The following is a 57,671-nucleotide window of genomic DNA, read 5'->3' as shown; positions in this document are numbered from 1 at the left end:
CATCACCGGTTGAATTTGGCGACCCTTGGGCGTGAGGGAATATTCTACACGGGGCGGAATCTCGGCATAAACACGCCGATCGACTAACCCTTGAGATTCCAACTCTCGTAGGCGTTGGGTGAGGGTTTTGGTGCTGATGCCAGGAAGTGCCGCGAGTAATTCGTGGGTACGCCTCGCGCCTCCAAACAGTTCGCGTAGAACCAAAATTGACCATTTATTGTCCAACAAATCCAGCACAAATTGAATCGGACATTTAACCTCTACGCACTGACTCGCTTCCACCATAAACTCCCTTCACAGTTGCCTTCACGATAATTTCAATATTTCTTTAGAAATGGCTCAAGCGTCCTATTGGCTTCAATGCTTTACCTCAAGTAACTATAGGATACCACTGGTAACTGACTTGTGGGCGATCGCGGATTAAGGCAATGTGGTGCACAGTCATCAATTCCGAACAATCCACTCTCCACTCCTATGGTCAGTTCAATTAGTAAATCGGAGTCTGCTGGTCTGCCATCCGGCATTAAAGCACCTGTTCAAGAAACCCTGTTAACACCCCGCTTTTACACCACCAATTTTGATGCCGTTGCCGAAATGGATCTGTCCGGGCAACAAGCGGAATTAGAAGCAGTTGTAGCAGAATTGCGCGCGGACTATAACCGCCACCATTTTGTCCGCAATCAAGAGTTTGAGCAATCCTGGGACAACATTGATGGCGAAACGCGAAAGGCATTTATTGACTTTCTAGAGCGCTCCTGTACCTCAGAATTTTCGGGTTTTCTGTTGTTCAAAGAGCTTTCCCGCAAACTTAAGAATCGCCAACCGTTGTTATCGGAAGCCTTTAGCCTACTGGCACGGGATGAAGCGCGTCATGCTGGTTTTTTGAATAAGGCGATGACGGATTTTGGGTTGTCTCTGGATCTGGGCTATTTAACAAAAAATCGTACCTACACATTCTTCCCTCCAGAATGGGTAATTTATACTGTTTATCTGTCGGAAAAAATCGGCTACTGGCGCTATATTTTGGTGTATCGCCATCTCGAAAAACATCCCGAACATCAAATTTATCCCCTGTTTCGCTACTTTGAGAATTGGTGCCAAGACGAAAATCGGCATGGGGATTTCTTTAAGGCCTTGTTGCGATCGCAGCCTCAGCTTTGGAATAACTGGAAGGCAAGACTCTGGGCGCGGTTTTTCCTACTGACGGTGTTTGCAACCCACACAATGACGGTGTTGGAACGTTCCACATTTTATGACTCGATCAGGATCGACCCCGATGAATATAACAAGCAGGTGATTCATCACACCAATGAAACGGCAAAACGGGCGTTTCCCAGTATTTTAGATACCCACCATCCAGAATTCTTTCCCCGTTTGGATCGATGCGCGAGCGCCAATCAGAAGCTAGCAGAAATCTCAACTAACCAGCGCCCTGCCGCCATCCAATTTTGCCAAAAGTTACCCTGGATTGCTGTGATTGTGTGGCAGTTGTTGCGCCTTTATTTACTGCCCTCGATTAATGCTGAATCGTCCAGAACCGCTATTAATTAGGAGATATTGTCATGACTAATCTATCGACACGCCTCCGAGAAGGCACGATGCAATCCCACACCACAGCCGAAAATACGGCATTTATGAAATGCTTTATGAAAGGCATTGTGGAACGGGAACCTTTGCGTAAACTATTTGCCGATTTGTACTTTGTTTACAGCGCCCTAGAAACGGCTTTGCAGAGCCATGTCAACCACCCGATTATCGGAACCCTCTATTTCCCTGAGTTAAATCGCACTGAGAATCTGGCTTGCGATCTAGCTTTTTATTACGGTGAAAATTGGCGGCAGGAAATTACAACTTCTCCAGCGGGTTGTGTGTATCGCGATCGCATTCAAACCCTATCAAAAACCGATCCAGTCCTGCTGATTGCCCATGCCTACACCCGCTACATGGGTGATTTATCCGGCGGACAAAGCTTGAAAAACGTGATTCGATCGGCGTTGTCTCTGCCGCCGGATCAGGGAACAAATTTCTATGAATTTTCCCAAATCTCGACACCAGAAGCAAGGCGAGTATTTAAGGAACGCTATCGCCAAACCTTTGATGAGTTTCCGGTGGATGCTGACACGATCGAGCGAATTGTCGCCGAAGCAAATACGGCATTTGCCCTTAACCAGGATGTAATGCACGAACTCGAAGCCGATGTAAAAGCGGCGATTGGAGAACATACCTTTGATTTGCTGACTCGGCAAGATCGCCCCGGTAGCACAGAAAGCCGCAGCCCTCATGCCAAGCGAGAATCTGTCGCGAAATAACTCGCCCCACGAAAACAAGATCGTATCTCTAAAATATGCCTGGGTTCTGAATTTACACAACAACAGAAGGATACATTAGTTAATGAAACAGTTATCACAAACGGTTGAATTTGATGCTGCATTGTTGAATAAATACAACCAGCCTTTACCTCGCTATACCAGCTATCCACCCGCCACCGAATTAATAACTACTGACTTTGATCGCAAAGCATTTAAAACCGCGATAGCCATCGGCAATCACAAAAAAACCCCGTTATCGCTTTACTGCCACATCCCCTTTTGTGAAACGCCCTGTTATTTCTGCGGCTGCAATACCATCATTACCCAGCGCAAAGAGGTGGTAGAACCCTATTTAGGCTACCTTGCTCGCCAAATTCGCCAAGTTGCCAGTTTGGTGGATGCCGATAGGCTGGTGCATCAGTTGCACTGGGGCGGCGGCACGCCCAACTATCTCGATCGAAGTCAGGTAGAGTGTCTCTGGAACCAGTTAAATCGATATTTTCGGTTCGATGACGCCGCAGAAATCTCGATCGAAGTCAATCCCAGCTATATCGATCGCGAATACATTCTATTTCTGCGACAATTAGGATTCAATCGGATTAGCTTTGGTATTCAGGATTTTAATCCCATCGTGCAGGAAGCGATCAATCGGGTGCAGCCCGAAGCGATGTTGTTTGATGTGATGGATTGGATGCGGGAAGCAGGGTTTGAAAGTGTCAATGTAGATTTGATTTACGGCTTACCTTTCCAGACACAAGCAACGTTCCAGGAAACAGTACAGAAGACATTGCAATTAAATCCCGATCGCATTGCCGTCTTTAATTTTGCCTATGTTCCCTGGCTCAAACCGGTTCAGAAACGAATGCCGGAGTCTGCTTTGCCGACCGCGGGCGAAAAGCTGAAAATTCTGCAAAGTACGATCGCCCAACTGACGCAAAATGGCTATGTGTTTATTGGTATGGATCACTTTGCTAAGCCTAATGATGAACTAGCTATCGCGCAACAAGCTGGGCAACTACATCGTAATTTTCAGGGTTATACCACTAAGCCCGAATCGGATCTGTTGGGCTTTGGCATGACTTCCATCAGTATGTTGCAGGATGTGTATACCCAAAACCACAAGGGATTGAAAGACTTTTATCGGGCGATCGATAGGAATGAATTACCTATCGAAAAAGGTGTTACACTTAATCAGGATGATCTGATTAGGCGCACAGTAATCATGGAATTGATGTGTCAATTCCAACTGTCGGTGCAAGATTTGGAAGAAAAATACCATCTCGGCTTCGCTCTCGATTTTAATGACTATTTCGCTCAGGTTTTGCCACAACTTGATGCGTTAGAAGCCGATGGGTTAATCAAACGTTGGGGCGATGGCATTGAAGTAACGGCGATCGGCCGCTTGCTAATTCGCAATATTGCATCGGTATTTGATAGCTATCTCATCCCCCACTCAAGCAAACGGTTTTCCAAGTCCCTATGAATCATCGTCAGATTTGTTAAAATAGTCAGGGACGAAAAACACTTTCATAACCGAGTTGTTGCGTAAATTTTAACCAATTCAACAAGGAAAAAATCAATGTTCTGTGAACAATGCGAACAAACAGCAAGCGGACAAGGATGCCATCAGTTTGGTGCTTGTGGGAAAAGTCCCCAGGTGAATGCTATCCAAGATCTGCTGATTTATTATCTGCGCGGGTTGGCTCCGATTGCCCTGAAAGCAAAGGAGTTAGGCATTGATACTCATGCAGTGGATGTCTTCACCTGCGAAACGATCTTTGCCACGATGACCAATGTCAACTTTTCCGAAAAGCGGTTTGTTGAGTATCTCCACGAAGCGATCGCCCATCGCGCCAACCTCAAGGCTCAAGTGCAGCAAGCAACAGACACTCCACCCACGTGGGCTGCAATTTCCGACTTTGAACCCAACTTTGAGGAGAGCCTGGTTGAGCAGGGTGAGCAGATTTCCCTCCAGTTCCTCAGTCAGTCTGCCTCGAATGTGGATATTTTCTCACTCAAACTCACAGTGCTATATGGGGTTAAGGGTCTTGCCTCCTACACCTTCCACGCCTACGAAGTGGGCCAGGAAGACGAGCGGGTGTATCGTTTCATTTATGAGGCACTTGTCGCCCTCGATAACCAGACCTTGAGCTTGCAGGAGTGGGTGAATCTTGCTCTTGAGGTGGGAGCCATCAATCTGCGCTCTATGGAACTATTGGATGCCGGACATACCGGTACCTATGGGCACCCAATTCCCACGCCTGTTCCCCTCAATCCACGGCCAGGGAAGGCGATTCTGGTTTCAGGACATGACATCAAACAACTCGAAGGCTTACTCAAGCAAACAGCAGACACGGGAATTACTGTTTACACCCACGGCGAACTTCTACCAGCCCACGGCTATCCCAAACTAAAACAGCAGTACCCCCATCTCTACGGTCACTACGGCACTGCTTGGCAGAACCAAACCAAGGATTTTGGCAAGTTCCCCGGTGCGATCGTGATTACGACCAATTGCTTAATGCCAACCCATTCCTATTATGAAGATAAACTCTTTAGCGTTGGCCCCGTCGGCTATCCGGGTCTGATTAACTTGAATGCGATCGACAATGACACACCCGATTTTACTCCAGTTATTGAGAAAGCACTGGCACTTCCCGGCTTTACTGAAGATGCACCCCCCAGGGAAGTCACAGTTGGTTTTGCCCACAATACAGTCCTAGGTGTGGCAGATAAAATCATTGAGGCTGTGAAACAGCGTAAAATCCGCCATTTCTTCCTGGTGGGGGGCTGTGATGGAGCCAAACCCGATCGCAACTACTACACCGAGTTCGTAGAAAAAGTGCCTGATGATTGTGTCGTACTAACCCTAGCTTGTGGTAAGTTTCGCTTCTTCGATCAACAAATGGGCGACATTGACGGACTACCCCGCCTGATGGATGTTGGTCAGTGCAACGATGCCTACTCCGCGATTCAGATTGCTGTAGCCCTAGCCAATGCCTTTGAGGTAGGTGTCAACGATATACCCCTTTCCATGATTCTGTCCTGGTATGAACAAAAGGCAGTAGCCGTCTTGCTAACTCTCTTGCATTTGGGGATTAAAAACATTCGTCTAGGGCCGACATTGCCGGCGTTTATTTCTCCCAATGTATTCAAGCTTCTGTCGGAGAAATATAACTTGCAGGCCATTACCACCCCTGATGCCGATCTAGCAGCTTGCTTGAGCTGAGTGGAATACTCTTGGATGCGTGGACTGTATAAGCGGAAGGTTATTGTCGCCAGAAAGCACCCATTGAGGAAATAGCTGAAGTGATTCGCCACGTCTATACAGAAGGCTAGAAACTGTAACTTGATTCTTTGACAAACCTACCCATTATTTCTCAATTGTGGGTAGGCTTTTTAAAGCAAGTTCTGCTTCTGTAGGGTTTTTAGTAATTAAATGTGGTCTAATATCAGCTACAAGAAGACCACATCTGACAAAAGTGTATGTCACGCCAGAGAGATTGATGGTTTAAAGCTTTGCTCGCCCAGCATCCGAGTTAGACAAACTTCAAGCCTACGCCGACCACCAAGGTGGGAATATGTCACAGGCATTTAGATAATGGATTAAAGAATTGCCATGCTACTCGGCTTCAAAACCGAATTGAAACTAAATAACTCTCAGCACGTAATGTTAGCTAAACACTGTGGAGTAGCACGTCACGCTTGGAATTGGGATTTATTTACAGTTTAACCAAATGGGCGCATTTATTTGACTGGTATAGCAATCCTAAATCATTTGTGAATTTCTTACTCCCTCCCCTTGGGTTCGGGGAGGGTTGGGGTGGGGTAAAAAGTTTACGACTCCTGCAAGGATTGCTATAACAGCGATTGCTTTTTCTCATATTTATTCCCAAACTTTTTGTTTTGTGAGGTAATTAATGACCGCTAAACTGTTGCCAACAACTCCCACTCGAGTTCCGCTGGATTGGACTGCGGTCTTCTTTTTCACGACTATTCATGCCCTCGCCCTCTTAGCCCCCTGGTGCTTCTCCTGGTCTGCCTTGGGTATGACCCTATTTTTGCACTGGTTATTTGGCAGTATTGGCATTTGTTTGGGCTATCACCGCCTATTGAGCCATCGCAGTTTTCAGGTTCCTAAAGGGCTGGAATATGCGATCGCCCTGATCGGTACCTTTGCTCTACAAGGAGGGCCAATTTTCTGGGTGGCGGGTCATCGGCTACACCACGCCTATACCGAGGATGTCGATAAAGATCCTTACTCAGCCCGTCGGGGGTTCTGGTGGAGCCATATGCTGTGGATTTTCTACCCGCATTCAGAATTCTTCAACTATGAACAGTACCAACGGTTTGCCCCTGACCTGACACGCGATCGATTTTATTGCTGGCTGAATCGAAACTTTTTGCTGCTGCAAATCCCCTTGGGGTTACTGCTGTATGCACTGGGGGGATGGTCATTTGTCATCTGGGGTATGTTTGTCCGAGCCGTTTTGCTCTGGCATAGCACCTGGTTTATTAACTCGGTCACTCACCTGTGGGGATACCGTACCTTTGACACAAACGACAACTCCCGCAATCTGTGGTGGGCGGCCATTCTCACCTATGGCGAAGGTTGGCACAATAACCACCACGCCCATCCTAACGTTGCCAAAGCAGGCTGGCGCTGGTGGGAGTACGATCCTACCTGGTGGGCAATTTGGCTGTTAAAAAGATTGGGTATCGCCCGAAAAGTGGTGATGCCACCGACTCAAAATGGTACACATTTATAAAATTGGAGAGCGACATGAAGCCATGTCTACAGTCACTAAACCCTTCACTTCTGTTTACGGCCCCGTGCAATCCTGGCGCTTTGGCCGATCGCTAGGAATTGATCCGATCGGGCCAGATTCTACGTGCTCATTTAACTGTGTGTATTGCCAGTTAGGTGAGATTGAGCACCAGAGTTGCAACCGCCAGATTTTTGTCCCCACTCAGAAAATTCAACAGGATCTGCAATCCTTCCCTGTCGGCGATGTGAACACCATCACCCTCAGCGGTAGCGGTGAGCCAACTCTGGCGCTGAATTTGGGCGAAATTCTGGTTATGGCGAAGGAGATGACTAGGAAGCCCGTTGGCGTATTGACCAACGGCAGTTTGCTGGGCGATCGCGCCGTGTGTGACGAACTGGCGATGGCCGATTGGGTAGCTGTCAAAGTTGATGCCATTGCTGCTGAATCATTCTGTCGCATCAATCGCCCCATGCCAACCATCCACCTCCAGGACATTTGGGCCGGTCTCCTCCAATTTCGCCAACTCTATTCAGGACACCTGGCAATTCAGACGATGCTACTTACCGAGTGGAACGAACAGGATCGGGCAGAGTACATCCGCCGGATGCAAACATTATTGCCCGACGAAATCCAACTCAACACACCGACGCGACTTTGCCCCCTAACGCATCAGCTAGAAGCACGAGGGAATGATCCGCCCAATGCCTGTTTATATCCGACAAGGCAACTGAAGCAAGTCAAGGCTGAAGTGCTACAGGTTTTTGGCGATCGCATTGAACGTGTCATAGGAATTCCCATGCGTTACCCATCATTAAAACCAGAGGCAGAGAACCCATGAAACCTCAGAAAACCAACCCATATTTTCAGCTTTTAGACATTCCCCCTGGCTATCTGAACATCATGGGATATCTAGACGAGTCGGAAGTGAATAGGCCCGGTTGTCGAGCCGTGATCTGGGTGCAAGGATGTCTGCGGGAGTGTCCAGGTTGTTTTAATCCGGCTTCTTGGTTTTTTGAGATTAATCAATTAATTGCGGTTGATGTTCTTGCTCAGCAAATTCTCAGCAATCCTCGCAATCGGGGTGTCACTTTTTCGGGCGGAGAACCTTTTTGGCAAGCTCCCGCCTTGGCAGATTTGGCACGCCAAGTGAAAGCAGCAAGATTAAATGTCATGTCGTTTACTGGCTTCACGTTAGAACAATTGCGATCGGAACAGGGGCCCGCCGGTGTTGAGGAGTTGCTGGAACAACTCGATATTTTAATCGATGGTGCCTATGTCCAGTCTTTGGCAATCCATTCACCCCATTCTCTCGTTTCTTCCAGCAACCAGCGCGTACATCTTTTCAATCCTGCGCTTCAGGATAAACTCACTTGGGCGAGTGATCAGATGGAGATTCATATTCTCAAAGATGGCAGTCGGATTTTCACAGGCTACCGGGGTCAAATGAATCTGGCTGAGTCGGAGTTATGAAGCCGATCGCATTAAGCATCAAGCATCCAAGCAACACACTTTTGCATTTGCTCGCTCATGGTTTGTCGATCGGCATTATACCTGCGGCCGTGTCCCGGCAACACCCATTCAAACGAGTAATTACCCAAATTCTGCATAGATTTGATTTGTTCCGGCCAAGAATACCAACAGACATCGTGAAAGCCAACTAGCTGCTGCAAACTTTCCGACCAAGCAAGATGATCGCCGGTGAACAAAAACTTGTTATTGTAAAGTAAAACTGTGTGACCTTTCGTGTGACCAGGTACAGAAATAATCAACAAATCATCGGCTATTTGATGAGGTTCGCTGCCCGACAATTGAATTTCTACACTGCGAGTATCAGCGTTAATTTCGTCCGCATGGAGAATGCGATCGCAGCCAAAATGATCGCGGTATTGTTGATGATCTGCCACATCGTCGCGGTGAGTCAAGTACAGATAGCGAATGCCGCCCATTGCTTCTATGTTTTTGACTAGCGGCGGCACAAAACGAGGAGAATCAACTAAAATGTTTCCTTCGGGGCGGACAATTAAATAGCTGGCTGCGGCGTAGGATTTCTCAGAGTGGTAGCCGCAGTGATAGACATTTTCTGCTACGAGTGCGGGCAACATTTGCTGGGCTTGTTTGATGCTTTTGGGTTTTTCTACAGTGCCGATCGAACTTGTGGGACAAGACAAAAGAGCCGCGAGCGATCGCATTTCTTCAGTTTCATTAGTTGGCTGGTGGTAAACCGCAGACTGTTCTCCTGCTTGACCAAATACTTCAGGTGCCATCCACCGACAAGTATCACAGTCAATGCAGGTATTGTCTACATAAAAGTTACCATTAATATTTTCAGTACGCCTCCGATTAATGTTAGCCATTTTTGAACCTCTTAATAACCCATATAAATTATGGTAACTCACTATAACAAGTACCCGTAACCTCCTGCCGGGGGTTGAAACCGTCTCATATCGATTCCGTTTGCAGGGGAATAATGTTGGCTGTTGACTGTTGATTGTTGACGCCGTGAACAGTCAACAGTCAACTCGAATTTACTATTCCGATGCTAAGGAATTTGATATCACAGACCAAGCCGATTAAAACTCACCTCTTGCAGCATTCTCAAGAATGAGCAAGATGCCCGTTCCACAAGAGATTAATTTTCTTGTAGAACAGGCCGGAAAGCCTGTTCATAAAAGGATTATTGACAATGGTGCAATATCTAAGTTTCAAGGAACAATTCTACTGCTGCTGATCCGCTGGAAAAGCACCCGCTTTCACCGCCACAGTAACAGGTTGTCCGCCGCGGCTCAATTCAAGCTGCAGATCGCTGCCCACTGTACTTTTCTCGACAATTTCTTGTACGCTGCCAGCATCGCTGACTTCTGCACCATTGATTTTCTTGATCACATCGGCAAGGCGAACTCCAGCTTGTGCCGCCGGAGAATTTTTCGCAACTCCCAAAACTAACACGCCTTTATCTTCAGTCAGCCTCAATTTGGTGTTGGGATTTTTATTGAATTCTGCCTTGACTTCGGGAGTAATGCTCAACATCCGAACGCCGAGATAAGGATGTTGGGCTTTTCCTGTTGTTACTAATTGGTCGGCAATTTGTTGTGCTCGATCGATCGGAATAGCAAAACCCAATCCTTGAGCGCCTTGAATAATCGCCGTATTCATGCCGATAACTTGACCGCGCTGGTTCAGCAGCGGCCCACCTGAATTGCCGGGATTAATCGCAGCATCGGTTTGAATAAAGCTGACGCGCTTGTCGGGAACACCGACATCTGCGCTAGAACGGCCTGTAGCGCTAATAATTCCCACAGTCACAGTATTGTCCAAACCGAGGGGATTACCGATCGCGATCGCCCATTCTCCCGGCTCTAATTCTTCAGATTTGCCCAAACTCACCACAGGCAAATTGGTAGCTTCAATTTTAACAACAGCCACATCAGTAACTGTATCGACGCCTAAAACTTTCCCGACAAATTCGCGGCCATCCTTCAGTTTTACCGTCACCGTATCTGCACCGTCAACAACGTGAGCGTTAGTCAAAATGCGGCCGTCGGAACCAAAAACAAAACCCGAACCGGAACCCCTTTCTACCCGATTTCCCGGTTGAATGGGAGATTCCGGGCCGAAGAAGCGACGGAATTGCTCGGGAATCTCATCTGGAACTTGGTTCCTCACCGTGCGAGACGAATTAATCCGCACCACTGCTGGGCCGACTTCCTGCACAACTTTAGTGACAAAATTAGAGTCTTGAGAGGGCAGTATATTTGCAGGCAATGCCGAGATTGGCACTGCACTTGCCGGTTCAGCTTTGATGGCGTTAGAACTTCCAGGAACTTGAGAAGTTAGGGCGTTGCACCCAACAGTTGCGGTGGAACCGAGCAAAACAAGGGATAAAAAAGCCAGTTTTTTCGGCAACGAAAAACGGGGAGAACGCACAGTTGTAGCAGGCATATTTTTGGTTGACATAGTATTGATTTGGTGGGAGTTAGAGAGAGAGTTATAATTAGGATTTTGCATTTTTAGCACCTACTGTAATTAAATTACAACTACAGGTTCTTTAATTTTAATTCAAACATTGATAAGGTCTGCTTGACTGGTGGGGTTTACCCTACAAGCTGGGGTAGAAACCGGACAGTGGCAGGCAAATTGTTTGGGGATTCCAGCTTTTGAGTGCGATCGAACTGGGTCGGCACTGGCGAATTGCTATCTGAGTGCGATAATACAAACTACGGTAGCCAGCTCGCATATTCCGCATTTCCCGCGAACTTTTCACTGGATTGATATCCGAAGTCAACAACAATCTTGCTTGCACTCGAAAAAACCCGGTTTCTACACAAAATCTTCGTTGTCAGCGATCGACGTTAACCTAGAAACGGGATTTTTGACCCCGCCTGCATCTAGGAAGGATAACAGCTAAAGCACCGGAAAGCCTCACCCTAAAGCAGGAAGTAAAAAACCTCTAACGCCTCAAGCTAAAGTACCAACTAAACCTAAGTCAAAATAGCCTGGAAAAACTCTCTTCAAATCTAAAATTTTAACCTATGGAGGAATTTTATTGCTCCATATGTTCAATGGAACTAACCGAATCGATTTCCCTCGACTTGTTCCTCGAACTCTCCAAAACATCAACAGTATTCTTAATAAAACCAGCCATCGGCACAGCCACTAACAAACCTGCGACTCCCGCCACCTTAACCCCCACCAGCAGCGCCACTAAAATCCACACAGGATTGAGGCCGATAAAACCGCCTAATAACCGAGGAGCAACCCCGCTTTCAATTATTTGCTCAATTACTGTAGCGACAGCTAAAACTGTGACGCCCAGCCAAAAGTTGTTTAATGTGATCAGCAAACTGACAATGCAAATACTCAAAGGTGCCCCGAAGGGAATCATAGTCATTGCACCCACACCCAAACCGAACAGCAATCCGAAGGGAACTCGCAAAATTAAAAAAGCAACAGTGATAGACAGTCCCATCAAACCCGCCAAAGTTGCTTGTCCGACGAAGTAGTTGTGGAAGCTTCGCGCCAGCAACTGTCGCAATTTCAGGCTCAGCTTGGAAGGAAACCATTTAAACAATCCTTCCCATACGCGATCGCCGTGCAATAGCAAGTAGAATGTCACGACTATTGTGAGGAGGAAATTCAACAGACTGTCTGCAGCACCCAAGCCAAATTTGAGGATTTCACCGGTGAGAGACTGCAATTGAGCTGAAAGTCGATCGCTCAATTGGGTAGTCAAACCGCTGACATCAATGCGGAGATTGCGATTTTCTGCCCAATTGTGGAATGCTTCAATCTGTTCTGTGCCAGAAACTATCCAAGTCGGCAGTCGGGTGGCGAGTTCAGTGATTTGGTTTAGCAGAATGGGAGCCAGAGTTACACCTAAAACTACCAATACCAGTAAAGTCAAAAACAATACCGACAAAACTGCTCGATCGCGCTTTAAGCCGTATCTGTGCAGAAAACGCACTGGATAATCTAGCAAAAAAGACAGCACTGTAGCCACTACCAAAACTGTAATCAGGGCGCGAAAATATTCAAAGACTAGGAGGGCTAACCAGCAGTTGAGTACCGCTAGGGGAAATACCAGTCCGTAAGTCCACCACTGCGGCAGTTGAGTGAAACGTCTCATCTAAGTTAACCGAGTTAAAATTTGAGATGCAAGATGTGAGATTGACACTGCTATTCGCCCTTCTCCGTTAACCATTTTATAGTGCATTTATTTATACCCGACTGCTGAAAATTCCCAGTTGCTCGACCCGCAGCGGAAATTGGGTTGCTGGCAGGCACTGCCTGCCACAACCATGTTATATCGTTTCCGCTGGTATGGATATATCACCTGCGAAAAAAATATTTTTTGCTGTTGGCAAGGCAGCAGTTAGCAGCGCGCGATTCAACATTTTTCCCCGTGCCGTTCAATAGCTAATTGAATTAAACGGTCTACTAATTCCGGAAAAGAAATGCCGTCCGCTGCCCACATTTGCGGATACATACTGGTAGCTGTAAAGCCGGGAAAAGTGTTGATTTCGTTAATCAAAACTGCTCCGGTTGATTCAATGTAGAAAAAGTCTACTCGCGCTAAACCTGCCGCGTCTATAGCCAAAAATGCTTGCACTGCCATTTCTTGGATTTGTGAGACGATCGCGCCGCTGACTTTTGCCGGGATTGAGCAGTCGGCTTGTCCCTGGGTATATTTAGTTTCGTAGTCGTAGAAATCGCTTTGAAAACTAATTTCTCCCACCGTTGAAGCTTGGGGGTTGTCGTTACCCAAAACAGCACATTCTAATTCTCTAGCAACCACACCCGCTTCGACAATTATCCGCCTGTCGTAGCTGGCGGCGCTGTCGAGAGCTGCTTCTAATTCAGCGCGCGTTCGAGCTTTAGAAATTCCCACAGACGAGCCCAAATTGGCTGGTTTGACAAAGCAAGGATAGCCCAAACTTACTTCAATTTTATCACAGAGTTTGGGGAAAACGCAAGGATTAGACCAGATTTCGGAACGGTTGACAGCGATGTATTTTACCTGCGGCAAACCAGCCTGAGCAAAAGCCATTTTCATCGCAATTTTATCCATTCCCAGCGCCGAACCTAAAACCCCGGAACCGACAAAAGGAACTTGCAATAATTTCAGCAATCCTTGCACCGTACCATCTTCACCGTTTGGCCCGTGCAAAACAGGGAACCAAACATCTACAGCATTAAAATTAGGAAACTGTCCAGCGGGAGAGTCGTTTTGTGCTGTTTGTTCTTCTATTTCCAGAGGTTTTCCGGTGGCTAAGACTTCTTGAGGTAATGTTCCCGACAGCCAACGGCCGTTTTTTTGGATGTAAAAGGGCAGAACTTCGTATTTAGAGGCATTTTCGTCAGCAGCGAGGGCACGGGCGATCGCCCGCGCTGAACTAATTGAGACTTCGTGTTCGCCCGATCGCCCCCCGAACAATAGCCCGATCCGCATCTTTGTCATTTTTTAATAATCCCGGTACTTTTTGACAAATATACACGCAGAGAGCGCAACTAAGGCACATACGAACCGCTTTAAGACTACTTATCCCCTCCCTTCCACTCTTCCTCTGTGTCCTCTGCGCTCTCTGCGGTAAAAAAAATTACATCTTCTTAGAAGAGTTCACCAGTAAGCCGTCCCCTATCTCATTCCGGTGCTATTTAAAGCATTTCCCCCGTCAAACTAAAAGCGCGAATATCTGTAATTTTAACCCGCACAATTTTACCCGCTAATTCTGCAATATCGCCCTTAAAAAATGTGAGACGATTGCCGCGAGTGCGCCCCATCACCTGAGTTGAATCTTTAAGATTCTGGACTTCCACCAAAACCTCTTCAGTGCGTCCGAAATAGCGCTGCGATCGTTCCATCGCCGTTGTTGTCACCACATGATTAATTCGTTGCAGGCGATCGGCTTTCACCTCCTCACTCAACTGATTTTCCCACAAAGCCGCCGGCGTCCCCGGACGAGGCGAATAAGCCGCAGTATTCACCAAATCGAAACCAACATCTTCGATTAACTTCAAAGTCTTCTCAAACTGTGCTTCCGTCTCCCCTGGGAAACCGACAATCGCATCAGCAGTAATCGAAGCATCCGGCATATAACGGCGAATTGTATCAATTATCCGGCGATATTTTTCCTGAGTATAACCCCGCGACATCGCTTTCAAAATATCATTATCTCCAGACTGAAAAGGAATGTGAAAATGTTCGCAAACCTGCGGTAATTCCGCACAAGCCTTAATCAATCTTTCCGTAAAATAGCGCGGGTGGCTAGTAGCAAATCTGAGGCGATCAACTCCGGGTACATCCTGCACAAAATAAAGCAAATCCGTCAAAGTATGCTGGTTGCTGCCGTCCGGTTTTGTCCCAGGCAAATCGCGTCCGTAAGCATCAATATTTTGCCCCAATAAAGTTACTTCCTTGTAACCTTGACGGCCCAAATCCTCCATTTCCGCCCGAATTGCCTCCGGCATTCGCGACTGTTCAACCCCGCGAACATTCGGGACAACACAATAAGTGCAACGTTCATTGCAGCCATAAATTACATTCACCCAAGCAGTCACCTTGCTATCGCGGCGCGGCTTAGTGATATCCTCCATAATCTCCACAGATTCAGTCGCCACAACTTGATTGCCCTCAAAAACTTGTTCCAGCAAATCTTCAAGTCGGTTAGCGTGTTGCGGCCCCATTACTAAGTCTAATTCCGGCACTCTCCGCAGCAGCGCTTCACCTTCCTGCTGCGCCACGCATCCAGCTACAATTAAAGTTAAACCCGGTTCTTGGCGTTTGCGATGAGCTTGCCTTCCGAGGTTAGAATAAACTCTTTGTTCGGCATTGTCGCGAATTGTGCAAGTATTGTAGAGAATCAAGCTAGCTTCGTTCGGGTCTTCCGAGAACTCAAAGCCCATATTTTCCAGAATGCCGGCCATCCGTTCCGAGTCGGCTTTATTCATCTGGCATCCGAAAGTAGTGATGTGATAGCGGCGGGGTTTAACGGTCATGGCGAATTGCAGGCAAATAAAAAATATAGGTTTTCAACCTTAACACTTTATTATAACACTTCTCTGTTAAACGACATAGATCTGGTAATTGGGAATTTTAATAATTATAGGGTGTGCCATGCGCTCCTTATCCCTACAAATAGTTTTAGATACCGACCAAATTTGCGAAACCGGGTATCTGGCTATTCTGTTTTTTTAGTGAGATAAAAATTGTAAAATTGTTTTAGCAATACCTTGTGCAGCCAAATAAGGAACCCCATTGCCAACAGTTTTAAACATATTAGTCAACGTCATCTTTGCTGGAAGTGCAAAATCTTTTGGCAGTGACTGAATAGCCAGTGTTTCTGCAACAGAAAGTCGGCGGAGTTTGTAAGGGTGCAAGTGAACTTCGTTATTGCCATAACAAGCTGTTGGCGAATAACGCCATCGGTGCAATCGCTTGAAAGATTTTTTTGAATCATCTCCTTCATCAACAGAAGCAAACCGCTTAAGGCCTGCTTTGGGTTGGAAATAGTGTTCGGCATTGGGATGGTTGAGAACGTCATTTTTTTGAAACCAAAATTCTACCGTTAAATCTTGGGGAATGCCATCAGGACAAGGCACGAAACCATCCTCTGCAAAGGCTGTTCTATCCGGCCAAGGATGAGAAAAAATTTCTGATTTGGTATATAATACCTGACTTTGCCAAGGAAATAAACTTTCGGCTAACATTTGGCTTTTTTCCTCTAGGGAAATGCCCAGATTTTTGATAAGGTCTTTTCTAATTCCAATCAAAATAATTCTCTCCCTATCTTGCGGGACACCGTATTCTATCGCATTAATTAAACGTTCGGCAAAAACGTACCCTGAATCCGCCAACTGATGTTTTAGTTCGTCGTAAAAAGCTTTATGCTTTTTTGTTCTCCACAAACCTTTGACATTTTCAAATAAAAAGAAATCTGGCTGCTGCTGACAAATCAATTCAATGTATGAAGCTGAAAGTTGACCTTTATCTCCTTCCCCACCTCGGTTTTTGCCACCAATAGAAAAGTCAGGACAAGGCGGCCCCGCGATAAATCCTACAATATCGTGATGCTTGCGGGCATCCTGCATCAATTCCCGCAGGCGAAAAGCTGGTTCTCCCCCTACAAGTCGAGTTACATCTGCTTCCTCTCCTTCGCAATATCCGTATTCTGGTAGCGGCAAATTCAGGCACTGCCGAGCATAGCGGTATGCTTGCATGAAAGGTGGGAAAATTTCATTGACATACGCTACATTAAACCCGCTTAATTCAAAACCCAAATCGAGCAAGCCTGAACCAGAAAAAAATGAGAATATACAGGGGATTGGGCCTTGGGAATTGAGCATGGGGAATTGGGAATTGGTAGAATAGCCGGGGCGGGTTTATGAGATTATTGTTGGTCAAAACCGCCCCTACAGGTATTATTACAACCATTGGCCGCCACGGAAACGCCAGTGGGGAAACAAAATCCGCATCAGTGTTTGGGATGCCAGATAAATAGCCAGCCACACTAAACTATAATGCAAAGCAAAAGCTCCCAAGTCAAAATCTTGTGCAGATATCCCCGGTAAACCGATAATTTTGATTAAAAATAGCACAAAAAGTGCTTCCCAAATTCCAGCGAGTAATTGAAACGCGCCGGGCCAATCTCGATCCCAGCGGAACTGCTGGATGTAGATATATAAAGCATCCCAGCCGAGGCCAAAAATCGCTATATACCCTAAAATCCAGAAAAAAATTGAGCCTGATTGAGAAGTTATTAAACCTAGAAAAAATGGCAGTGTTACTAAAACCCCTACAGTTGCAAATAATAATATTCGAGTTTGCCATCGGCCAAATAAGGTGGGAGTCATTCAATTTTGGATTTTAGATTTTGGATGTTAGATTGAATGCGAAACGGTTTTGTTTCTAATCAATCTGGAGATTTATTGAAAATCCACTTCAACCACTGCATGAACGATCGCCAAATGCTCAATTTCCGCACACCCGAATCTCGGTTGGCGGCCAGACTTTCAACCGATCGCAAGGCGGCGTATTGCAAGCCCAGAAAACTGTCTACGGGCGCGTAAGGCCCTCCCAAAGTAATCGCGCCTGCTGCGTATACCCGGCCTTCTGTGTTGCTACCAGAAGAATTCCGCAATTCGGGGACTTCAAAATCGTTGTTAACACTCAGCCGGCCCAAACCGTTGAGAGGCAGATTGTATTGAGCTACCAAATCGTTTAACAGGGGACTGGTTTTTACCTTAGCGTCCAAACCCGTAGCATCAATAATAAAATCAGCTTCTAACTTAATTTGCCCTTTAAGTTCCTTCTCCTGAATGTACGTCACCGTGCGGTTTTGACTGTCGCGCTCGACTCGCTCGACTTCACCGAAAGTAATTTGATACCATCCTTGACTTAAACCTTCTTTGACAATCCGCTGCCAGTCGCTGCGCTGGGCTGTAGTAGTTCCGCCCCAGTCTGTGAGCAACTGCGGCCGCAATTCTGGGGTGGCTTTTTCCAAAATTACTCGCAGTTCCCCGCCCCAGCAAGCTTTTGGCCAGTTGAAAGGTTGAAATTCGTAGTGATTTTCCACTCTTCGCTGAGCGAGTTTAAATTTGTTACCTTGAGGTTTGGGCGATCGCATCAAATGCAATACTTGAATGTTGCGGTTCCGCTGTCGCGCTTCGTAAATTCGCTGCACCACCCGCGAAGCCACAATTCCCCGGCCTCTAATTAACACGCTACCGCCGCTGGCCTCCAATTTTTCGTAAACGCCGTCGTGCTTTTCGTAAGCGTTGACAACCGAGTCAAAATCCTGGGTTTTTTCGCGATAAGCTTGCAAGTCCGGCAGAAATTGAATGGCGGGATAGCCGGTAGCTAAGTGTACGTATTGGGCGATTAAAAAAGCGTGGTCGCGGTGATCCGCATCCGATCGAGAATAAGCGATCGCGTACCTGCCGTCATCTGTTTTGCGAATTCCCCGCACTCTACCGTAGCGAAACATCTGATTCCACCCAATTCGATCGACTTCCCTGTCAATAGAATCAAACACATTACCCGCGCGAGGCGTATAAGTTTCGGCAAAAGTCGGTTCAGCAAACACCTGCCACATCAACTTCAACGACATCCCCAAACGTCCCTTGAGCAATTCCTGCCAAGCTTCCCGCAAAGCATAGGGAGGCCAACCCCAAATGTTGTCTGGACAAGAGTCAGAATTCGATCGTAGGCGTTCCCGCAGCGGAATTTGAGAATTCAGGCACAAACGCAGATAGCGGGCGTAAGGCTGGTTTTCCATGCCCAAAACCGCAATTCGATCTGTTTTCACCCCGCAAATTCTCAGCAAATCCACCCAAATAAAGCTGCCCAAACCGCCGCCAACGGCAGCCCAATCAACTTCTGTCACAGGGAGTCCCATAGATTGGAGCGATCGCATTGACACTTGAGAAGCGTGCAAAAATGCGATCGGTGGAAATTCTCCCCTCCTACTTGTTTGAGAAACCTGCGACATTATTTGCGGCCCCAACGCGGGGTCTGGCCCATTGGTCTGCGGGTTAAAGAAAATATGAGAATTGACCGACGGCGTTTCTAGGGAATTAACAGCAAAAGAAATGCCGATCGCGTAGGGCCCAACTTGCAGCATATCCCCGTTTGCCAGCACGCAACGGGTTTGGCGAATGCCGTTAACAAAAGTACCGTTGCGGCTACCCGTGTCAGTCAGTAAAATACTATTACCTTCGCTGCCAATCACTGCATGAAAGCGAGAAACTTGACTGCTGCTGAGGGCAATTCGAGAAACTCGTTTCCCGTTGATAGTGGCGGGCATAGCTTCAAAAATTCGTCCCAAAGCGATGGGTAAGTCGAGTATGGGGGATCGACAATCCCCCGTAGCTGTATCTGTCCAAGTCAGTCGCAGGCGCAAGGGTTGAGAATTCATGATTATTTTTTAAACATCAGCCATCGGCTTTGAGCTTTCTGCAAAAAAAGATTTTTGAAGTTGAGAGTGTTTAGCGGATAGCCCCATTTTCCCTTTTTCTCATATGTGGCACCATTGTCAATTAGCCTTTTATGAACAGGCTTTTCGGCCTGTTCCACAATAAAATTCACTCTTTGTGGAACAGGCCGAAAAGCCTGTTAAGCGAGAATGGTGCAAGATGTGAGTTTTTCAAACTTTCACGGAGAGATCATCACACTCGCCGCCGCCGCCAAAGAAGTACCGCACCACGGACACCCCGCATTCAACTGTGTGTAAGGCGCAATTCGGCTGCATTTGGGACACTGCAAACCATATTTTGAAGGCCCCGTCGGCTGAAATTTACCAGGTGCGGGAGGCCCCAGCAAAACAGTCTGGGGCGCGGCTACCTGCACCTCCGTGACATTTACCACCTCGATTTGCACTTGCCCTAAATGGATGTGGCTTCCCAATTTCAATTTTGCTTCGCCTTGGGCGAGAATTTTCCCATCTACCAGGGGCGGATTGCTTTCGCGCAAATTCCGCACTGCATACTCCTGCAATTCTTGATTAAACAATATTTCAACGTGCAGCCCCGATACGCTGGGATGCGAAAATACTAGATCGCACTTCGCCGGATCGCGCCCTAGCCTCACGGTTCCCGGATTTTTGCTCGGCTGTCCGTTTTGAATTGTTCGAGTTTGACGCACCCCAGCTTCTGTCCATGCTAAAGTTAGCTGGTTTGTCATGATTGTATAGTTTGCTCAAAAATATAATAAAAAAATATTAGCTGATTTATTTTGAGGACGGAGTTCGTCACCAAAAAACTTAATTAGAATTATTGACGCAGACTCGATCGCACTTCTAAAAATATTATGTGCACCTATACAAAAAAGCCCTGACTTCGGGGCTTTGAGTGCTCCTATTGGCTTTTTTTTGAGAGACTTAATCGCGCTTGTCAGCTTTTGTTTCCCGCAAAATTATTGACAGCAGTGCAGCTTCGTTAAAAAATTGCTGTTCAAGATTTGCCAGCGATTGCTAAAAACTAATTCCTGTGGGGTTTTCACCTTCGGGAGGCTGTTGTGCGCTAGTCAAGAGTTTTGGAGGTGGGGCGATCGAACTACCTCGGTAACTTCGATCGCCCCCCTCCTCAAACGTTTACTGTCCTAGTGCTATCTCTCACGCTGCAACTGTGCAATCTTTCATTACAGGGCCAGCCTTGAGAGATTTAAGCTTCGCTCTTGCGGCTTTTCCGACCGCCTTCGCGACCAATTTGAGCCATATGTTCACGATTTCTGCTGACAGCTTCGCCACCTTTTTGACCAGCTTGTCTGGCTTCTTCAGAGGTGAATTCGTGTGCAGTTCCTTTCTCGTGTGCAGCTTTTCCGCCTTTGCTAGCAATTGCGCGCTGTTTTTCTGCATCCATAGAAGCGAATCCGCGTTTGCTTTTCTCAGCCATGACTGTCTCCTTGTTTTTTTCTGATTTTTTAGCTCGATCGCGCCTTCGCCTCCCACTGTCGTGGTTACTCCCAGTCAGTGGTGAGATATCCGACGGTAAATTATGAAACCTCATCAGACGAATCTAAGCTTTTGGTTTAACTCGCAGAATGAATATTTCATAACTTACAAATGTGAACTAAAAATAGTTCACGCCCGGGCACTATAGTTAGAGCCGCCAATTTTTTAAGCTGGTTACTGTCTTTCAATCATTCTATAAACCCCCCAACTTTTATACCTCTTTCTCAGGTATAGTCATTCTTTAGTTCGCTGGAAGGATGGAACCGAAAGCTGATTGGCAGTAGACTCATAGGATTTTTCGACTTAACCGCGCCCCCTCAAAAATTAAAAGTCCAAAGACGGATGCTTTTTTGGTCTTTTTACTTTTTTTTTGAGGCATTCCGCGCTTGCCACTGATCCCTATGTTAGTTGGTCTGCAGATCGAGTTGTTTCTGGTAAGCGATATTTTGGGGCGCAGCGCAGGACGTACTCGATCGCACTTATCAAGTTTACCTTATGACCTATCGAAACATACATTGGTTTTACCCCTGTTTGCGTCCTTAGCGCTGCGCCTACCGTTGATCCCTCTAGCAGCAAGGGTTGCCAACTGCCCCGGTCGAGTCCGACTTCTGAATGTTCTCCAATAAATCGATTTTTGGCAACTCCGATCGTGGGAATCCCGGTCAACACCCCCAAATGGCACGCAAGACCGAATCTGCGGGGATGGGCTAGTCCTTGACCGTCGCACAATATCAAGTCTGGCCTCAAACTGATATTTTCTAAAGCTTCGAGAACTGCAGGCACTTCTCGAAAAGACAGGAAACCCGGAATATAAGGAAAAGTTGTAGGACTGCGAACCACAGCTTGCTGCTGCAATTGCAAGTCTGAAAAGCTCAGAACTGTTACAGCGGCCCGCGATACGTCGTTTGCACTGTCGTAGCCGACATCTACACCGGCGATGTACCGAACTGTGTCCAGTTGATTTTCGGTAATTACCTCTGACCGAAGCTGTTCTTGAATGGCGATCGCCTCTTCAACTGTCTGCGGCCAAGGGTGTCGCTGCAACATCTTGATTTCTCTTCAACCGTTCTCATCTAAGCTTAACTTATTTTCGGCCATTTTTAAACTCAGATTTTTATCGTTTTTCGCTACAAATTCCCAACTTGCCCAAGGAGTCTTTTTTTCTACTCAGGAGGGTTGAGCAAGTCGGGCAGATGCCAATTCTACAAATAGAGTCTGTAGGTCGGAGAGTGAAATTCTATCTTTCGTGGCTTGCACCAACCCGCAAAGGTTTTTGTGGCACGCACCTGCCATTTACCATTAAAATTTACCCAAAAATTAGCTGTTCAATTCTGATTTTTTCGCTTTCTAGAAAGCTTTCTCTTTCCGATCACCATTTGATCGCTTGTCAAAGAGCGATCGAGCTATCTATCTACTTCTGCTTTATCTAAAACCATCCACTTTGTCAAGATGATTGAAACATTTATTCATCAATAATCTCACCCACCTACAAGTGCTATTGTCCATCGCCGCTCATCGAGCTAAGAGGTTCCCACACCCTAGTAAATATATGACTTTTATGAAAAAAAATCAATGAATTTATGAGTTGTTGCACCCTTAACATGAAGTTATAATCTTAGATAATATCGAATAGAAAACTAACATCAAGTAACACAACATAGGTGAATCAACATATGAAAACCGTGCAAAGTGTTCAGTACAACCTAGCTCTCTACTTAGTCGGTGGCATCGTCTTCATCATCGCTGCCTTAATTTTAAGACCTTTTGCCCTCGTCGGCGCAGGAGAACGGGGCGTCATGATGCGCTTCGGGAAAGTTCAAGACGTGATTTTAGATGAAGGCATCCACCCGATTTTACCGATCTTCACCTCTGTAAAAACTCTCAGCGTGCGGGTACAAAAGACCGATTTAAAAGCAGATGCAGCATCCAAAGATTTGCAAAGCATTACTACAGATTTGGCAGTCAACTGGAATGTTGACCCCGCCAAAGTTAATCAAGTTTTTCAACAAGTGGGAGACGAAGAACAAATTGTTACCAGCATTTTGAGTCCGGCAATTTCGGAAGTTCTCAAAGCAGCAACTTCTAAAAAAACCGCAGAAGAAATTATCACTAAGCGCACGGAACTCAAAACAGAAATCGACAACAGCCTCAAAAAACGTTTGGAACCTTACGGCGTCATCGTCAGAGATGTTTCGTTAATAAATTTTGGCTTTTCTCCAGAATTTAGCAAAGCCATCGAATCCAAACAAATAGCCGAACAAGAAGCTAAACAAGCAGAATTTACAGTTCAAAAAGCAACCCAAGATGCTCAAGCTGAAATTAACCGTGCTAAAGGTAAAGCTGAGGCTCAACGCTTGCAGCGGCAAACATTAACAGCCGAAATTTTGCAGCAGCAAGCAATTGAAAAATGGAACGGCCAGTTTCCGACAGTAATGGGAGGAGGCGGAACTTTGCCATTAATTAATATTGCGCCGCCGACTTCTCAAGCTGCAACTCCTGCTAAATAAGCTGCTGCAGATCATGATTGCCAGGGCGTGGGGAGAAGGGGAGAGGGGGAGAGAGTCTGAGGGGGAGAAGAATGGAGGGTTTGTCACTGCAGAAGTGAAGATGTGCTTTTTTAAATGCCGAACAGCAAGGGTACAAAATACAACTAACCACTAAGTAAGGTGAAATCCCGCTTACTTAAATGTGGAGATACAATTTGCGTTGCGCGAGTCCTGAAAAACGTTAGAGTAAGAAACAACTCGGAAATTGTAAAGGTTTGCTTGAAAGTTCGGCTGATGGGAGATCGGGAGAACCAGTCAATTTCTAATTTAGGTGAAGTGGGGGATGTCGGCGATCGCCATACTGCATCAGAAGCCCTGTGGCTAAGCGATCGAGCTTTGGCAGCTACTAGCAGTGGTATTGTCATTGCTGACGCTAATGCACCAGATTGTCCCATAATTTATTGCAATCCGGCCTTTGAACGGATGACGGGTTACTGCGCCAGTGAAATCTTGGGGCGTAATTGCCGATTTTTGCAAGGCCCGGATACCGATCGAACTACCGTAGCTAAGATCCGCGACGCTTTGCGCCAAGGTCGAGAAATCCAGACACCAATCAAAAATTACCGCAAAGACGGCACTCCTTTTTGGAGCAAATTGTCGCTATCTCCGGTGCGAGACGACAACGCTAATTTGACTCACTTTGTAGGAGTTCAGTCCGACTTGTCGGAACCCATATGTGAAGTGCAGCAAGCATTGCAGCAAGCTAACGACCAACTGCAAACGATTTTGGAAGCAGTTCCGGGAACAGTATCTTGGATTAGCTCGGATTTGCGTTATTTGGGGGTTAACCAGCACTTAGCCAAACTGCATGGTTTGCGGCCGTCGGCTTTTGTCGGTCAAGATATTGGTTTTCTGGGCGCTAGCTCGGATTTTAACTCTTTTGTGGTGGAGTTTTTTGCCGGCGACGCTACGGAAGCGGTTAAAGAACTCAACGTTAAGCTACAAACCGACGCGGGAGAGTCGGAGGGATACTATTTGATTGTGGCTCAAAAGTACGATCATGGGAAAGCAGCTTGTCTGGTAGGGATTGACATTACCGAGCGCAAGCGGGCAGAAGAAGCTCTGGTGCTGACTCGCAAGGCGGTGGAAAGTTCGAGTGACGCGATCGGCATCAGCGATGCGAACGGCACTCACATTTATCAAAATCAAGCGTTTTCTCAGCTATTTGAATGGGACACCGCAGAGGAATGTAAACTAGCCGGAGGTATATCGGCCGTTTTTGCTGACCCCGCAGTCGCCAGGGAGGTACTCGACACGATCGCCCAAGGTTATTCTTGGTTTGGTGAAATTACCAACCGCACTAAAAGCGGTGAAACTTTGCAAGTTTTGCTGCGGGCAGATGCTATTAAAGACCGCACAGGGAAAATTGTCGGTCTGATTTACATGAATACCGATATTACCGACCAGAAGCGCACGGAACAAGAGCTGCGGCAAAGCGAGAAGCGCTTTCGATCGTTGATTGAAAATGCTAGAGACATTATTGTGATTCTCGACGAGAAAGGCTTTTGCCGCTATGTCTCTCCTTCCCTAGAGCGGATTTTGGGCTACCCGACGGCGGAAGTCCTCGGCAGATCAATATTTGACTTGATTCACCCTGACGAATTGCTGATTGTCGATCAAGTGTTCAAAGGTGTCATGCAAATGCCGAAAGTTAGCCAGGGAATGGCGGAATACCGAGTGAAACACAAGGACGGTTCCTGGTGCGTGTTGGAAGCGGTGGCGACGAATTTGCTCAACGAACCTTCGGTGCGGGGAATTGTCGTCAACTGTCACGATGTGACTGAGCGCAAGATGGCTGAAGAACAACTGTTGCACGATGCTTTGCACGACGCGCTGACAGAGTTGCCGAACCGTGCTTTGTTGACTGACAGGTTGGGGCAAGCTTTTGCCCGCGCCCAACGGCATCCGAGCTATCAGTTTGCGGTGTTGTTTCTGGATTTGGACAGGTTTAAGGTGATTAATGACAGTCAGGGACACCGCACGGGCGATCGACTGTTGGTGGCTGTGGCTCGCCGTCTCTTGACTTGTTTGCGGCCTGGGGATACGGTGGCTCGTCTGGGGGGAGATGAGTTTGTGATTTTGCTGGATGAAATTCATGGTGTTGATGAGGCGATCGCCCAAGCAAAGGCAATTCTCAAGACGATCGAACGACCGCTTTATTTGGAAGGTAATAAAGTTTTAATTACTGCTAGCATTGGCATTGCTTTGAGTACCGACAAATATCAGTGGCCGGGAGATATTTTGCGCGATGCTGATATTGCGATGTACCGGGCCAAAGCTCTCGGTAAAGCTCGCTACGAAGTTTTTACCAGTGCGATGCACACTCAGGCTGTGGCTTTGATGCACTTGGAACACGATTTGCGGGAGTCGGTTGAAGAACTAAATTTGAAATATTCGATAGTGGATTTCGCCTGTGGGACGACGGCAGAAAACTCGTCCATGAGTGAAATCGATCGCAGATTGGAGCGTCCGAAGTCGCAATTGCCTACTTTAAAATTGGAATGTCCTTTTACTGTTTATTATCAGCCGATCGTTTGTTTGAAAACTGGCTCTGTTATCGGATTTGAGTCTTTGGTGCGCTGGCTGCACCCGGAACGGGGTTTAGTTTCCCCTATGGAATTTATTGCGATGGCGGAGGAAACAGGGTTAATTATGCCTCTGGGTTTGTGGGTTTTGAACGAAAGCTGTCGCCAAATTATTCAGTGGCAGAGTTTGAATTTGCCACAGGTAAATTCACCGCTGACTGTAGCAGTAAATCTTTCCGGGAGGCAGTTTGCGGAACCGGAGTCGATCGAGCAAATTAAACAAGTTTTGCAGGAAACGGGTGTTGACACTCGCTGTTTGAAGTTGGAGATTACTGAGAGTGTGGTGATGGAAGATGGGGAAGCGGCGGCGGCGATGCTTTCGCAGTTGAGAGACTTGGGTATCGGGCTGTGTATTGATGATTTCGGCACTGGTTATTCGTCTCTGAGTTATTTGCACAAGTTCCCGATTAATATTTTGAAGGTCGATCGCTCTTTTGTCAGTCGCATCGGGGAAATGGGCGAAAATTTGGAAATTGTGCGGGCGATCGTGATGCTGGCCCGCAGTTTGGGGATGGAGGTAGTGGCAGAAGGGGTCGAAACCGCCGTCCAATTGGCTCAACTGCGGGCGATCGGCTGCGAGTACGGTCAGGGATACTTTTTCTCTAAACCTCTCGACAGTGAGGCAGCTACAGCCTTGTTGAGGCGATCGCCCAAATGGTGAACTGAACCAAATATTTAACCGGATCAAATTGCTTGATTGTCAATAAGGGCGATCGATCTTTTCGTACTCAATGCCTTGGGTGTTAAAATCAAAATTTAGTATAATAGCAAACTATAGAGATAGGAAAAAATATATGTCTCAATCTGTTGTGCCAGCAGTCGCAGAAAAACAGCTCGATACTTCGCCGACATTAACTTTTGAAGAGTACAGAGTTTATCAAAGTAATGACGATGTACAATATGAATTGTACAAAGGCAAATTAATACCGATGGCAACGGCTAGCGCATTACATACAAGCATCTGCGAATTTTGGGTTTATAAATTGCAGCGTTACCTAGCTGAACACAATCTCGATTTAGTCGTCAAAACTTCTGTAGGAGTCAGAACCGAAGAGGCGACATCTCGGATTCCCGATGTAGTTGTTTGCACAGAAAGTTTGTGGGAACAAGCTCTTGCCAGACCCGGTTCTGGCATCTTAGACTTGAGCGAAACACCTTTATTTGTAGTAGAAGTAGTGAGCCAAGATCGGCGAGCAGATTATGTACTTAAACGAACAGAATACGAACAGGCTAACGTGCCGGAATATGTGATTGTTGATCCGACACAAAACAGACAGCGGGTGCGAGTTATGGCATTTCCCGAAGGTGATGACGTTTATACACAGGTAGATTACTTGCCTGGTGAGGAAATGGAATCGGTAGTATTTCCCAATCTGAGATTATCAGTCAATGAAATTTTAGATCCGCCATTGGTCGAAGGGTTAATTAAGGCAGAACAAGCTCAATTGCAGAAAGCTGAAAGATTGGCGGCGAAGTTACGGGAATTGGGCGTAGATCCTGATGCTGTGTAGGAAATTGGATGAAGTACGTGAAGCGAAGTTATCCCGCTCTTAATCGCCCTTGACCTCTCTCAATCCTCTAGCGGCAAGTCGCGCAGGAAATAAAAGCGATCGCGCCCTAAATCTTCGCCTTTAATTCGCCCTAAGAAACCCGTTAAAGGTGAGGAAAGTTCTATTAAAATTTGGTGCATTTCTTCATATTTTAAAGGTTGGGGCGACATAGAAAAGGCATAAGCACCGTGAAGCTGATTAAATTCAACACTTGTTGATTTTGTTCTTTCCAAAAAGTCTTTGACTAGCTGAACTATGTGCGATCGCACTTTAAGCTTTTCCCGCACATCGTCAATATAGCGATTAACCTTAGCATCGGCTTCCTCACCAAACGGCTGTTGTTCCAAACAAGGTTTTAATTGTAATAGATCGATCGAACCTGGTTGCTTAGCTTTCAGTTCAACCAGCTTTTGCAATGTTTCCGGGCGGATTACGTTCATTTGGTTTCCGATAGCAGTTTGTTTAGCGTGTTTATTTAGCTGACCAGCCGCCATAATTATCTTAATACAGCAGTTGTATTGTTCCTGAAGATGCTTATGTCCTAACTTGATAAGTTGCGCTGGCGTTCCATCAGCTACGGTTTCACTTTTGGTAGCTTTGCATTCTCCCACTACCTGATAGGGAGTTTCACAGTAGAAATCTAATCCGCCAGCACCGCCTGTTGATTCTGGATCGAGGCTAGCTTCTGGTTTATTGTTAGAATTGGCAAATCCTAGCTTGACAAAACTTTTGCGGACTAACTTTTCAAATGTATTACCATCGCTAGAGTTTCCGATTTGTGCGATCGTTTTAATCCAATCTAAATCAGGATCTGGTTTTGCTGTTGGTGAATTTTCCGACCAACCTAGAAACTTTTTGATTTCTGCGTCTAGTTGTTTGGCTTTTGGGTTGGTGGTGGATAAATGCACTAATGCACTTTGCAACTCTTCCAATTCTGGATGTTCAGGAGGCTCTAGTTTTTCCAGCTTTTGACGGCGTTTAGCAAAGATAGACTCGCTCAACACTGGCGTTGAATCAGTAACAGTTAGGGAATGCGGCAAAGATACAAAGTTGCCGCTGGGATGCACTGGCATTTCCAGCGGCTGAGGCAGCAAATAAACCCGCAGGTAAGCTACAAAAATAAAAGGACGCTGCTGGAGAATTTGCTGTAATGCCTCTGTTTTCCAGACTGTTAACCGCGACAAAGCCTCTAATGATTCAGAATCGTTCAGCGGTTGGCAAAATTCGCACCTAGCCCAAGCTTCGATCGAAACTTTATCTGAATTTAACTGAGCAAGTGCCTTTTGAGCAACGGGTAAAAAATGCGATCGATAATATCCATCGCAAGGCAAATCACCTGAAACATTGCCAGGATAGAGTGCATATTGTTCTCCCTGATTAAACATTCGCCAAACTATCGCTGCAATCATTCGCCCTTGGATTAAACCTTCTACGTCTGGGGCCGGCAAACGGATAGCCCTGTCAATATTGACTAACGACATGAGAGTATTTGTCCCAATATGAAGTTGATAGTTTAGGAAGCCTTAATTAAAGTCGCTCAGTAAATTATCGCACGACTTATCTAATTCTTCTGACTCGGATAAGTCATCCATAATAGACTCCGCTACAGCTACGGGTTCATCTTCTATTAGATCGGTAGGAACCTGATAGGACGGATCGCTAAGAATCTCTGTAAGCAAAGGGTTGCTAGCCCCTAGCATTTTCTCAGCACCTTTTTCTGTAATAAAATTGAAAATTTCCTCCTCACTCACCCCATAATCTACTTCGCGCTTCTGATGAACAGCCCGAATAGCTAACAGCGGTTTAATTTCATCTTCTTTCAGTTCGACATACTCTCCACCTTGCTGTTTAATGAGCGGGACAAGATACTGTTGCTCAAGGTAGGAAGTAATCTTTTTGCTCTGGGAACGAACCAAACAACCACGAGTCAGATTAAAAGCTTCGTAATCATTTAACCTTCTTAAACCCGCTCCTAACCCTTTGCCACCAGCATACTGAAGCACTGCTACTCCAATGATTACATCTTTTCCGTTGTCTTTACCAATTACTTTGAAATTGATGTAATCATCCTTGCCTCCACGTTTTCTAACTCGATCTGTGGCTTCCTCAACTGTTACTCTTTCCACCGTCTGACCAATCAAACTCTGAAATCCAAATAAAATAGCATCAGCAAGCAGATAATTATCTTCTAAATCATTTCCTATGTCTTCCTCTAGCTCTTTGACAAAAGCAAGTTCAACGGGATTAGAAATATCGGGATTTTTAGTACCTTCACCCGTAGAAATAGGAGGCTTACAATTTTCTTTACACCACTTCAAAACCTCTCTAGCAGTGGGTTTTCCTTTGCCAAGCTCGCTAAGTTGAATTTGAGTGAATGGATAAATTGGCTCATGAGGAGTTAAGTTTTGCCGTTCATAATATTTGTCTAACCAAAAGCTAACTAAGTTAACAATTGATTCTGCATCCATGTATTTCAAGTCAATCGGATTTCCCTGAACCGAAACCTTAGTGAACACTCCACCAGGTAGCTGCTTTATTTTATTGCTCCATTGAGGAGGCATCATTACACTCAGTATCAAACCCCGGTTTAGATTTTGAAACAAATCTTTGATAAGTCCTGCAACAATCTGACTGATGTGTAAGCCACTAATATCGTCGTAGGCATCAGGCGTGTCTAACTCATCAAAGCAAATAACCAGTTCCTTGTACTCACTAATCAAATCTAAGATTTGCAAAACCGCCTCAAAAGATTGGCATTGAGTTGGTAGTTCCAACTCATCGGCTTTGTATTTAGCAAGTTCTTGACCCTCTAACCATTTGATTGCATAAAGTGATTGCTCGTCGGAGAGTGTCCAAAAAATTGTCTTGACAATATCAGGATCGTTAACACTTTTCGCTTGCAGAAATGCTTTTGTTAGATCCTTAACCCACTTTTTTAGTTGCTTGGGCGTGCCTGCCTTAAATTTTCCCAATAGTTCTTGAGGAGAAAAAACTTTAGCATTGGGTTTGGAAACCTTTAAAGCATTGTTAGCCATTGCCGTTGCTAGTTCTTGCCACTGTCTCACCCCATCTCTACCAATCTTTCCCAGGCTCTCAGCCAATATTCGCTGAAATCCTTGCTTAATTTGATTGATATTACCATATTTATTAGCGTAGACAAACAAGCCCCCGCCATGCTCCTGTAGGCGATGGCGGATACGGCTAATAATGTGAGTTTTGCCAGTTCCATCCTGAGCCGTTATAGCGATGGAAGTTGTCTGGTAGTGACCAGCACGAATTTGAGCTAGGGCCTGAAATACAGCATCAGAGGCGTGGGCATTTATTGTCTCAACATCGAAGAATTCCTGGCCCCAAACATCACCAGCATTGAGAAAAGGAGGTTTAGCAAATGGATTTTGATTTAAAAGAGCGGCGTTCAGGTCTTCAATGGAAGAAAAAGAAGAATTAGTCATGATTTTTTGTGTGAGGTTAACGAATTTACAAAGGGATTTAGGCCAATTTTAAGGATTTAGCCGTTTGACATAGTAACGGAGTGCACCAAGTGCAGTTTTGATAGAATCTTCAGTTTTATCGGGCGTGATGTCTGTCATTTCACCACCTATAAGCTGAAAAATGTCATTAGCCTGCATTTCCAACAGCCACTCATTGAACTCCGATCGCCCTACCCTTTCGCCGATCGCCCGACGCATCCGATAAATCGGCACTAAATCGTCCAAGTTATAATCCCGGTTCAAGCTGTCATACACATCGATCGCCACAGCCTTAAAATCCTCATAGGATGCGATCGTCCCGACATCCGCCTTCCCCTTATCAACAGCAACACTTGCCGCACCATCCTGATGCCGAATCCACTTCAACAAAGAATTTCCCAGCCGAGTACCAATTTGAGAACCATCAAACTCAAACAAAGAATCCTTACTTTTGAGCCCCTGCGCTAAAACTTCTTTCCCTTTCCCCGTCAATTCCACCAGCGTCACCCGATTTACCAGCGAATACTCGATCGCCCCAGTCGCCTGCAACTCGCCGAGCACTTCCACATATCTCTGACTCGTCTCATTAGTCCGCACAATCCGCTTAGTCAACTCCCCCTTTTTCACCTTCATCTTCCCGCCGCTCAAATCCCACAAATTCAGCAGTACCCGAACTTTAGCCTTCGCATCCCACACCGCTTGCTCTTCCGGCGTCAAAGGTTTAGGCACCGCAATTTCATCTTTCTCAGACATATCTATACCTTTAAATACTTGTTTTTACTTTTAAATTTTACCAGAAACCTTGCTGGCAAACATTTAAACTTTTCCGCAAAAATCCGCGCCAGGCTACGCACAACTTATGCAAATTTAATTTAAAAATAATAGGCATTGACTAAAATTGAATTCTTTGATAAAATACCAACTCGAACAAGCGATCGCACTTCAAATTCTCTGCACCAAATGCGATCGAAAACATTTTAAGCACAGCCCGCTACCTCCTAGCAACCTCAACAAATGTAGCGATCCCAACCGCAGCTAACAACCAGCAAACCAGCGTAACTGCGACTTTAGTTCAATGCCAGATTCAGCCTTTAGAAAGACGAATTCAACTTAGGCATCTTGTTACATTGCAATGGCAATCAAAACATTCAACAACACTTTACCGATGAAAAATATTCCTGACCAAATTTCCGACATCAAAGAAAAACTTCCCGATTTGACTCCCACCCCTCCCGGTTTAAAAGCTCAAGCATCTAGCCACGACCTCAAAGCCCGTTTAGATTGGGGCGAACCCGGACTCACAATCATCGACGCTCGTGATTTTGAAAGCTTCACCAAAAGCCACATTACTGGTGCCGCACCCATGCCAATGGACGAATTAGTCGAGCGCGCACAATCGAGTTTAGAACCCATCCGCGACATCTACATCTACGGCGAAAACGACCAACAAACCGCCGAAGCTGCCAATCTTCTCCGCGCAGCAGGCTTTCAAAAAGTAGCCGAACTAAAAGGCGGAATTCCTGCTTGGAAAGCCATCGACGGCCCCATCGACGGCGCAGTCGAACACGATACTCCCGGCCCCGATGCTTACAACGTTTTTTCTCGCTTGCAACACCACGCCGAAGCCCAGAAAATCAACAAATAACCTCAGATTGGCGGCAGGAGTCGCCCATAAAATCTGACACTTAAAAAACCCGGTATCGCAAAAGTTACCGGGTTTTTCTATCAGAACTTATACCCCAATACGCTTGGGTTAAAACTGTTTATTCCCCGGAGATCCCCCTAAATCCCCCTTAAGAAAGGGGACGCAAGAGTAACTTCTTGTCCCCCCCTTCTTAAGGGGGGCTAGGGGGGATCGGGCTTAACTGAACCATATTGACTTATACCAAATCCTGTCTCAATTTTCTTAGTCTCTTACAGAGTGACTTCCTTTGTATAGCCTCGGTTTCAACCGCCGACTCTTAACTTCCTGCCATCCAAATATGCCTTAACTTCCGCAAACATTAAGCGGTTGGCATCAAAAGTAATTCGTTTAACAGCTTCCTCAAAAGAAAGCCAAGCCGAATTTTGAACTTCCTCCACTTGCAAAACTACTTCCATCGAATTGACAAAACCTAAAAAATAAGTGACAGTCTTTTCAATCGGCTCCCCATCCTTAACAAAAGAATAGTGTTCCGTAAAACTCGGCTCATCCAGCATTTCAAAATCCGATATACCAGTTTCCTCCTCAAATTCCCGCCTAGCCGTTTCCGCTGGAGATTCCCCCGGATTCGCGTGACCTTTCGGAAAAGCCCAATGTCCCGCTTGATGTTGAATCAACAAAAACAAAGCATCAGCTTCCTTTCCAAAAATCGGCACAATCCCAAAACATTCATCTTTCATTTTCCTGATATTTCCTATTAAGTATTATGTGTTTTAGTCCGCGTAAGCGAACTTAATTTGTTGAGATGTGAGTTCAATCGCCGACTCTCTGAAATTCCCACCCTAACCGAGTCTGCTGTTCATAAACCCGCTTCAAAGTATTAACATCCCTCGCTGAAATAGGCGGAGGATTTCTCACCTGAGAAAAATAAAGCACATCAGTTTCCATCAAACTGTGGCCCCAAATTCCCAAAGCGTGACCCAACTCGTGCCGCGCCGTCGCCGGAATATACTTCCCCACTTGATTCGGATTCAAATAAACCGAAAACCGATGAGATAACACCGTTTTATCCCCATCCCGACGGGCGTATAACTTATAGGTAGCCTCTCCAGAGCGCGATCGCAAAATCCCTTGACGCAAAGGCGGAGCCCGACGTAAAATCCTAATATCAGCCCCCTCCGAACTATCCACCACTTCCAAAGGCAAATAAACCCCCCATTCCCGCACCACATCCAACACAGCCGCCACCCATTCTCCAGACTTATTAGCATCAACAGGACGCTCAACATAAACCTGAATTGGAAACTTCGACCACAACAAATGACCGAAATTCGGTGGCTTAACCTGGTCAAAATAATCACCGCTATCCGTGGAATCTTGCCAATTCGCTAGCGTTGGTGGCAAAGGGTGAAGCTGTGGATTCGGCAAACTATTCGGGAGAGAAGAAAGACTTGCAGCCGGAGTATTAACCTGAGTAAAAATTATCAGGCTAAAACAACATACAGCCAATCCCAAGCCAGCCAGCAATCGAGATTTTACCGTAACTTTCCACAACCGCATTTTTGCAACCGAAAATAGACGAAAATAAACGCAGATGAACTTGATATTATCTGCGTCTATCTGCGTTCATCTGCGGTTAAAAATCCAAATCTTATAACTTAGGCGCCAACCAACCAGCACTCAAAATCACAGTCAAACCCATAAAAACAATAGACAGACCCCAAGTAATCCGGTTCAGACTTGTTTCTGCACTCTTGGCGCTGGTAAACAATTGAGCTTGTCCGCCAATCCCGCCAATACCATCGCCTTTAGGACTGTGCAGCAACACAAAAATCACAAGTCCTAAAGCAGACAAAGACCAGATAACTTGTAACACAGCAACAATATTCATAATCGGGGGGAATTGGTAATTAGTAATCGGTAATTTATTATGATATCAAATTTGGTCGATCGCCCGCAATTTATGCAGAGACACTCCAAGAGTCCATTGGTGTCAAATTAAGCCTGAAAGCCTTGATAAATCTCGTTTTTACCTGAGTCCAGATCCCCCTAAATCCCCCTTAAAAAGGGGGACTTCGATCCATTTCCGGTTCCCCCCTTCGTAGGGGCGGTGCCCCCGTGCCCGCCCGCTCGCTAGGGGGGATCTAAGCTTAATAGTCAAACAGCATTGTGTGACTGAGTTTGACGTTAAATTGACACGAAGAAGGGCGAAAGCCTTTGTCCATATTGCTGCGTCCCTACTACAATCGGACTCGCACCGGAGTGCGATTGGCACGAACTTCAAACTCAGGCGATCGAATCATAGAGCGTCCCGTCATCTCCGGGGGCTGAGGCAACCTCAACAGCTCCAGAATCGTCGGCGCAATATCCGCCAAACAACCGTCCGCCCTCAAAGGAACATCCGTTCCGTGACCCGGAATCTTCCGACCTTCACCCTCTACCAGAATAAACGGCACGGGGTTAGTAGTGTGAGCCGTCCAGGGATTCCCGTCCTCGTCAAACATCTGCTCAGCATTTCCGTGGTCAGCAATAATAATTGCCGTTCCCCCAGCTTTACTAATGGCGCTCACCAGCCGCCCCAAACATTTATCCACAGTTTCGATCGCAATTATCGTCGCATCCATCATCCCCGTATGACCAACCATATCCGGGTTAGCGTAGTTAATCACCATAAACGAATAGATGCCTTTTTCCAAAGCCGTCACCACCCCATCCGTCACCAAGTCCGCCGACATCTGGGGCGCCTCATCGTAAGTCGCCACCATCGGGCTCTGCACCAACTCCCGGTGTTCCCCGATAAAAGGCTCTTCCAGACCCCCATTAAAAAAATAAGTCACATGAGCGTACTTTTCAGTTTCCGCCGTCCGCAACTGCTGCAAACCGTGCTTAGAAATCACCTCGCCCAGAATATTGTTCAAATTCTGCGGTTCAAAAGCCACCATTACCGAAAGTTTCGGGTCGTACTGAGTAAAAGTCGCAAACGCCAGCGGCTCAATTAACTGCCGTTCAAACCCCTTAAAATCGGGAGATACAAAAGCCTGAGTCAATTCTCTAGCCCTGTCCGGGCGAAAATTAAAGAAAATTACCCCATCCCCCGATGCCACCGCCCCGCGCGAAATCCGAGTCGGAGCAGCAAACTCGTCGGTCACTCCTTCAGCATAGAAGGCCTGCAACACATCAACAGCCGATCGACCGTCAGGAGCACCCTCAGTCGTCATCACCTCGTAAGCGCGCTGCACCCGATCCCAGCGCTTGTCCCTGTCCATCGCGTAGTAGCGACCGCTGATGGTCGCAATCCGACCCACCCCTACCTCTGCGATATAACTTTCAATCTTGCCTAGAGCTTCGACACCCTCTTTCGGAGTAGTATCGCGACCGTCTGTAATCGCGTGAATGCAAACCTCAGAAATTCCCTGTGCCTTTGCTAATTGCAGCAAACCCTTAATATGACTGAGATGGGAATGAACCCCACCCTCAGAACAAAGACCAGTTAGGTGCAACTTGCCGCCCGTGGCCCGGACTTTCTCGCAAAGCCTAACCAGCGCTTGATTGTTGAGCAAAGAACCATCTTCCACGGCATCCGAGATCCGCACCAACTCTTGAGGAACGACGCGGCCTGCGCCCAGATTCAAGTGACCAACCTCTGAGTTACCCATTTGCCCGTCAGGCAACCCTACCGCCCGACCCGATGTTTTAATCAGAGTTCTGGGATAAGCAGCCCAGAGACTGTCCATCACGGGTGTTTTCGCAGCGGCGATCGCATTTCCGTCTTGTTCTTCACGATAACCCCAGCCGTCTAGAATAATCAGCACTACAGGAGATACAGACGCTTGTGCCATGTGAATACCTTATTTACAATAATTAATTTCTCGATCGTCATGATTGCCGATTTTGCGGAACATCTGCCGCTAATCAGTTTACATATTTTCTAAGCTCCGGCTGAAGAATGCCAACCAAAATTCCCTCAGCCACAGCATTTTGGGAACTTATTTCGACCGGCTTGGCGAATTGTTTAATTGATTGCCTTGGCTTGTACTGTGAATCGTTGTCGGAGATTGTTACCGATCTCACCAACAGCAGCCGTGCTTTTTTGGCCGGATTTCACGGATAGTTTAACCGTCGGTGGCTGTTGAAACACTAAGAACGATACCACATTTGGTTGCATTTTGCTACCGCCTCAACCAATAATTTTAAAAGCCTTGACCGGGCTGCGAATAACTTTATAGGACACGAGTTAAGCAAAAATCGGTTTCCGACTCCGCTCACTTTCAGCGAACATAAAATTCTACAACATCTTTTTTAATTTTGACATCGTAATTGCCAAAGAAATCGTGACCGAGCAGACCTATTGGCATTTGTTTGGCGATCGCCACTTCGACATTTTGGATCACAGCACCCCCAACCCGAATCGAGCGCACTACGCCGATCGGGAACTCGACAACGCTACCGTCAGCGATCCCCGCTCTGATGGTACGCACCGGCCTCACTCCGAGTGCAGTAGCCATCTGCTGAGAAATCAAGGTGCCACTTGCCCCGGTATCGAGAATCATCTCAAAAGTCTTGTTGCCGTTAAATACCACATCAATCACCGGCGTCCCGCCAGCGCGGCGCTTGATTTTAGCTTGAAATACCTGTGGATTCCCCGGTGGCTTAGCCGGTTGATTTGATCGCGGTTTGGCACCAGGATTGGATGGGTTCCAAAACTGAGAGTACAATGGGCCAGTTGTGAATCCCGATTCCGTTATAGTGCGATCAAGCTGCTGGGAACTCACATCGGGCACCAATGTCATCACCTGGGTTTCTGGCTGATGTGAATCAGAATGCACCTCGCCCCCCACCGATCCCAGACCAACCAAAACGCTCGCACAAACCAAGCCCGATCGCCAAATCCGCTTGAGAATCACTTTTGCCATTATCTAAATACCTTAATTGATTCAATGATGTCGAACAACGACCGCCACTGATATCCTAACCCGCTCCCAAAAACCGATCGCCCGATCCCCAGATCTGAACATCTGGAAAACTTGGCAATTTTCAAGGGATCGCATAACATCGAACACAGTTGACACTCCCCAGCCTGAAGGCGTGGGGATTCTTTGATCTACGAGCCAGTTTGCTGAGGCAGGATTTCTCCAGCAACAGTAGAGACTAATTCTCCCAAAGAGTTGCTTGGTTCAAGACCAAAGGTTCCGGTATGCCCTACCGTACCTAATCCTCGACTAAGGATATTTCTAGCTGCGTTTTCGTCCCGATCCAAGACACAACCACATTGACAAACATGAGTTCTTGTAGATAGCGTTTTTTTCACGATTTGACCACAGCTAGAGCATTCTTGACTGGTGTATTGGGGGTTCACCGCAACCGTGATTTTCTCAAACACTTTCCCAAAGTATTCAAGCCAAACACGAAATTGATACCAAGATGCGTCATTAATGGACTTAGCCAGACAATGATTCTTCACCATGTTTTTGATTCTCAAATCTTCGTAGACGACTACATCGTTTGATGAGATTACGCACCTTGCTAATTTCACAGCATGATCTTTACGTTGTCTACTTATTTTGAGATGGCGTTTACCTAGAATCTGCCGAGCTTTGCCCCTGTTTATTGAACCTTTAATTTTCCTGGATACGCGACGCTGAGCGCGTTTGAGGACTTTCTCACCTTTTCTTAAAAACCTCGGGTTTTCAACAGTAGTTCCGTTTGAATCGGTGTAATATTCCTTCAATCCCACGTCTAATCCGATCGTAGTACCAGATGGTTCTGTGTTTTCTTTTCTATCCACATCCACACAGAATTGAACGTACACGCCATCAGCACGTTGGATCAATCTCACCCTTTTTATTTGGCTACTTTGGTAAAAATGTAGATCGCGTGTGCCTTTTAGTTTTAATCGTCCAATTCTTTTTTTATCGGTAAAGTTGATTGATTTCCGATCGTCAGCAAGTTTCCATCCAGTGGTTTTGTATTCCACCGAGCGGCAATTTCTTTGAAATTGGGGATACCCTTTTTTACCAGGAATATTTTTCTTGCAGTTATCGTAAAATCGCGAAATAGAAGACCATGCCCGTTCTGCACTAGCTTGTCTTGCCATTGAGTTGAGTTCGTCGGCAAATGGAAAATCGCGAGCTAGTACGGCGCAGTATTTATTTAAGTCGTTTTTGCCGACTTTCTTGTTGTCCATCCAATAACGCAAACAGCTATTGCGGACAAACTTAGCGGTACGAATTGCTTCGTCTACTGCTTTGAACTGATTCGATTTTCCGTAGGCCTTAAACTCAAAAATTAACATGACTTTACCTCCCACCTTATACTATAGGTTCCAGCATAAAATGTTCGGTAAGTTATTATTAATACGTTACAATTAAAGCCGTCCTACAAGGACGGGGTTGAAAACCCAAATTTTTGATAAACTTATAAACGGCAACAGGCTGTAATTGCAGAGCCTGGTTAGATATCTTGAAATTAAGCATTTGGGGGCGATCGGCAATGCACAAACTTTTATATTTTGCGACTATAGGACTACTAGCTTTCTCGATCGGAGGATGCGGTGGCGACGAGGGTAGCAACACAGCCAGCCCCAGCCCCAGCCCCAGTGCAGCCTCTCCATCTCCGACCGCCTCTGCCAGCCCCACCCCAGCAGCTCAGGCTTTCCCGTCCCCAGTAGTAGCCGCCCAGCCTCCAGGGTTAATTCGATCGACCAACCCAGACGAACGGGCCAGACAGGCTCAAACAAATATCGGCGACAACAAAGACAGGAATCCAACGCTTCCGCTTCAGCCCGTGCCCCAAGGCCCTGTGACAGCCAATCCTTCTCAGTTAGACCCCTTTGGGCCGCTGCCGCCGATCGTATTACAAATCCCTCCAGGAGCCAACGGAGCGGGTGGGACTACCTCAGAACTCCCCAAACTGCCACAGCGACAAGTTGCCGTGCTACCCGAACTTCCCGAGTTATTGGCTCCCCCCCCACTTAACAGGCCGAATCAGACGGTTATCCCCATGTCACGCACGGATCGTCGAGGACGCACTCAGCAACTACGAGATGGATCGGGAAATTTACTTCCCGAAGGTGATGGGGCGCAAATTGACTCGCGTCCCATAGTTCCAGGGCCAACTGCTCCTCGGTTAGGTGGCGGTGGCGGTGGCAGAAATGGTTCCTTACCCGGAGGCAGCACCGGGGGACAAATTGGCTTGCCGCCAATAGTTCCGGGGCTAGATGCTCCTCAGTTAGGTCGTAATCGTACATCTCCGCCTGGACTCGAACCCATTGCAGCGAGACCCATAGGAGTGCCGGATCTGCCGGAACTGCCAGTAGACAAGCGCCCCCCCCAATGGAGAGACCCCAATGCCAGAGTAAGAAGAGGTACTGCCACCCGTCCCCCAGGAACTACTGGCCCAATAGCAAGTAGACCCCAAGATGCGCGGAATCCGCAGAGTCGCCGTCCGAGTCCCCCGCGCCCGCCCCAGCCAATAGCAGCGAGACCCATAGGAGTGCCGGATCTGCCGGAACTGCCAGTAGACAAGCGCCCGCCCCAGTGGGTAGACCCAAATCCGCCGCCACCTCCCGTCATCCCAGTAGTTCCGCCACCGCCTTCTACTGACCTTGCTACAGGCACTGAAGTCAGCGGGGTGGTAAAAGTCGGGAACGAGACGCAAGTGATTGTCAAAGTACCGAATGAACCAACCAGCCGATATGTCAAAGTCGGGCAGCGGCTATCTAATGGGCAAGTGTTGGTGAAGCGGGTCGATCTCAAGCAAGGAGCCGATCCGATCGTGATTCTGGAGGAAAACGGCGTTGAGGTAGCCAAAGGTGTTGGCGAAAAACCCGCAAGTCGCCAACCACAACCCGCCAATGCAGTTATTAGCCGTCTCCCAAATCCGAATACCTCAGCGCGACGCTGAAAATTGACAGTAAAGCAGGAAAAATGCTGAAGGCAAAAATTAGAGTTTTTGCCTTTTTGCATTTAGGGCAGATCTCGAACCTGAAGGTAAAATTAGTAGAGGGATTAAAAAATAGAGGACTTTTCAGCGAGTATTAGCTTCTAGAAAATCCCTATTAGTAATTGAAGTTAAAGGAGATTGATCATGCTCGGTTCAATTCAAAAATTAGGGATGGTGATATTAGTTGCTTCTTGTATCGGCAGCGCCACTAATCTCTTGAATCCCCAGCCATCAATGGCTCAACCCAAACCAGAGCAAAAACCAGAAGAAGGAAAACGCCCTCCCTTCTGCCAAGGAAACCCTCCTACGGGAAGAGTGAAATGCAATTACGAGGGAGGCGATAACTACGAGGGAAATTTCGTCAACGGCCTACCCGACGGCAGTGGAGTTTACGTGTACGCTAATGGCGATCGCTACGAAGGAAATTTTCGGAATGGAGTGCCAAATGGTAGAGGGACATTCATTTTTAAAGATGATGCCCGCTACACAGGCGTGTTCCAAGACGGCACAATGAGATCTGGGACGGTGGTTTTCCCCAACGGCGAGCGCTACGTGGGAGACTTCGCAGTCGTCAGGAACGTTCAGACTGATGTTATTAGCAGCCAACCAGCAGGGCGAGGTCAATTTTTTTACTCCAATGGCGATCGCTATGAAGGACAATTCTTTGCAGGTTCCCCCTTTGGCCCAGGGGTATTAGTACGCAAAGACGGCACTCGCTGTTCTGGCAGGTTTTTTAATCAAGAACTTGATGCTACTGTCACCTGCACTTTCCCCAACGGGACGCGCTATGAAGGAGAATTGCGAAAGGGAGTGCCTCACGGTGTCGGGACGATGATCGATGCTAGCGGTAGGCGCTTTCCGGGGGTATTTCGCAACGGCAAGCCCGGAGTTTCGTAAAGGATAAATGATTGAGGTTTTCAGCTAACTTTTGACAACAAATGGGATAAAAGACAAAGGACAGAAGAAGATAATATCTAACAGCGCATAGGAGCAAGTTGATTGATGATTTCCCGTTCTTGGACCAGTGGAATCGCTTTATTAGTTGCATCAGTGTTGGGAATTGGTAGTTACGCGACTTATCCTTTGCCCTCAATGGCGCAAGGAACAGAAGCTAGAACCGGCCGGTGCGTGCCAGCTATCGCTACAGGTAGAGTTAGGTGCGATTATGACAGCGGTGATAGCTACATCGGACAGTTCGTTAACGGTTTGCCCAGTGGCACTGGGGTATACATATATTCCAACGGCGATCGCTATGAGGGGCAGTTCCGTCTGGGCAAACCAAATGGTCGAGGACAATTTATATTTAAGGACGACGCCCGCGTCGAGGGCATATTCCGAGATGGCAAAGTTAGTTCCGGCACAGCTATTTTTACTAATGGCGATCGCTATATAGGGTCGTTTTCTCTTGATCAAAAAGTAGGCGTGCCCACGGGACAAGGCCAATTCATTTTTGCTAATGGCGATCGCTTTGTGGGTCAATTTTTAGGAGGCAAGCCTTTAGGTACAGGAGCATTCACCCGCGCTGACGGCAGTCGGTGTTCGGGACAGTTCTATACTCAAGAACTTGATGGCAGGGGTAACTGTTCGTTCTCCAACGGTATCCGCTATGAGGGAGAGTTACGCAAGGGATTGCCTCACGGTAAAGGCACAATTATCGATACCAGAGGCCGGCGAATTCCGGGAGTATTCCGCGACGGCCAGCGGCAAGAGCAATAAACTGGGAATAAGTGCGATCTATTAGTAAGGGCAGGTTGAGGGCTAATAATTTTTGCACAAAACCTGCCATTGCTAGGTTTTAAAGTCAAAACTATTGATAATTTATGACCTGCTTTTTCTCAATCCAATTGCTAATGTTAAATATCCACTTAATCGAGTTAATGGAGGCGTTTTGATATGACAACTACTGCTTCTGCTTCCGGCCGCACCGGCCAGTTTCCCTTCGACTTTGCCCCGCAGCGGACTCAAGATGCTGATTTGTTGCGACAACTCAATTTTGTGCCCGGTTTGAAGGAAGTATTGACTTTGCGCCAAGTTCATGCTTTAGAACACGCTACTGTTTGGGTACTGGGCCAATCGTTTGGTGCGACCACAGCAAGAACCGATAATGAGTTATTGGGCGGGATGTCCACAGACCAAGGGTTTTATCTTTATGGCCACGTTAACATTGCACAGTTGCGTCAGGCAGTGCGCGAAGCTTTGCAGCGGATTGCCAGCGGAGAGTGGGATTTAGCTGTACATCCCCGCTGTGGCACGAATTTGTCGGTGGCAATGCTGCTAACGGCAGGACTTGCTGTTGGCATCAATTTAGCCCTGCCTCGCGGGCCCATTCTGCAACTGTTAGGTTTGGGTGCAGCAGCGGCGGCGGCGGCTCAGTTAGCTCCTGATGTGGGATCTCTGGCTCAGCGGTACGTCACAACTGCTATTCCGTTTAATTTGAGTGTTGTTGATATTACTGTAAGTCACGACTTCTGGGGACGCGAAGCTCATTTTGTGCGGGTGCGTTGGGTTGAATAGTTGCACAGTATCAAGCCCGATCGATAGATCTAATTCATCTGCGTTAATCTGTGTTTATCTGCCTGTATCTGCGGTTAAAAAAAGAGAATATTGCAACCGCAGATGACAATGGATGAACGCGGATTCACGCAGAGGTCGAGCATAGATATCTGAATAATTACGCTCCTAACAGATTGGATATAACTAATAACAATTAACTCCTGACTTGTGGGTAATCCCAGCTCCTAAATGCGATCGGGATCTACTCCTAATTCTCGCAACCTCACCGCCAATCTTTCAGCACGTTGTTCAAGTTCCTGGAACCGAGCTTGTTCCGCTTTAATCAACCCTTCAACTAATGGCGGAGACAGTATTTCATTCACTGATAATGTCAGATTGGGAAATACTACAGACACCATTTGTTGCCCCGCCCTAAAATCAGTCTGGGTATAGATGTCTTCACCTTCAGGAAAGGCTAGAACTCGCACCAATTCTTTGTTAGGTGTAGGGTCAACAATGACATATTCAGGTACGTTAGCTAGTTCGTACTCAGCTCGTTTAATCACATAATCGGCGCGCCGATTTTGACTCACTACCTCTATGACTAACAGCGGCTTTTCGTCAAAATCGAGGATGCCAGAACCTGGTCTAGCTGCAGCTTGTTCCAAAAGACTTTGAGTGCAAACAACTACATCAGGAATCCGAGAGGTATCTTCTTCTGTTCTTACTCCTAAACCTGTTTTTGCTACTAAGTCAAGATTGTGTTCAGCTAGGTAACGCTGCAATTTGTAAACTAAATATTCGCATATTTTGATATGTAAAACTGTTGCGGTTGGCATCGGAATTAATTTGCCTTTGTACAGTTCATATTGTAAATCGGAATCAGTTTGATAAAATCGGTATTCTTCAAAAGTCAAGGTGGGTGAAGTATCAATTTGCTTTGATTCAACAACTGGCACTACAGATTGAGACATATCTTTTTACCGAGGTCGATATAATTCTATTATATTCAATCTGCCTCGCTCTAGGTGCATTTGCGGTTAAATATTCCCAATTATCGATCGCACTCGCCACCAGAATTGTCAGAGAATAGTTGAATAGTGTAAAATCAACTTTGCGATCGCCCCGACAACTCGACCTCACCCTTCCGTACACCATCCGAGTTCCTATGTCAATCAAAAAAATTCTTTCCATAGCGCTGTTAATTTTCATCCCCATTTCCATCGCCGCTGAGTATTTGCACTGGGGTTCCCTGGCAGTTTTCATCACATCCGCTTTAGGCATTATACCTCTGGCGATTTGGTTGAGCACAGCAACAGAAGAAGTGGCGATCGTTACAGGCCCCTCCATAGGCGGCTTATTAAATGCAGTCTTCGGCAATGCTACGGAATTAATTATTGCAATAGTTGCTCTGAAAGCTGGCTTAATTGACATTGTGAAAGCCAGTATAACCGGTACAATTATCAGCAACTTGCTCTTGGTCATGGGATTTTCCATGCTGTTAGGAGGAATCCGCTACAAAGAACAGGAATTTAAACCCATTATCGCGCGGGTAAACGGTTCTACAATGACTCTAGCAGTGATTGCTATTCTGCTGCCGACAATGGTAATTTACACCTCCAATGGAGTCGAACCCGCAGCCATTCAGAATCTTTCCTTAATAACTGCGATCGTCCTAATCGCAGTTTACGCTCTAACTCTGCTATTTTCATTAAAAACCCACAGCTATCTTTACGATGTTAGCTTACTAGAACTCGAGTCAGAAAATTCTCAAAATACCAAAGAAGAATCTACTACGCACAAACCGAATTTGTGGTTGTGGATAGGAGTGCTAGTTGCCTCAACTGTTGCTGTTGCTTTTGAATCAGAAATTTTCGTGGGTGTTGTCGAAGAAACTACCAAAGGATTGGGATTGACGCCACTGTTTACAGGGGTAATTCTGTTGCCGATTGTTGGCGGCGCAGCAGAGTATGTAACTGCGGTGGGAGTTGCCATGAAAAACAATATGGATTTGTCAGTTTCTGTCGCAATGGGTTCAAGTTTGCTAGTTGCTTTGCTGGTAGCGCCGGTGTTGGTAATTATCGGATTAATAATTCATCAGCCGATGGATTTAAACTTCAATCCGTTTGAAGTAGTTGCAGTTGCCATTGCCGTGACAATTGCTAATCTAATTAGTCTTGACGGGCGATCGAATTGGCTCGAAGGAGTGTTGCTTTTAGCAACATACATCGTGTTAGGAGCCGCATTTTACTTTCACCCCATTACTTGATTTCTCGTGGAACAGGCATCTTGCCTGTTCCACAAAAACTCACTTTTCTTAACTGGTTCCTAGGCTGTGCCTGGGAACCGATGTAAGCGAGGCTCTGCCTCGTTTGCTTCCATGAAAATTGTAGGCAGAGCCTCCGGATCTGCGTTACCAGGCTCTGCCTGGTAACGACTAATAACTTATCTTGTTTCTGGTTTGTTATTTTTCTTTGTCTTCTGGCCTTAATTAAATAAAAAAATATTTTTTGGACAGAAAGTAGTTAGGGACAGCGACATTGTTGAACAGGAAAACACTCTTGTCTGCAACTTCTTTTTCTGCCTTTACGATCGCGACAATCAGAAGTATCCCGACATTCTACCTGATCTTGACAAATTTGCTGACGGGGAAAAGTACCTAAGTTTTGTATAGAAACTTCAGCCGTAAGCGCACCCTGTTCTATAACTTGGTCATTTTCTTTAATTTCATAGAGAAACTTATTTTCTCCCTCTAAGACCGAAAAAGTTCTTGTTTTGTGACTGTTACCCAACTTAAATCCAAAATCCTCGGAGAACTCACCTTTATTGTAACCTCGGTCTGTGTAAGGATAGGGGTTAGTTTCCATGCCATTAGTCACATTTTTAATCATTACCCTTCTGTTAGGGCCGGGAGGAGTCTTGCTGGAGACAAATCGAGCGCTTTGCGAATCAGGGGAGAAGACAGTACCGGCACACGGACCTACATATTCAGTGCGCTTAAATTGAATTAAATTAATATTAAAAGCGTTTTCGTTTTTGACCCTAAATTGTGCTTCGCTACTCTGCTGGGCGCTAACTGTGAAAGCTGCTAGCGTCAAAAAAATTGCCCCCAGAAAAATAGCTAGAAATTTGATTTGTGGCCTCCCCGTAACAAATCTGGCGTGTTCCATCTCTCTCTACCTCTCAGGTGAATAGATAGCATTTTGTTTAGAAGTTATTTTAACTTGAGAGCTGAGGTGTTGTCAAAGTAGATCCAATAGGTTTCTAGTGAGGACTTGAGTCTTTGATCCTGAGTTGCGCAAGGGAAAACTGAACTCCTGAGTGCGTGCGAACTTTGTGGAGTCAGGAATGAAGTCCTGAGTACGAACTTAACTACCAAGTTACTCGATCGCGCCATCTCTCTAAAAGCTTGTCCCCAATGCCCTGAACCCGCGCCACGTCGTCCAAAGAGGTGAAAGGTTGCTGTTGTCGCGCTGCAATAATTCTCTCGGCTAACTTCGGGCCAACCCCAGGCAAAGTTTCTAATTCTTCCTGAGTCGCGGCATTCAAATTAACTAACTTTTTTCCCGCAGCAATTTGAGGTTTAGCACTCGGCAATTTTGATGCTGCTTGTAGTGAATCGCATTCTTTTTTCTTAGCATCAATTCTCTGTTTGATTCGGGCGGGAATTCCCAAAATTGCACCTTTGTAAAGCCGATCGAACTCCCGCTCAAAATGGGCTGCAACTACGGGACTCTTGATCGCCAGCAGCGTCTCGTCATTCCCGTGATTTGCCGCCTCACTCCAGTTGTGAGAACCTGTAAGCACCGTTTTGCCGTCCACAACGCCGAATTTGTGGTGCAGGCGATCGCCCATTGGTAACAGCGGGACTCCCACCGTAGTCAGCGGCTTTCTCCAAGGGCGATTGTCAGTTTCTAACCCGCAATCTTGCATCAAAGTCGCCCCCATCATATCCAACCCTTCACTGTAAGAGCGATAAATAAAATTAGAGTCAATTAAAGCTCGCACCGCAACTCCCCGGCTAGCTTCAATTTCCAAAGTATTTGACAACCGCTGAGCCGAAAATACAAACAATGCCAAATCGACCGACTTTTTCGCACTACCTAAAGTTCGATTTATCAAACTGTTAACGCTTTTTTCCCAAGGCAAAGTCTGGGAAGTCGGCGAAAATTGCACCGCAAGTGTCGAATTCCCTACTCTTACTTTTTGCACTTGACGAAACGGTTTTTTGATGCCAAACTTGCTGTCCGGTTTTCCTCCGGGCCCGTCGCCCCACATGATGTTAAATTCTTGAGTAAACAGTTGCGCTAATTGAGCATTTTCTATTTTCAGTAAATTGTTCGCATTGCCGCGACTTGCGGCTGTCTTGAAATCGCCATGTATATCGCTTGTGGTAAAATTAGCAGAAGTGACGATTACGGTTTTGCCATCAATTACCACAAATTTGTGGTGCATCAAACCGCTGCCTTTACTGCCGTCAGCAGTATCATCAATTACAGGAATACCCGCATCCTTGACAATTACCAAAGCATCATTTTGTTTGATTTCCTCGGCCGTTAATTTACCGTCTTTATTGGTATCGGCAAGTTGCACAAATTCGGTATAACGATCGCGCTCTCTTTCCGGTAATTTCCCTAACTCCTGAGCTGTAAAATCGCTCCAAGGGCGACTATAGATATGTTCGACAATTAATCTCACTTTAATTCCCGATCGCTGTTGATCGGCCAAAACCCTCGCAATACCTGGCAATCGAAACTCCTGAACCGCTACATCTACCGTCGATTCAGCACTGGCGATCGCCACAGCGATCAAGTTTTCTAAATCATCTCCAGGTCTAGTTTGCTGGCGGTAAGGCTCTGTATAACTCGAAGCGATCGACTGATTGAAGTATACTTGCAACAAGGGGTCTTGAGGCAATGGAGCCAGACTGAGAGGTAAATTCTGCACGTCTTGCTTTGTTTGTCCGCAGCCCGCCAGATTGATCGCCACCAGCCCAGCACAACACAAACCGAGTAAATGATAATACAATACAGTCACAAAATTTTAAAAAAAATAGAGGTTATTAGCCGAACCAAAGTTCAAAGTTATTGGATCAAGTAAAGTTACAACCTATTAAATTTATGCAAGGGAATAGATTTTGCGTCTTGTAGAACTGCCTCGATGCCGGAAGCATCACTGGTAGGGTAGCAGCATTCAGGGGCGTGGGTCAAACCCTATACCGCTGCTTTATGGCTAAAAGAAAAAGAATTTTTCCGTGCGGTCACAAAGGATATGGTAAAGCGTGCCATCGCTGCACGCAAGAGTTGGTGGCGCAGCAGCATTACGTTGAAGTGCTGACACAAAAACAAACCAAAAAACAAGAGAGGGAAGCATCATTTGCTAGAGATATCATCGATCTCAGAGGTCTGCCAGACCACGTAGTTACTAAAGCCCGCGCAATTATAGCAGCTTTGGGCGAAAATAAGAATTACAGAGATTTCGGCGGCAAACGCCTGCGTCACAACCGTTTGATAATCAGTATTCCTGTAACTCGCAACTACAGAATGCTTTGTGAAGATTGCGGCACTTTCTTAATTCCCCAAAAAGTTTTGTCGCACGAAGATTACAACGTCTGCAAACCCGGAAGTCATTAGTCAGTTGACAGTTGGCAGTTGACAGTTGACAGCTTGCAAGACAGAAGGGTTGGGAGTTGACTGTTGGGAGTTGGGATTTGACAGTTGTGAGTTGACTTGCCGTTATTAGTTGGCAATTGGCGGTTGCGATCAGTCATAATTTAACAATCATGAGTCATGAGTCAATAATCATTTATGCCTTTAGGATAAGTGCCTTATTCATTAGGTAGTCAATCATTCATTATTAGTTCGTCATTTAATTAAAGCCATGCAAATTTATCTCGACTATAGTGCTACAACGCCGACACGCCCAGAAGCGATTCAAGCCATGCAAAAAGCTCTCACTCAGCAGTGGGGAAATCCTTCCAGTTTGCACGAGTGGGGACAAAGGGCGGCGACAGCTTTAGAATTAGCAAGAATGCAGGTTGCTAGCTTGATTAACGCGCTACCGGAATCGATAATTTTTACCAGTGGCGGCACTGAAGCGGACAATTTGGCAATTCTGGGAATTGCCCGTCTTTATACAAAGCCACAGCATATTATTATCTCCAGCGTAGAACACTCCGCTGTAGCAGAACCGGCGCGACAACTCGAACAGTTGGGATGGGAAGTGACGCGCCTACCGGTGGATAAATTTGGACGAATTCACCCTTTGGATTTGCAAGAGTCGCTGCGATCAAATACAGTGTTAATTTCGATCATTTACGGACAAAGTGAAGTTGGCACGCTGCAACCAATTGAGGCATTAGGACAAATTGCTCGCGATCGCAATATCATGTTTCATACCGATGCAGTTCAAGTTGCCGGCAAGCTGCAAGTTGACGTGCAGAAACTGCCCGTAGACTTGCTTTCGGTTTCCAGTCACAAACTTTACGGGCCACAAGGTGCAGGCGCACTTTACGTGCGTCCGGGAGTAGAATTAGTGCCAATGTTGGGGGGCGGTGGCCAAGAATTGAAACTGCGTTCCGGGACGCAAGCGGTGCCGGCAATTGTCGGTTTTGGGGTAGCGGCGGAGTTAGCTTTGCAGGAAATAGATGTGGAAACGCCGAGGTTAATTGCATTGCGCGATCGACTTTTTGACCGATTATCCCACGTACCCAGTTTAGTACCAACTGGCGATCGATATTTCCGACTCCCACACCACGTAAGTTTTTGCATAATCTCCCCTTCCTCCCGCCCTTACCAAAAAAGAGATACAGGGCGAATCACAGGCAAAACTCTGGTGCGGCAGCTAAATTTAGCAGGAATTGGCATTAGTTCCGGTTCTGCTTGTAGCAGCGGCAAACTAACTCCCAGTCCGATATTATTAGCAATGGGATATGACGAAATCGGCGCCGTTGGTGGAATCCGCTTGACTCTCGGACTAGAAACCACAGAAGCTGATATTGATTGGACAGTAATTGCGATCGAGCAAATTTTGGATAGATTAATGCCCAAGGTAGCATTATCTAGGCGTTAAGATTAACTGCAAACCTAGATAACCGTATCTATCAGCGTCCATCCGCGTACATCCGCCAACATCTGCGGTCAAAATCATCAAAAATCAGAAACAACCCCAAAAACCCACCCCCAATCATGATAAAATCTATTCCGGTGTTATTCACAACTCCCCATAATGGAAGAAAACAGTGCCCAAGCCTATCTGCAATTAATTCACACCCTGCTGAATGCCCCCAATGGAGACGAATCGCAGATATTACAGGATAACTCAGAATTACTCGATCGCGGATTTCTGGAAACTTGCGAGTTAGTAGCATCAACCTTGGCCGAACAAGGAGGGGAAAATGGCGCTAAATTCCTCCGACATCTAGCCCGTTACCTAGCGCAACTCATCGATATGAACGATGACGTAGATAGCAATAACTCTGTCAGTGAAAATTTCCAAGAGTATGCAAATTTTTTCCTAGAATTATTGCAAGCCGAACAAGATAGCAACGGGGATACAGCAGTAATTCACCCCATGCTGGAAGGGCGACAGCATCTCCTTAATGCCACTTTTGCCGAGACTTTACAGCAAGTGGCGCAGAAGTTAATTGCCGGTGAAAACTCAGAAACAATTAGCTCAATTATCGGTCTTATTGAAAATTTGAGTATTCATATTAGTGACTTTCCCAGTGGAAATAAAGCCAATAATATTGAAATTGCCATTACTGGTTATCAAATAGTTTTAAATAATCGCGAACCCGGCAGTGAAAAATGGATGCAAACCCAAAATAATCTGGCGACTGCCTACAATAACAGAGTCAACGGTTCGCTGGCGGAAAATCTGTAACGGGCAAAAACCAGGCGGTTGAAACCGCGTCTACACAAACTAAGTCCGCCTATGCGGACAAACGAGATAATTCAGAAGTGTTGAAATCCTCGATCGAGCTTTAATCTAGAATCAGGATAAATGCCGCTGCTATCAGTCAACCAGATATCGGTGCTATCGGTAGCTGTTCCTACAATCGCAGCACCATTACCGATTTTTTCTACCAATAATTTAGCATTTGCGATCGGCAAAAACAGCACTAACTCGAAATCTTCCCCGCCGTATAATGCCCAATCTAAAGCTTTTTCGGTTGATACTATTTCGCTGAAAATATCGGGAATTGGTAGTTTTGTGCGATCGACTTTTGCGCCAACACCGCTAGCCCGACAAATTTGAATAATTGCATCAGCTAAACCGTCGCTGCTGTCCATTCCGGCGATTGCAATTGACGATTGAACCCCCTCCGGCTCCCCCTTGCTAAGGGGGGGAGAATTGACCCCCCCCGGCCCCCCCTTGCTAAGGGGGGGAGAATTGAAATCTTGCTTCCCCCCCTTGCTAAGGGGGGGACTGAGGGGGGGTTCAATCGCATCTGGAGAATTGAAATCTTGCTTCCCCCCCTTACTAAGGGGGGGACTGAGGGGGGGTTCAATCGCGCCTTCGGAACCTAATATTTCCCAAACAACCGGCAAAACATCCAGCCGCGGTTTAGGGCGCTGGTGGGCGAGAATTAAGGAAGCTCGATCGACCTTTTCCAGAGTTTGCCCGAATTCTGGATTTAACAGCAATTCTAATCCCGCGCGCGATGCTCCGTGAACACCCGTGGCGACAATCGCCCAGCCCGATCGCGCATTTGACCGACTAATGGTACGATCGCACTCAACTTGTCCAAAAGCCGTAATCGCCACAGTCACCACGGGCGATCGCACAACATCGCCACCGACGATCGGCGTATGATATTCTTGCAAGCAAGCCGTCATCCCCCGATAAAACTCTTCAACCCACTCCACAGCCGTATCCGCCGCCACAGCGAGGGCTACAGTCACCGCCAGAGGCTTTGCTCCCATCGCAGCCAGATCCGACAAATTCGCTGCTGCGGCGCGCCATCCTGCGTAATAAGGCCCTGTAGTGCGATCGCTGAAATGCACTCCATCCACCAACATATCGGTAGTGATAGCGAGAGATTTGTTGGGAGTTGTAGCCATGACAGCGCAATCATCACCAACTATCTCTGCGGGGCAGAATTTTTGCAATATTCTTAAAAGGCCTTGTTCACCGATATCTTTAACTTGCATAAATTTGAATTAGTCGCTCGCGCTTTCTCACTTCACCATTCCTTACCCGAACTCGGTGGTAAGCGCAACCTAGGAAACCTATAAAAAGTATCTCCTTCATCATCTACCTCTAAAACCGCCGAAAAAATCTTAACTTGCCGAGTTAAATACTGCTGAGCAACTTCAGCTTCAACCCTAGCATTAGCCGCCAGTTGAATCAGCGCAATTTGACTATTTTGAGTTTCCAACAACTGATAAAAAGCCTCATCCAACCGCTGCTTTTGCTTGTTTTCATTCACATTTTTTACAATCAACAAGCCTGCGAATCCGCCCAAACCCATTACCAATAAAAATTGTAAAATAGCCATATTCTCGATTGAATTCCTACTTTCAATAACGAAACTATAAAAATTATCTTTTCTTCCAGCCTGATTCCGGCGGGCTTTGTCTGTGTAAAAGTGATTTCAATCGCCGTCATCTGTATTTAGAAAAGATTTCAATTCCTGTCACTATTGATTTTTTCAGCCCGCGCAGGCGGGCTTTGTTTCTGTAAAAGCGATTTCAATCGCCGTCACTTTGGTGTAAAAGCGATTTCAATCGCCGTCATTAATTAAACTTGAGGTCGCACCAAATTTTCGATTCCTTTAACTACCTTAGCAGATACAATCTTGTCTCCCTGCTTCAGTTGCTCCAAAACTTCTTTTCCTTCAATCATGTAACCAAAAACAGCATAGCGACCGTCCAACAGATTCAGGCCAGCGGGCGTGAGTTCAGGTTCAAACAAGAAAAAGAAAAACTGAGAAGAAGCGCTATCAGGGTCAGTTTCTGTACGGGCCATGGCCACAGTACCGAAAGCAGAAAAAGGCAAAACAGGTTCGTCGCGATAACGCCCCGCATCTTCTAGAGTAATCCCGTAAATAGGTTCTTTTTCGTCCCTCACGAGCACTTCTAGCGGTACATTGCGGTATTTGCCAGTAGCTGGGTCAATAAAACCAACATCCTTGCCTTCGGGGTCTCCCGTTTGCAAAACGTAGGATTCTTCCGATCGAATAAACGGCAAACCGTCATAAAAACCTCGATCGACTAAATCCACAAAGTTACCAGCCGTAACCGGGGCGCTGTAGCCGTCAACCACAACAGTAATTTCCCCTTTTTCAGTTTGTACAGCCACAGTAGCGCGGCCTTTTAGTTGAGGCAGATTAGCATACTTGGCAGGCACTTCAAACGGAAACTTTGTCACCATCAACTCTTCGATTTCGCCTACCGAACCTAGGATTGTGGCTTTCAAGTCAATCACTTTGTCCCTGTCTTTAGCCTCAACAGCCTTTTCCAGTTGAGCAATTTTCTCCTTGACCCCTGCAACTAGCGCCTCAGCTTCCGGCTTTTTGGCGTCGGGAATACTCTCTAAAAGGTCAGATTCCCGAAGGTTGAGAATCCTGGAAGCCTTGCTGACATCGCTGCTAATAGGTCCCCAACGTTTAGACCGTATGTGGTTGCCAATGTCTTCGAGACTAATTTGCAACTCTCGTACAGTCTGATTGTCAATAGGTAAAGCGAAGCGCAGCAGCGCCCGCCCGTCCGTAATCGCATTCCCTGCAGGCATACTGCTGCTGGGGCGTTTGGCATGGGAGACTGCACTGAAACTCAGGGAGAGAGTGAACAGCAAGAGCGCTAAAGCGACGGTTTTGACCCAGCGCTTGCACGTATCGATCGAGAAATTAGGCCAATGCAACATAACTTTAACTTTTATTGCCTCTCTTATCTTCCCACAGCGCTGCCCGCCCTCTAAGCTGCTACCCATCTAAAGTGCCTGTTGGTTTGATCAGGGAGGAGTTGCCCACTAACAACAGTCAACAGTCAACTGACAACAGCCCACTGCCCACTGCCATTAACATTTCAGTAAAGCACTTGCTCCCTTTGAACGGTAAAATAAAATGCCAATTGCTTTTTGATGCCGTCAGCTAGACTGCGGCTTTAACCTGAGCCGCTCAAAAACGGATACAATCCCCAGACTCCTGTCGTGGAGAGATCAAAATTTTAGACCAAGGTTCAATCTCCCAAATTCATCTGTGGAGTAAATCTAAAATCTAAAATCTAAAATCTAAAATCGACTGACTTTAGTTCCCCCGTGCCTCAAGGCGACGGGATTGCCCGCAAAAATTTATATGATCTCCAGTAACGACTTTCGACCAGGTGTTTCAATTGAATGGAATAACGGCGTGTGGCGGGTTATCGAATTCCTCCACGTCAAGCCAGGAAAAGGCTCGGCTTTCGTGCGGACAAAATTAAAAAACGTCCAAACCGGAAACGTAGTAGAACAAACCTTCCGGGCGGGCGAGACTATGCCTCAAGCCAACCTGGAAAAGAGTGTGATGCAGCATACCTATAAAGAGGGCGACGAGTTCGTCTTTATGGATATGGAAACTTACGAGGAAAGTCGCCTCAATGCTAAGCAAATAGGCGATCGAGTCAAGTACCTCAGTGAAGGGATGGAAGTCAGCATCCTGCGCTGGAACGACCAAATCATGGAAGTGGAACTGCCCAACTCTGTTGTCTTGGAAGTGCTGCAAACCGATCCCGGAGTCAAAGGAGATACTGCCACCGGTGGCAGCAAACCCGCGATCGTCTCCACCGGAGCTCAGGTTATGGTGCCTCTATTTATTTCCATTGGAGAACGGATTCGGATTGATACTCGTGAAGACAAGTACCTCGGCCGAGAATAGAAACGAGGGAATAAAAGGGAGTTTTTAGTTTTTAGTTCTGAGTTATGAGTTAAAGAATTCCAAATTCAATACTCATCTCTCACAGCTTAAAAACTATCCCTTTTTCCTCCAAAGTCGTTGATGCTCCTAGCTTCGCCTGATTCTGAATTTTCAATTTTCAATTCTCAATTTTCAATTCTCAATTACCCTTGAATCTGCTGTGCAACTAGACTTAAACCAGCTTTGTGACCTGCTAACTGTATTAGACAAAACTGGCATTTCGGAACTCACTTTAAAAAGTGGGGATATCGAACTGACAGTACGCAAAGGCATTCTGGCAAGTTCACCAGGCACCTCTGCTGCGCTCCCTGCTTCTGTGGCGAGTGTCGCTCCGAGCCTGTTGGGCGCTGTTGCTAGCCCCACCTTAGCGTCACCTCCTGCTGTTGACCAAAATTTAGCAGCGGATCTGGCTGCACCTGCACCCATCGCCCCTGTCGCCGTACCTGCTGCCGTACCTGCTTCTGTCGATACGAAATGGGTGCCAATTATCTCGCCGATGGTAGGAACCTTTTATCGCGCTGCTGCTCCTGATGAGCCACCTTTTGTCAATGTGGGCGATCGCATCAAGGTCGGCCAGACAGTCTGTATTATCGAAGCGATGAAGCTGATGAACGAGATCGATGCTGATGAAGTGTCCGGTCAAGTGATGGAAATTTTAGTTCAAAATGGCGAACCTGTCGAATACGGTCAAGTGTTGATGCGAATTAATCCGGATTGAAGGATTACTTTATTGTTATGGACAGAATAAATGCTAATATTTCCCGATCACTTCTCTCCGGTGAGTTTGATGAAGTCATCCCAGCCTGTCCCGCAAGAGGTTGTGCAACAAGTTGCTGAGTATTTCAGTATTTTGAGCGAGCCCATGCGTTTACGAATTTTGAACTTGCTTCGCGACGGCGAAAAATGCGTGCAAGAATTGGTCGAAGCTACTCAAACGAGTCAAGCCAATGTTTCTAAGCACCTAAAACTCATGCTCCAAGCTGGTATCCTCACTCGCCGGAGTGAAGGGACTTCAGCTTATTATAAGGTGCAAGACGAGTTAATTTTTGAGCTGTGTAATATGGTGTGCGATCGGCTTGCCAGCCGGATCGAACAGCAAGCCCTACACTTTCGGGCGTTTAGCCTAACTACGAAGCACTGAACATTAGTTGCCAGTCCTCAATCCTCAATCCTCAGTCATGAGTCATCAGTTATCAATTTCTATTCTCGGCTTTCAGACCGATGACTAATCACTTGTAACTAATGACTCATAATTACTAAAGGGGAAAATTTTTGTCAAAACTTTGGCGTGTACTCGGCTGAGCCACCTCCAAACCTTCGCCACCCAAAAGTTCTAAAGGCTTGCCTTCCACCGAAATCCAAACCTTGGTATTCGGTTGTAAACTCGTAGCCGTATAGATAACTTGCCCTAACCGGCCAGTCATCGAATTGCTCCCTCCCCCCGAAGTAAATTCGGCCGACAAATCGACATAAACTCCGTCATTCTTAACACTCAAACCCCTGAGTTTTGTCCCATTAGGAATTTCGCTAGAAACAGTTGCATCCTTCGGCCCAGCCAACAAACTGTTAAAAGCAGCTTGTAAAGCTGCATCAGGCTTGTCAGCTTGTTTGACCGCTACTTTCGTAGGAACTCCCTCAAATTTGCCGCTGGCATCTTTAACCCAGTAGACTTGCACTGTCTGGACATCAGTCTGCGGCAAAGGCTTTGGCTGCGGCGATTTTGGGATCAGAGCGTTAGGCGTCTGAACCTGCGGCGTCTGAACCTGTGGCGTCTGAACCTGTGGCACTTGTACAGGATTTGGAAGGGGTACGGGGATAACTACAGCAGGAGATTCCGCTGGACTTGGGGACAGCGCCGGAGCGGTAGTCTGAGCAGAAGACGGCGTATCTGCGGGGGTTGGCGAACGGTTCGCAGTCCACCAGGCAATGCCCCCTCCCGTCAGTAAAGCCAACCCGCAAACACCGGCAATGACGGCTGTGGAGACGCGGCGTACTTCTTGTCCATCTTTCATAATACAAATCCTCTTTAGAAATAGAGCGCTTGGGACGGTGAGGAGCGACTCCCGATCAGCTACATTTGTCTATGGTTAGATTCTGGAATTGACACAATTGCATTGCTGCTAGCGAACACTTTATAGCAAGCCCAACATATTCTGAATCCGACTATTGGAATCCTAGACCATAATATAAGATTTCGCCCGTGGAGTATGTCACAGTATCTCGATCGGCCTAGTGGCTATATTCTATAGTAATCATAAAAAATTAAGGAATAAAGGAAGAAAAAATAAGTAAAAAGCAAGAAGAAATGTCACGGATGGATGTAACGGAAGTAAGGGGGGTAACGGATTTAAGGGATTTAACGGATAGAAACAGTTCTAGGAAAATATTTTTCCCCAAACAAAAAGCGCCCCTATTACTAGGAGCGCTTTTTGTCAATCGATAGCTAAAAATTAGCCATTGATAGAAGGAGCAACCAAAGCTACGGGAGTTGTTTCACCAGCAGCCAAGTCAAGCGGGAAGTTGTGAG

At 46.5% G+C, this 57,671-nt stretch carries 54 protein-coding genes and 1 pseudogene (1 of these 55 running past the window's edge); 24 read left to right on the top strand and 31 right to left on the bottom strand.

Translation table 11 applies throughout. From position 1 onward, the window contains the following. Positions 1-285: the 5' portion of a helix-turn-helix domain-containing protein gene (locus QUA10_RS17960; protein ID WP_333083770.1), read on the bottom strand. Its footprint begins 111 nt before the window's first position; 285 of the gene's 396 nt are visible here — the first part of the coding sequence; it begins with the start codon at positions 283-285; the stop codon falls past the left edge of the window. A 189-nt stretch (positions 286-474) separates the two neighbouring features. Here QUA10_RS17960 and acsF point away from each other — a divergent pair, with 189 nt between their 5' ends. The 8 genes from acsF (at position 475) to QUA10_RS17920 (ending at position 8,548) form a co-directional block, all read left to right on the top strand. Continuing rightward, on the top strand, positions 475-1,551 hold the full coding sequence (gene acsF, locus QUA10_RS17955) for a magnesium-protoporphyrin IX monomethyl ester (oxidative) cyclase (protein WP_333083771.1): 1,077 nt from the start codon (positions 475-477) through the stop codon (positions 1,549-1,551). Positions 1,552-1,562: 11 nt separating this feature from the next. After that, entirely contained in the window at positions 1,563-2,309 is a 747-nt protein-coding gene (locus tag QUA10_RS17950) for a heme oxygenase (biliverdin-producing) (RefSeq protein ID WP_333083772.1), read from the top strand. 82 nt (positions 2,310-2,391) lie between these two features. Next, on the top strand, positions 2,392-3,792 hold the full coding sequence (gene hemN, locus QUA10_RS17945) for an oxygen-independent coproporphyrinogen III oxidase (RefSeq protein ID WP_333083773.1): 1,401 nt from the start codon (positions 2,392-2,394) through the stop codon (positions 3,790-3,792). Positions 3,793-3,888: 96 nt separating this feature from the next. Continuing rightward, a complete protein-coding gene (gene hcp / locus QUA10_RS17940) occupies positions 3,889-5,538 on the top strand; it encodes a hydroxylamine reductase (RefSeq protein WP_333083774.1) in 1,650 nt (549 codons plus the stop codon). 390 nt (positions 5,539-5,928) lie between these two features. Beyond that, positions 5,929-6,042 carry a helix-turn-helix domain-containing protein gene (locus tag QUA10_RS17935; RefSeq protein WP_333083775.1) on the top strand — a complete coding sequence of 38 codons (114 nt, stop codon included), beginning with the start codon at positions 5,929-5,931 and terminating at the stop codon, positions 6,040-6,042. Between the two features lie 187 nt (positions 6,043-6,229). Beyond that, on the top strand, positions 6,230-7,078 hold the full coding sequence (locus QUA10_RS17930; RefSeq protein ID WP_333083776.1) for a fatty acid desaturase: 849 nt from the start codon (positions 6,230-6,232) through the stop codon (positions 7,076-7,078). Positions 7,079-7,100: 22 nt separating this feature from the next. Further along, on the top strand, positions 7,101-7,916 hold the full coding sequence (locus tag QUA10_RS17925; protein WP_333086328.1) for a radical SAM protein: 816 nt from the start codon (positions 7,101-7,103) through the stop codon (positions 7,914-7,916). Continuing rightward, complete coding sequence (locus tag QUA10_RS17920) at positions 7,913-8,548, top strand: 4Fe-4S single cluster domain-containing protein (protein ID WP_333083778.1); 636 nt, start codon at positions 7,913-7,915, stop codon at positions 8,546-8,548. The genes QUA10_RS17925 and QUA10_RS17920 overlap by 4 nt, the downstream gene beginning before the upstream one ends. Before the next feature lie 11 nt (positions 8,549-8,559). Here QUA10_RS17920 and QUA10_RS17915 read toward each other — a convergent pair whose 3' ends face one another. Continuing rightward, complete coding sequence (locus tag QUA10_RS17915; RefSeq protein WP_333083779.1) at positions 8,560-9,432, bottom strand: MBL fold metallo-hydrolase; 873 nt, start codon at positions 9,430-9,432, stop codon at positions 8,560-8,562. Positions 9,433-9,793: 361 nt separating this feature from the next. Continuing rightward, positions 9,794-11,032 (bottom strand): HhoA/HhoB/HtrA family serine endopeptidase, encoded by a 1,239-nt coding sequence (locus QUA10_RS17910; protein ID WP_333083780.1) that lies wholly within the window; start codon positions 11,030-11,032, stop codon positions 9,794-9,796. Between the two features lie 130 nt (positions 11,033-11,162). Between QUA10_RS17910 and QUA10_RS17905 the strand changes: the two genes are divergently transcribed. After that, a complete protein-coding gene (locus QUA10_RS17905; RefSeq protein ID WP_333086327.1) occupies positions 11,163-11,483 on the top strand; it encodes a hypothetical protein in 321 nt (106 codons plus the stop codon). Positions 11,484-11,618: 135 nt separating this feature from the next. Here QUA10_RS17905 and QUA10_RS17900 read toward each other — a convergent pair whose 3' ends face one another. The 9 genes from QUA10_RS17900 to nfi all read right to left on the bottom strand — a co-directional run bounded on the left by QUA10_RS17900 (position 11,619) and on the right by nfi (position 22,068). After that, positions 11,619-12,701: an AI-2E family transporter gene (locus QUA10_RS17900; RefSeq protein WP_333083782.1), complete on the bottom strand. Its 1,083-nt coding sequence runs from the start codon at positions 12,699-12,701 to the stop codon at positions 11,619-11,621. Positions 12,702-12,962: 261 nt separating this feature from the next. After that, positions 12,963-14,033, bottom strand: a complete 1,071-nt coding sequence (locus QUA10_RS17895) for a D-alanine--D-alanine ligase family protein (RefSeq protein WP_333083783.1) — start codon at positions 14,031-14,033, stop codon at positions 12,963-12,965. A gap of 197 nt (positions 14,034-14,230) precedes the next feature. Continuing rightward, complete coding sequence (gene miaB / locus QUA10_RS17890) at positions 14,231-15,571, bottom strand: tRNA (N6-isopentenyl adenosine(37)-C2)-methylthiotransferase MiaB (RefSeq protein ID WP_333083784.1); 1,341 nt, start codon at positions 15,569-15,571, stop codon at positions 14,231-14,233. A gap of 195 nt (positions 15,572-15,766) precedes the next feature. Further along, positions 15,767-16,918, bottom strand: a complete 1,152-nt coding sequence (locus QUA10_RS17885; protein WP_333083785.1) for a DNA cytosine methyltransferase — start codon at positions 16,916-16,918, stop codon at positions 15,767-15,769. A gap of 78 nt (positions 16,919-16,996) precedes the next feature. Next, on the bottom strand, positions 16,997-17,425 hold the full coding sequence (locus QUA10_RS17880; protein ID WP_333083786.1) for a hypothetical protein: 429 nt from the start codon (positions 17,423-17,425) through the stop codon (positions 16,997-16,999). 59 nt (positions 17,426-17,484) lie between these two features. Then, positions 17,485-19,488, bottom strand: a complete 2,004-nt coding sequence (locus tag QUA10_RS17875; protein WP_333083787.1) for an FHA domain-containing protein — start codon at positions 19,486-19,488, stop codon at positions 17,485-17,487. Positions 19,489-19,724: 236 nt separating this feature from the next. Then, positions 19,725-20,252: an FHA domain-containing protein gene (locus QUA10_RS17870; RefSeq protein WP_333083788.1), complete on the bottom strand. Its 528-nt coding sequence runs from the start codon at positions 20,250-20,252 to the stop codon at positions 19,725-19,727. Between the two features lie 479 nt (positions 20,253-20,731). Beyond that, the gene (locus tag QUA10_RS17865) at positions 20,732-20,962 is read right to left on the bottom strand and encodes a KGG domain-containing protein (RefSeq protein ID WP_333083789.1); all 231 of its coding nucleotides are present in this window, start codon (positions 20,960-20,962) and stop codon (positions 20,732-20,734) included. A 458-nt stretch (positions 20,963-21,420) separates the two neighbouring features. After that, positions 21,421-22,068, bottom strand: coding sequence for a deoxyribonuclease V (nfi, locus tag QUA10_RS17860; RefSeq protein ID WP_333083790.1), 648 nt, complete (start codon positions 22,066-22,068; stop codon positions 21,421-21,423). A 626-nt stretch (positions 22,069-22,694) separates the two neighbouring features. Here nfi and QUA10_RS17855 point away from each other — a divergent pair. From QUA10_RS17855 to QUA10_RS17845, 3 genes are all read left to right on the top strand, one after another. Next, on the top strand, positions 22,695-23,528 hold the full coding sequence (locus QUA10_RS17855; RefSeq protein ID WP_333083791.1) for a prohibitin family protein: 834 nt from the start codon (positions 22,695-22,697) through the stop codon (positions 23,526-23,528). 273 nt (positions 23,529-23,801) lie between these two features. Beyond that, positions 23,802-26,813 carry an EAL domain-containing protein gene (locus tag QUA10_RS17850; RefSeq protein ID WP_333083792.1) on the top strand — a complete coding sequence of 1,004 codons (3,012 nt, stop codon included), beginning with the start codon at positions 23,802-23,804 and terminating at the stop codon, positions 26,811-26,813. Between the two features lie 133 nt (positions 26,814-26,946). Next, complete coding sequence (locus tag QUA10_RS17845; protein ID WP_333083793.1) at positions 26,947-27,663, top strand: Uma2 family endonuclease; 717 nt, start codon at positions 26,947-26,949, stop codon at positions 27,661-27,663. 59 nt (positions 27,664-27,722) lie between these two features. On the opposite strand, the gene QUA10_RS17840 is transcribed toward QUA10_RS17845, so the two are convergent. Genes QUA10_RS17840 through QUA10_RS17830 form a run of 3 tightly spaced genes read right to left on the bottom strand, consistent with a single transcriptional unit; the run spans position 27,723 to position 31,925 of the window. Continuing rightward, complete coding sequence (locus QUA10_RS17840; protein WP_333083794.1) at positions 27,723-29,183, bottom strand: DUF1802 family protein; 1,461 nt, start codon at positions 29,181-29,183, stop codon at positions 27,723-27,725. 42 nt (positions 29,184-29,225) lie between these two features. Continuing rightward, positions 29,226-31,154, bottom strand: a complete 1,929-nt coding sequence (locus QUA10_RS17835) for a P-loop NTPase fold protein (protein WP_333083795.1) — start codon at positions 31,152-31,154, stop codon at positions 29,226-29,228. Between the two features lie 48 nt (positions 31,155-31,202). Continuing rightward, a complete protein-coding gene (locus QUA10_RS17830) occupies positions 31,203-31,925 on the bottom strand; it encodes a hypothetical protein (RefSeq protein WP_333083796.1) in 723 nt (240 codons plus the stop codon). A 379-nt stretch (positions 31,926-32,304) separates the two neighbouring features. Between QUA10_RS17830 and QUA10_RS17825 the strand changes: the two genes are divergently transcribed. After that, positions 32,305-32,817, top strand: a complete 513-nt coding sequence (locus QUA10_RS17825) for a rhodanese-like domain-containing protein (RefSeq protein ID WP_333083798.1) — start codon at positions 32,305-32,307, stop codon at positions 32,815-32,817. Positions 32,818-33,119: 302 nt separating this feature from the next. Here QUA10_RS17825 and QUA10_RS17820 read toward each other — a convergent pair whose 3' ends face one another. From QUA10_RS17820 to QUA10_RS17790, 7 genes are all read right to left on the bottom strand, one after another. Then, positions 33,120-33,554, bottom strand: a complete 435-nt coding sequence (locus QUA10_RS17820) for an NUDIX domain-containing protein (RefSeq protein WP_333083799.1) — start codon at positions 33,552-33,554, stop codon at positions 33,120-33,122. Between the two features lie 73 nt (positions 33,555-33,627). Further along, on the bottom strand, positions 33,628-34,374 hold the full coding sequence (locus QUA10_RS17815) for a peptidase (RefSeq protein ID WP_333083800.1): 747 nt from the start codon (positions 34,372-34,374) through the stop codon (positions 33,628-33,630). Positions 34,375-34,465: 91 nt separating this feature from the next. Then, the gene (gene secG / locus QUA10_RS17810; protein WP_333057626.1) at positions 34,466-34,705 is read right to left on the bottom strand and encodes a preprotein translocase subunit SecG; all 240 of its coding nucleotides are present in this window, start codon (positions 34,703-34,705) and stop codon (positions 34,466-34,468) included. Positions 34,706-35,054: 349 nt separating this feature from the next. Then, positions 35,055-36,653, bottom strand: coding sequence for a 2,3-bisphosphoglycerate-independent phosphoglycerate mutase (gene gpmI, locus QUA10_RS17805; protein ID WP_333083801.1), 1,599 nt, complete (start codon positions 36,651-36,653; stop codon positions 35,055-35,057). Between the two features lie 173 nt (positions 36,654-36,826). Next, the gene (locus QUA10_RS17800; RefSeq protein ID WP_333086326.1) at positions 36,827-36,979 is read right to left on the bottom strand and encodes a hypothetical protein; all 153 of its coding nucleotides are present in this window, start codon (positions 36,977-36,979) and stop codon (positions 36,827-36,829) included. Positions 36,980-37,082: 103 nt separating this feature from the next. Further along, positions 37,083-37,727, bottom strand: coding sequence for a retropepsin-like aspartic protease (locus QUA10_RS17795; RefSeq protein ID WP_333083803.1), 645 nt, complete (start codon positions 37,725-37,727; stop codon positions 37,083-37,085). Between the two features lie 188 nt (positions 37,728-37,915). Next, the gene (locus QUA10_RS17790; protein WP_333083804.1) at positions 37,916-39,106 is read right to left on the bottom strand and encodes a transposase; all 1,191 of its coding nucleotides are present in this window, start codon (positions 39,104-39,106) and stop codon (positions 37,916-37,918) included. A 167-nt stretch (positions 39,107-39,273) separates the two neighbouring features. On the opposite strand from QUA10_RS17790, the gene QUA10_RS17785 reads away from it, so the two are divergent. From QUA10_RS17785 to QUA10_RS17770, 4 genes are all read left to right on the top strand, one after another. Next, entirely contained in the window at positions 39,274-40,716 is a 1,443-nt protein-coding gene (locus QUA10_RS17785; RefSeq protein WP_333086325.1) for a hypothetical protein, read from the top strand. A gap of 183 nt (positions 40,717-40,899) precedes the next feature. Then, positions 40,900-41,652, top strand: a complete 753-nt coding sequence (locus tag QUA10_RS17780; RefSeq protein WP_333083806.1) for an MORN motif-containing protein — start codon at positions 40,900-40,902, stop codon at positions 41,650-41,652. Positions 41,653-41,757: 105 nt separating this feature from the next. Further along, entirely contained in the window at positions 41,758-42,471 is a 714-nt protein-coding gene (locus QUA10_RS17775) for an MORN motif-containing protein (RefSeq protein ID WP_333083807.1), read from the top strand. A 177-nt stretch (positions 42,472-42,648) separates the two neighbouring features. Then, positions 42,649-43,269 carry a DUF6391 domain-containing protein gene (locus QUA10_RS17770; protein WP_333083808.1) on the top strand — a complete coding sequence of 207 codons (621 nt, stop codon included), beginning with the start codon at positions 42,649-42,651 and terminating at the stop codon, positions 43,267-43,269. 224 nt (positions 43,270-43,493) lie between these two features. Here the strand turns inward: QUA10_RS17770 and QUA10_RS17765 are convergent, their stop codons facing one another. After that, positions 43,494-44,222 (bottom strand): Uma2 family endonuclease, encoded by a 729-nt coding sequence (locus QUA10_RS17765; RefSeq protein ID WP_333083809.1) that lies wholly within the window; start codon positions 44,220-44,222, stop codon positions 43,494-43,496. Between the two features lie 194 nt (positions 44,223-44,416). On the opposite strand from QUA10_RS17765, the gene cax reads away from it, so the two are divergent. After that, positions 44,417-45,517 carry a calcium/proton exchanger gene (cax, locus tag QUA10_RS17760; protein ID WP_333083821.1) on the top strand — a complete coding sequence of 367 codons (1,101 nt, stop codon included), beginning with the start codon at positions 44,417-44,419 and terminating at the stop codon, positions 45,515-45,517. A gap of 256 nt (positions 45,518-45,773) precedes the next feature. Here cax and QUA10_RS17755 read toward each other — a convergent pair whose 3' ends face one another. Continuing rightward, positions 45,774-46,418, bottom strand: a complete 645-nt coding sequence (locus QUA10_RS17755; RefSeq protein WP_333083810.1) for a hypothetical protein — start codon at positions 46,416-46,418, stop codon at positions 45,774-45,776. Between the two features lie 202 nt (positions 46,419-46,620). Beyond that, the gene (locus QUA10_RS17750) at positions 46,621-48,285 is read right to left on the bottom strand and encodes a DUF655 domain-containing protein (RefSeq protein ID WP_333083812.1); all 1,665 of its coding nucleotides are present in this window, start codon (positions 48,283-48,285) and stop codon (positions 46,621-46,623) included. Positions 48,286-48,476: 191 nt separating this feature from the next. On the opposite strand from QUA10_RS17750, the gene QUA10_RS17745 reads away from it, so the two are divergent. After that, positions 48,477-48,881 carry a DUF7682 family zinc-binding protein gene (locus QUA10_RS17745; RefSeq protein WP_333083813.1) on the top strand — a complete coding sequence of 135 codons (405 nt, stop codon included), beginning with the start codon at positions 48,477-48,479 and terminating at the stop codon, positions 48,879-48,881. On the opposite strand, the gene QUA10_RS17740 is transcribed toward QUA10_RS17745, so the two are convergent. Continuing rightward, positions 48,878-49,018, bottom strand: coding sequence for a hypothetical protein (locus QUA10_RS17740; protein ID WP_333086324.1), 141 nt, complete (start codon positions 49,016-49,018; stop codon positions 48,878-48,880). The two genes, QUA10_RS17745 and QUA10_RS17740, sit on opposite strands and share 4 nt — an antisense overlap. Before the next feature lie 110 nt (positions 49,019-49,128). Between QUA10_RS17740 and QUA10_RS17735 the strand changes: the two genes are divergently transcribed. Beyond that, on the top strand, positions 49,129-50,319 hold the full coding sequence (locus QUA10_RS17735) for a cysteine desulfurase family protein (RefSeq protein ID WP_333083814.1): 1,191 nt from the start codon (positions 49,129-49,131) through the stop codon (positions 50,317-50,319). A 156-nt stretch (positions 50,320-50,475) separates the two neighbouring features. Next, on the top strand, positions 50,476-51,132 hold the full coding sequence (locus QUA10_RS17730; protein ID WP_333083815.1) for a hypothetical protein: 657 nt from the start codon (positions 50,476-50,478) through the stop codon (positions 51,130-51,132). Between the two features lie 71 nt (positions 51,133-51,203). On the opposite strand, the gene thiL is transcribed toward QUA10_RS17730, so the two are convergent. From thiL to QUA10_RS17715, 3 genes are all read right to left on the bottom strand, one after another. Beyond that, a complete protein-coding gene (gene thiL, locus QUA10_RS17725; protein ID WP_333083816.1) occupies positions 51,204-52,403 on the bottom strand; it encodes a thiamine-phosphate kinase in 1,200 nt (399 codons plus the stop codon). Between the two features lie 32 nt (positions 52,404-52,435). Continuing rightward, on the bottom strand, positions 52,436-52,750 hold the full coding sequence (locus tag QUA10_RS17720; protein ID WP_333083817.1) for a hypothetical protein: 315 nt from the start codon (positions 52,748-52,750) through the stop codon (positions 52,436-52,438). Between the two features lie 242 nt (positions 52,751-52,992). Next, the gene (locus tag QUA10_RS17715) at positions 52,993-54,117 is read right to left on the bottom strand and encodes a peptidylprolyl isomerase (protein ID WP_333083818.1); all 1,125 of its coding nucleotides are present in this window, start codon (positions 54,115-54,117) and stop codon (positions 52,993-52,995) included. Between the two features lie 430 nt (positions 54,118-54,547). Between QUA10_RS17715 and efp the strand changes: the two genes are divergently transcribed. From efp to QUA10_RS17700, 3 genes are all read left to right on the top strand, one after another. Further along, positions 54,548-55,105 carry an elongation factor P gene (gene efp, locus QUA10_RS17710; protein WP_333058573.1) on the top strand — a complete coding sequence of 186 codons (558 nt, stop codon included), beginning with the start codon at positions 54,548-54,550 and terminating at the stop codon, positions 55,103-55,105. Positions 55,106-55,304: 199 nt separating this feature from the next. Then, a complete protein-coding gene (gene accB / locus QUA10_RS17705) occupies positions 55,305-55,862 on the top strand; it encodes an acetyl-CoA carboxylase biotin carboxyl carrier protein (protein ID WP_333083819.1) in 558 nt (185 codons plus the stop codon). Between the two features lie 30 nt (positions 55,863-55,892). Next, positions 55,893-56,285 carry an ArsR/SmtB family transcription factor gene (locus tag QUA10_RS17700; RefSeq protein WP_006631662.1) on the top strand — a complete coding sequence of 131 codons (393 nt, stop codon included), beginning with the start codon at positions 55,893-55,895 and terminating at the stop codon, positions 56,283-56,285. A 115-nt stretch (positions 56,286-56,400) separates the two neighbouring features. Here the strand turns inward: QUA10_RS17700 and QUA10_RS17695 are convergent, their stop codons facing one another. Beyond that, positions 56,401-57,156 carry a GerMN domain-containing protein gene (locus QUA10_RS17695; protein ID WP_333083820.1) on the bottom strand — a complete coding sequence of 252 codons (756 nt, stop codon included), beginning with the start codon at positions 57,154-57,156 and terminating at the stop codon, positions 56,401-56,403. 438 nt (positions 57,157-57,594) lie between these two features. Further along, a pseudogene (locus QUA10_RS17690) lies at positions 57,595-57,671 on the bottom strand (photosystem II protein D1); the annotation flags it as partial.

The organism is Microcoleus sp. Pol8_D6 (genome assembly GCF_036700965.1).
In the GTDB taxonomy this organism is placed as follows: Bacteria; Cyanobacteriota; Cyanobacteriia; order Cyanobacteriales; family Microcoleaceae; genus Microcoleus.
The sequence above is the reverse complement of the archived record's forward strand: the minus strand, read 5'-3'. Positions and strand labels throughout refer to the sequence as shown.

Bases quoted from the DNA above. Each gene is read 5' to 3' on its own strand.
- acsF (WP_333083771.1), top strand. From the start codon at position 475: ATGGTCAGTTCAATTAGTAAATCGGAGTCTGCTGGTCTGCCATCCGGC.
- QUA10_RS17950 (WP_333083772.1), top strand. From the start codon at position 1,563: ATGACTAATCTATCGACACGCCTCCGAGAAGGCACGATGCAATCCCAC.
- hemN (WP_333083773.1), top strand. From the start codon at position 2,392: ATGAAACAGTTATCACAAACGGTTGAATTTGATGCTGCATTGTTGAAT.
- hcp (WP_333083774.1), top strand. From the start codon at position 3,889: ATGTTCTGTGAACAATGCGAACAAACAGCAAGCGGACAAGGATGCCAT.
- QUA10_RS17935 (WP_333083775.1), top strand. From the start codon at position 5,929: ATGCTACTCGGCTTCAAAACCGAATTGAAACTAAATAACTCTCAGCAC.
- QUA10_RS17930 (WP_333083776.1), top strand. From the start codon at position 6,230: ATGACCGCTAAACTGTTGCCAACAACTCCCACTCGAGTTCCGCTGGAT.
- QUA10_RS17925 (WP_333086328.1), top strand. From the start codon at position 7,101: ATGTCTACAGTCACTAAACCCTTCACTTCTGTTTACGGCCCCGTGCAA.
- QUA10_RS17920 (WP_333083778.1), top strand. From the start codon at position 7,913: ATGAAACCTCAGAAAACCAACCCATATTTTCAGCTTTTAGACATTCCC.
- QUA10_RS17915 (WP_333083779.1), bottom strand. From the start codon at position 9,432: ATGGCTAACATTAATCGGAGGCGTACTGAAAATATTAATGGTAACTTT.
- QUA10_RS17910 (WP_333083780.1), bottom strand. From the start codon at position 11,032: ATGTCAACCAAAAATATGCCTGCTACAACTGTGCGTTCTCCCCGTTTT.
- QUA10_RS17900 (WP_333083782.1), bottom strand. From the start codon at position 12,701: ATGAGACGTTTCACTCAACTGCCGCAGTGGTGGACTTACGGACTGGTA.
- QUA10_RS17895 (WP_333083783.1), bottom strand. From the start codon at position 14,033: ATGACAAAGATGCGGATCGGGCTATTGTTCGGGGGGCGATCGGGCGAA.
- miaB (WP_333083784.1), bottom strand. From the start codon at position 15,571: ATGACCGTTAAACCCCGCCGCTATCACATCACTACTTTCGGATGCCAG.
- QUA10_RS17885 (WP_333083785.1), bottom strand. From the start codon at position 16,918: ATGCTCAATTCCCAAGGCCCAATCCCCTGTATATTCTCATTTTTTTCT.
- QUA10_RS17880 (WP_333083786.1), bottom strand. From the start codon at position 17,425: ATGACTCCCACCTTATTTGGCCGATGGCAAACTCGAATATTATTATTT.
- QUA10_RS17875 (WP_333083787.1), bottom strand. From the start codon at position 19,488: ATGAATTCTCAACCCTTGCGCCTGCGACTGACTTGGACAGATACAGCT.
- QUA10_RS17870 (WP_333083788.1), bottom strand. From the start codon at position 20,252: ATGACAAACCAGCTAACTTTAGCATGGACAGAAGCTGGGGTGCGTCAA.
- QUA10_RS17865 (WP_333083789.1), bottom strand. From the start codon at position 20,962: ATGGCTGAGAAAAGCAAACGCGGATTCGCTTCTATGGATGCAGAAAAA.
- nfi (WP_333083790.1), bottom strand. From the start codon at position 22,068: ATGTTGCAGCGACACCCTTGGCCGCAGACAGTTGAAGAGGCGATCGCC.
- QUA10_RS17855 (WP_333083791.1), top strand. From the start codon at position 22,695: ATGAAAACCGTGCAAAGTGTTCAGTACAACCTAGCTCTCTACTTAGTC.
- QUA10_RS17850 (WP_333083792.1), top strand. From the start codon at position 23,802: ATGGGAGATCGGGAGAACCAGTCAATTTCTAATTTAGGTGAAGTGGGG.
- QUA10_RS17845 (WP_333083793.1), top strand. From the start codon at position 26,947: ATGTCTCAATCTGTTGTGCCAGCAGTCGCAGAAAAACAGCTCGATACT.
- QUA10_RS17840 (WP_333083794.1), bottom strand. From the start codon at position 29,183: ATGTCGTTAGTCAATATTGACAGGGCTATCCGTTTGCCGGCCCCAGAC.
- QUA10_RS17835 (WP_333083795.1), bottom strand. From the start codon at position 31,154: ATGACTAATTCTTCTTTTTCTTCCATTGAAGACCTGAACGCCGCTCTT.
- QUA10_RS17830 (WP_333083796.1), bottom strand. From the start codon at position 31,925: ATGTCTGAGAAAGATGAAATTGCGGTGCCTAAACCTTTGACGCCGGAA.
- QUA10_RS17825 (WP_333083798.1), top strand. From the start codon at position 32,305: ATGGCAATCAAAACATTCAACAACACTTTACCGATGAAAAATATTCCT.
- QUA10_RS17820 (WP_333083799.1), bottom strand. From the start codon at position 33,554: ATGAAAGATGAATGTTTTGGGATTGTGCCGATTTTTGGAAAGGAAGCT.
- QUA10_RS17815 (WP_333083800.1), bottom strand. From the start codon at position 34,374: ATGCGGTTGTGGAAAGTTACGGTAAAATCTCGATTGCTGGCTGGCTTG.
- secG (WP_333057626.1), bottom strand. From the start codon at position 34,705: ATGAATATTGTTGCTGTGTTACAAGTTATCTGGTCTTTGTCTGCTTTA.
- gpmI (WP_333083801.1), bottom strand. From the start codon at position 36,653: ATGGCACAAGCGTCTGTATCTCCTGTAGTGCTGATTATTCTAGACGGC.
- QUA10_RS17800 (WP_333086326.1), bottom strand. From the start codon at position 36,979: ATGCAACCAAATGTGGTATCGTTCTTAGTGTTTCAACAGCCACCGACG.
- QUA10_RS17795 (WP_333083803.1), bottom strand. From the start codon at position 37,727: ATGGCAAAAGTGATTCTCAAGCGGATTTGGCGATCGGGCTTGGTTTGT.
- QUA10_RS17790 (WP_333083804.1), bottom strand. From the start codon at position 39,106: ATGTTAATTTTTGAGTTTAAGGCCTACGGAAAATCGAATCAGTTCAAA.
- QUA10_RS17780 (WP_333083806.1), top strand. From the start codon at position 40,900: ATGCTCGGTTCAATTCAAAAATTAGGGATGGTGATATTAGTTGCTTCT.
- QUA10_RS17775 (WP_333083807.1), top strand. From the start codon at position 41,758: ATGATTTCCCGTTCTTGGACCAGTGGAATCGCTTTATTAGTTGCATCA.
- QUA10_RS17770 (WP_333083808.1), top strand. From the start codon at position 42,649: ATGACAACTACTGCTTCTGCTTCCGGCCGCACCGGCCAGTTTCCCTTC.
- QUA10_RS17765 (WP_333083809.1), bottom strand. From the start codon at position 44,222: ATGTCTCAATCTGTAGTGCCAGTTGTTGAATCAAAGCAAATTGATACT.
- cax (WP_333083821.1), top strand. From the start codon at position 44,417: ATGTCAATCAAAAAAATTCTTTCCATAGCGCTGTTAATTTTCATCCCC.
- QUA10_RS17755 (WP_333083810.1), bottom strand. From the start codon at position 46,418: ATGGAACACGCCAGATTTGTTACGGGGAGGCCACAAATCAAATTTCTA.
- QUA10_RS17745 (WP_333083813.1), top strand. From the start codon at position 48,477: ATGGCTAAAAGAAAAAGAATTTTTCCGTGCGGTCACAAAGGATATGGT.
- QUA10_RS17740 (WP_333086324.1), bottom strand. From the start codon at position 49,018: ATGACTGATCGCAACCGCCAATTGCCAACTAATAACGGCAAGTCAACT.
- QUA10_RS17735 (WP_333083814.1), top strand. From the start codon at position 49,129: ATGCAAATTTATCTCGACTATAGTGCTACAACGCCGACACGCCCAGAA.
- QUA10_RS17730 (WP_333083815.1), top strand. From the start codon at position 50,476: ATGGAAGAAAACAGTGCCCAAGCCTATCTGCAATTAATTCACACCCTG.
- thiL (WP_333083816.1), bottom strand. From the start codon at position 52,403: ATGCAAGTTAAAGATATCGGTGAACAAGGCCTTTTAAGAATATTGCAA.
- QUA10_RS17720 (WP_333083817.1), bottom strand. From the start codon at position 52,750: ATGGCTATTTTACAATTTTTATTGGTAATGGGTTTGGGCGGATTCGCA.
- QUA10_RS17715 (WP_333083818.1), bottom strand. From the start codon at position 54,117: ATGTTGCATTGGCCTAATTTCTCGATCGATACGTGCAAGCGCTGGGTC.
- efp (WP_333058573.1), top strand. From the start codon at position 54,548: ATGATCTCCAGTAACGACTTTCGACCAGGTGTTTCAATTGAATGGAAT.
- QUA10_RS17700 (WP_006631662.1), top strand. From the start codon at position 55,893: ATGCTAATATTTCCCGATCACTTCTCTCCGGTGAGTTTGATGAAGTCA.
- QUA10_RS17695 (WP_333083820.1), bottom strand. From the start codon at position 57,156: ATGAAAGATGGACAAGAAGTACGCCGCGTCTCCACAGCCGTCATTGCC.